This window comes from uncultured Ruminococcus sp. (assembly GCF_937915125.1).
GTDB lineage: Bacteria > Bacillota > Clostridia > Oscillospirales > Ruminococcaceae > Ruminococcus_C.
In genome coordinates, this window is the sequence record NZ_CALDMP010000076.1 from 1 (window position 1) to 57671 (window position 57671).

44 protein-coding genes (1 of these 44 running past the window's edge) are annotated in these 57671 nt (G+C 51.9%); 14 read left to right on the forward strand and 30 right to left on the reverse strand.

The genetic code is table 11. From position 1 onward, the window contains the following. Positions 1 to 557: 557 nt before the first annotated feature. The 13 genes from Q0418_RS07430 to Q0418_RS07490 form a co-directional block, all read right to left on the reverse strand. On the reverse strand, positions 558 to 1844 hold the full coding sequence (locus Q0418_RS07430; protein WP_298483509.1) for an O-acetylhomoserine aminocarboxypropyltransferase/cysteine synthase family protein: 1287 nt from the start codon (positions 1842 to 1844) through the stop codon (positions 558 to 560). Between the two features lie 530 nt (positions 1845 to 2374). After that, the gene (locus Q0418_RS07435; protein WP_298483510.1) at positions 2375 to 3136 is read right to left on the reverse strand and encodes a hypothetical protein; all 762 of its coding nucleotides are present in this window, start codon (positions 3134 to 3136) and stop codon (positions 2375 to 2377) included. 38 nt (positions 3137 to 3174) lie between these two features. Then, positions 3175 to 3669: an S-ribosylhomocysteine lyase gene (locus tag Q0418_RS07440; protein WP_298483511.1), complete on the reverse strand. Its 495-nt coding sequence runs from the start codon at positions 3667 to 3669 to the stop codon at positions 3175 to 3177. Between the two features lie 265 nt (positions 3670 to 3934). After that, positions 3935 to 6403 (reverse strand): leucine-rich repeat protein, encoded by a 2469-nt coding sequence (locus Q0418_RS07445; protein WP_298483512.1) that lies wholly within the window; start codon positions 6401 to 6403, stop codon positions 3935 to 3937. Positions 6404 to 6529: 126 nt separating this feature from the next. Then, positions 6530 to 8458: an ATP-dependent zinc metalloprotease FtsH gene (gene ftsH / locus Q0418_RS07450; protein WP_298483513.1), complete on the reverse strand. Its 1929-nt coding sequence runs from the start codon at positions 8456 to 8458 to the stop codon at positions 6530 to 6532. Positions 8459 to 8503: 45 nt separating this feature from the next. Further along, the gene (gene hpt, locus Q0418_RS07455; RefSeq protein WP_298483514.1) at positions 8504 to 9058 is read right to left on the reverse strand and encodes a hypoxanthine phosphoribosyltransferase; all 555 of its coding nucleotides are present in this window, start codon (positions 9056 to 9058) and stop codon (positions 8504 to 8506) included. Then, complete coding sequence (gene tilS / locus Q0418_RS07460) at positions 9051 to 10409, reverse strand: tRNA lysidine(34) synthetase TilS (RefSeq protein ID WP_298483515.1); 1359 nt, start codon at positions 10407 to 10409, stop codon at positions 9051 to 9053. The genes hpt and tilS overlap by 8 nt, the downstream gene beginning before the upstream one ends. After that, positions 10399 to 11742, reverse strand: coding sequence for a replicative DNA helicase (gene dnaB, locus Q0418_RS07465; protein WP_298483516.1), 1344 nt, complete (start codon positions 11740 to 11742; stop codon positions 10399 to 10401). Before dnaB ends, tilS begins: the two co-directional genes overlap by 11 nt. Before the next feature lie 94 nt (positions 11743 to 11836). Then, on the reverse strand, positions 11837 to 12283 hold the full coding sequence (gene rplI, locus Q0418_RS07470; RefSeq protein WP_298483517.1) for a 50S ribosomal protein L9: 447 nt from the start codon (positions 12281 to 12283) through the stop codon (positions 11837 to 11839). Between the two features lie 39 nt (positions 12284 to 12322). After that, positions 12323 to 14290, reverse strand: a complete 1968-nt coding sequence (locus tag Q0418_RS07475) for a DHH family phosphoesterase (protein ID WP_298483518.1) — start codon at positions 14288 to 14290, stop codon at positions 12323 to 12325. A gap of 18 nt (positions 14291 to 14308) precedes the next feature. Beyond that, positions 14309 to 16147 carry a ribonuclease J gene (locus Q0418_RS07480; RefSeq protein WP_298483519.1) on the reverse strand — a complete coding sequence of 613 codons (1839 nt, stop codon included), beginning with the start codon at positions 16145 to 16147 and terminating at the stop codon, positions 14309 to 14311. 114 nt (positions 16148 to 16261) lie between these two features. After that, entirely contained in the window at positions 16262 to 16435 is a 174-nt protein-coding gene (locus Q0418_RS07485; protein WP_298483520.1) for a hypothetical protein, read from the reverse strand. Between the two features lie 265 nt (positions 16436 to 16700). Next, complete coding sequence (locus Q0418_RS07490; protein WP_298483521.1) at positions 16701 to 18065, reverse strand: sodium:alanine symporter family protein; 1365 nt, start codon at positions 18063 to 18065, stop codon at positions 16701 to 16703. Between the two features lie 225 nt (positions 18066 to 18290). Between Q0418_RS07490 and Q0418_RS07495 the strand changes: the two genes are divergently transcribed. The 3 genes from Q0418_RS07495 (at position 18291) to Q0418_RS07505 (ending at position 22529) form a co-directional block, all read left to right on the forward strand. Then, a complete protein-coding gene (locus tag Q0418_RS07495) occupies positions 18291 to 18758 on the forward strand; it encodes a hypothetical protein (RefSeq protein WP_298483522.1) in 468 nt (155 codons plus the stop codon). A 34-nt stretch (positions 18759 to 18792) separates the two neighbouring features. Beyond that, positions 18793 to 20277, forward strand: coding sequence for a PH domain-containing protein (locus Q0418_RS07500; protein WP_298483523.1), 1485 nt, complete (start codon positions 18793 to 18795; stop codon positions 20275 to 20277). Between the two features lie 92 nt (positions 20278 to 20369). Then, positions 20370 to 22529, forward strand: a complete 2160-nt coding sequence (locus Q0418_RS07505) for a Tex family protein (protein ID WP_298483524.1) — start codon at positions 20370 to 20372, stop codon at positions 22527 to 22529. Between the two features lie 250 nt (positions 22530 to 22779). On the opposite strand, the gene Q0418_RS07510 is transcribed toward Q0418_RS07505, so the two are convergent. The 8 genes from Q0418_RS07510 to epsC all read right to left on the reverse strand — a co-directional run bounded on the left by Q0418_RS07510 (position 22780) and on the right by epsC (position 30562). Beyond that, positions 22780 to 23406, reverse strand: a complete 627-nt coding sequence (locus tag Q0418_RS07510; RefSeq protein ID WP_298483525.1) for a TIGR04100 family radical SAM protein — start codon at positions 23404 to 23406, stop codon at positions 22780 to 22782. Positions 23407 to 23422: 16 nt separating this feature from the next. Then, positions 23423 to 23902: a 23S rRNA (pseudouridine(1915)-N(3))-methyltransferase RlmH gene (locus Q0418_RS07515; RefSeq protein WP_298483526.1), complete on the reverse strand. Its 480-nt coding sequence runs from the start codon at positions 23900 to 23902 to the stop codon at positions 23423 to 23425. Further along, complete coding sequence (locus Q0418_RS07520; RefSeq protein WP_298483527.1) at positions 23902 to 24696, reverse strand: MBL fold metallo-hydrolase; 795 nt, start codon at positions 24694 to 24696, stop codon at positions 23902 to 23904. The genes Q0418_RS07515 and Q0418_RS07520 overlap by 1 nt, the downstream gene beginning before the upstream one ends. Positions 24697 to 24944: 248 nt before the next feature. Further along, positions 24945 to 26234 carry a UDP-N-acetylglucosamine 1-carboxyvinyltransferase gene (locus Q0418_RS07525; protein WP_298483528.1) on the reverse strand — a complete coding sequence of 430 codons (1290 nt, stop codon included), beginning with the start codon at positions 26232 to 26234 and terminating at the stop codon, positions 24945 to 24947. 469 nt (positions 26235 to 26703) lie between these two features. Continuing rightward, positions 26704 to 27522 carry a peptidylprolyl isomerase gene (locus Q0418_RS07530; protein ID WP_298483529.1) on the reverse strand — a complete coding sequence of 273 codons (819 nt, stop codon included), beginning with the start codon at positions 27520 to 27522 and terminating at the stop codon, positions 26704 to 26706. Positions 27523 to 27534: 12 nt separating this feature from the next. Beyond that, positions 27535 to 28938 (reverse strand): cysteine--tRNA ligase, encoded by a 1404-nt coding sequence (cysS, locus tag Q0418_RS07535; protein WP_298483530.1) that lies wholly within the window; start codon positions 28936 to 28938, stop codon positions 27535 to 27537. A 295-nt stretch (positions 28939 to 29233) separates the two neighbouring features. Next, complete coding sequence (locus Q0418_RS07540; RefSeq protein ID WP_298483531.1) at positions 29234 to 29887, reverse strand: HAD family phosphatase; 654 nt, start codon at positions 29885 to 29887, stop codon at positions 29234 to 29236. Positions 29888 to 29899: 12 nt separating this feature from the next. Continuing rightward, positions 29900 to 30562 carry a serine O-acetyltransferase EpsC gene (epsC, locus tag Q0418_RS07545; protein WP_298483556.1) on the reverse strand — a complete coding sequence of 221 codons (663 nt, stop codon included), beginning with the start codon at positions 30560 to 30562 and terminating at the stop codon, positions 29900 to 29902. Between the two features lie 828 nt (positions 30563 to 31390). Here epsC and Q0418_RS07550 point away from each other — a divergent pair. The 4 genes from Q0418_RS07550 (at position 31391) to Q0418_RS07565 (ending at position 36223) form a co-directional block, all read left to right on the forward strand. After that, on the forward strand, positions 31391 to 31831 hold the full coding sequence (locus Q0418_RS07550; protein WP_298483532.1) for a MarR family winged helix-turn-helix transcriptional regulator: 441 nt from the start codon (positions 31391 to 31393) through the stop codon (positions 31829 to 31831). Between the two features lie 33 nt (positions 31832 to 31864). Further along, positions 31865 to 33598, forward strand: a complete 1734-nt coding sequence (locus Q0418_RS07555) for an ABC transporter ATP-binding protein (protein ID WP_298483533.1) — start codon at positions 31865 to 31867, stop codon at positions 33596 to 33598. A 41-nt stretch (positions 33599 to 33639) separates the two neighbouring features. Then, positions 33640 to 35508, forward strand: coding sequence for an ABC transporter ATP-binding protein (locus tag Q0418_RS07560; RefSeq protein WP_298483557.1), 1869 nt, complete (start codon positions 33640 to 33642; stop codon positions 35506 to 35508). Between the two features lie 121 nt (positions 35509 to 35629). After that, positions 35630 to 36223 (forward strand): hypothetical protein, encoded by a 594-nt coding sequence (locus Q0418_RS07565; protein ID WP_298483534.1) that lies wholly within the window; start codon positions 35630 to 35632, stop codon positions 36221 to 36223. 269 nt (positions 36224 to 36492) lie between these two features. Here Q0418_RS07565 and Q0418_RS11025 read toward each other — a convergent pair whose 3' ends face one another. Then, positions 36493 to 37929 carry a glucosaminidase domain-containing protein gene (locus Q0418_RS11025; protein WP_367276246.1) on the reverse strand — a complete coding sequence of 479 codons (1437 nt, stop codon included), beginning with the start codon at positions 37927 to 37929 and terminating at the stop codon, positions 36493 to 36495. Positions 37930 to 38241: 312 nt separating this feature from the next. Between Q0418_RS11025 and Q0418_RS07580 the strand changes: the two genes are divergently transcribed. From Q0418_RS07580 to Q0418_RS07600, 5 genes are all read left to right on the forward strand, one after another. Continuing rightward, positions 38242 to 38742 carry an HD domain-containing protein gene (locus Q0418_RS07580; protein ID WP_298483535.1) on the forward strand — a complete coding sequence of 167 codons (501 nt, stop codon included), beginning with the start codon at positions 38242 to 38244 and terminating at the stop codon, positions 38740 to 38742. Between the two features lie 4 nt (positions 38743 to 38746). Then, on the forward strand, positions 38747 to 39337 hold the full coding sequence (locus Q0418_RS07585) for a putative ABC transporter permease (RefSeq protein WP_298483536.1): 591 nt from the start codon (positions 38747 to 38749) through the stop codon (positions 39335 to 39337). A gap of 359 nt (positions 39338 to 39696) precedes the next feature. After that, complete coding sequence (locus Q0418_RS07590) at positions 39697 to 40158, forward strand: MarR family winged helix-turn-helix transcriptional regulator (protein WP_298483537.1); 462 nt, start codon at positions 39697 to 39699, stop codon at positions 40156 to 40158. Further along, a complete protein-coding gene (locus tag Q0418_RS07595; protein ID WP_298483538.1) occupies positions 40151 to 42484 on the forward strand; it encodes an ABC transporter ATP-binding protein in 2334 nt (777 codons plus the stop codon). The genes Q0418_RS07590 and Q0418_RS07595 overlap by 8 nt, the downstream gene beginning before the upstream one ends. Further along, positions 42474 to 44306: an ABC transporter ATP-binding protein gene (locus tag Q0418_RS07600; protein ID WP_298483539.1), complete on the forward strand. Its 1833-nt coding sequence runs from the start codon at positions 42474 to 42476 to the stop codon at positions 44304 to 44306. Before Q0418_RS07595 ends, Q0418_RS07600 begins: the two co-directional genes overlap by 11 nt. Positions 44307 to 44381: 75 nt before the next feature. Here Q0418_RS07600 and eno read toward each other — a convergent pair whose 3' ends face one another. After that, positions 44382 to 45683: a phosphopyruvate hydratase gene (gene eno / locus Q0418_RS07605; protein ID WP_298483540.1), complete on the reverse strand. Its 1302-nt coding sequence runs from the start codon at positions 45681 to 45683 to the stop codon at positions 44382 to 44384. A gap of 184 nt (positions 45684 to 45867) precedes the next feature. Beyond that, a complete protein-coding gene (gene metG, locus Q0418_RS07610; protein ID WP_298483541.1) occupies positions 45868 to 47820 on the reverse strand; it encodes a methionine--tRNA ligase in 1953 nt (650 codons plus the stop codon). 385 nt (positions 47821 to 48205) lie between these two features. Here metG and Q0418_RS11030 point away from each other — a divergent pair, with 385 nt between their 5' ends. Next, positions 48206 to 48361 (forward strand): dockerin type I domain-containing protein, encoded by a 156-nt coding sequence (locus tag Q0418_RS11030; RefSeq protein WP_367276247.1) that lies wholly within the window; start codon positions 48206 to 48208, stop codon positions 48359 to 48361. A 71-nt stretch (positions 48362 to 48432) separates the two neighbouring features. Further along, the gene (locus Q0418_RS07615) at positions 48433 to 49476 is read left to right on the forward strand and encodes a hypothetical protein (RefSeq protein WP_298483542.1); all 1044 of its coding nucleotides are present in this window, start codon (positions 48433 to 48435) and stop codon (positions 49474 to 49476) included. Between the two features lie 100 nt (positions 49477 to 49576). On the opposite strand, the gene Q0418_RS07620 is transcribed toward Q0418_RS07615, so the two are convergent. The 6 genes from Q0418_RS07620 to Q0418_RS07645 form a co-directional block, all read right to left on the reverse strand. Further along, positions 49577 to 49705 carry a hypothetical protein gene (locus Q0418_RS07620; protein WP_298483543.1) on the reverse strand — a complete coding sequence of 43 codons (129 nt, stop codon included), beginning with the start codon at positions 49703 to 49705 and terminating at the stop codon, positions 49577 to 49579. Positions 49706 to 49717: 12 nt separating this feature from the next. Then, on the reverse strand, positions 49718 to 51727 hold the full coding sequence (locus Q0418_RS07625; protein WP_298483544.1) for an ABC transporter permease: 2010 nt from the start codon (positions 51725 to 51727) through the stop codon (positions 49718 to 49720). Continuing rightward, positions 51724 to 52488, reverse strand: a complete 765-nt coding sequence (locus Q0418_RS07630; protein ID WP_298483545.1) for an ABC transporter ATP-binding protein — start codon at positions 52486 to 52488, stop codon at positions 51724 to 51726. Before Q0418_RS07630 ends, Q0418_RS07625 begins: the two co-directional genes overlap by 4 nt. Positions 52489 to 52707: 219 nt before the next feature. After that, positions 52708 to 55473, reverse strand: a complete 2766-nt coding sequence (locus Q0418_RS07635; RefSeq protein WP_298483546.1) for an SMC family ATPase — start codon at positions 55471 to 55473, stop codon at positions 52708 to 52710. Continuing rightward, a complete protein-coding gene (locus tag Q0418_RS07640) occupies positions 55470 to 56609 on the reverse strand; it encodes an exonuclease SbcCD subunit D (protein ID WP_298483547.1) in 1140 nt (379 codons plus the stop codon). Before Q0418_RS07640 ends, Q0418_RS07635 begins: the two co-directional genes overlap by 4 nt. A gap of 167 nt (positions 56610 to 56776) precedes the next feature. Continuing rightward, a protein-coding gene (locus tag Q0418_RS07645; protein WP_298483548.1) for a hypothetical protein crosses the window boundary here: on the reverse strand, positions 56777 to 57671 show its 3' portion. 170 nt of this gene lie beyond the right edge of the window; only the last 895 of its 1065 coding nucleotides appear in the window; its start codon lies off the right edge, out of view — the gene reads right to left on this strand; its stop codon occupies positions 56777 to 56779.

Here is a 57671-nt window from a genome sequence, read left to right on the forward strand (position 1 = left end):
TACTTTGTGTATTCACGAGCATTTTTGTGAAATATGACGGAAAAGATGCAAGCAGATGATGTGCAAAGCCGCCAGGCGTTCTTTGTGCGGTATTGCCTTAGCTCCTAAACAGAAAAAAGCACTCTTTTGCAATGGCAGAGAGTGCTTTTTTCGTATATGAATGCTGTTGCAAATCTTTTGGCTTGAAAACGTAAGGCGGGGGCTTGCTCCCGCTGTTCCCAAAGAATCTTAGAGAACCCCCATTGTAGGGGCGACCATTGGTCGCCCGCAAGTTTCGTTGAAAACGTCCCACCGAGACGTTTTCAACGGTTTACTTGACTAGATGGTTTCACAAGGCAGGGCGGTCTTGTTCGCCCCGTCTCGAAAAAGCTGTCGCTTTTTCTCACCACCCTCGACCTGCGCCGGAATACGGCGCAGGGTGATTTGCTGTCTGCGGACGGCGACCAGGGATGCTGTCCCTGGACTCTGCCAGGGCTACGCGCCCTGGACCTCGCCAGCTAGGCTCAGCTGGACCAGCAGCCTGGGCAGCCTTATTAAGGCAACACCGCAGTATAGTGTTACACTTTATCCAATGCTTGTTCCAGATCGGCAATAATATCCTCTACGTTTTCCAATCCCACAGAGATCCGGATCAGCCCGCCGTCAATACCGGCAGCCACCAATTGTTCCTCCGTAAGCTGACGATGCGTAGCAGAAGCCGGATGCAGCACACAAGTGCGGATATCCGCCACGTGTACCTCAATAGAAGCCAGCCGGAGCGCATCCATAAAGCGGACTGCCGCTTCCCTGCCGCCCTTGATGGAGATGGAAATCACGCCGCTGGTGCCTTCCGGGAGATATTTTTCCGCCAGAGCATGGCACGGATCATCCGGCAGACCCGGATAAGTCACAGATGCGATCTTGTCAGACGACTTCAGCATCTCGGCAACTGCCATGGCATTTGCACAATACTGCCGCATCCGCACAGGCAGTGTTTCCAATCCCAGATTCAGCAAAAATGCGGAATTTGCCGCCGGATAGCAGCCGAAATCACGCATAAGCTGCATTCTCGCCTTGATGATATACGCCATTTTGCCGAAATCTCTGGTATAGACAACGCCGTGATAGCTCTCGTCCGGTTCGGTGAAATCCGGGAACTTTCCGCTGGCTGCCCAATCGAATTTGCCGCTGTCAACAATAACGCCGCCGCCTTGTACAGCATGGCCATCCATGTACTTGGTAGTGGAGTGCACCACAATATCTGCGCCGAACTCAAAAGGACGGCAGAGCACCGGTGTCGCGAATGTATTGTCCACCACCAGCGGGATACCATTCCGGTGCGCCACCTTGGCAAATTTCTCAATATCAAACACCGTCAGCGCCGGATTGGCAATGGTCTCACCAAAAACCAGCTTGGTATTGGGCTGGATCGCCGCTTCAATTTCTTCCTCGCTGGCGTTAGGATCCACCCAGATGCACTCAATACCGAAGCGTTTCATGGTCACACTGAACAGATTCACAGTACCGCCGTAAATGGTACTTACGGAGACCAGACTGTCCCCGGCACTGCACAGATTCAGAACAGACAGCAGAGATGCCGCCTGACCGCTGGTAGTCAGCATTGCACCAACGCCACCTTCCATGGCGGTAATTTTCTGTTCCACTGCATCACAGGTGGGGTTTGCAAACCGGGAATACATGGGTTCTGTTGGCATATCAAACAGTGCTGCAACATGTTCCGTTGAATCAAAGCGATAGGTCGTGCTCTGTACAATGGGCATCACGCCGGGGCCGCCGTTTTCCGGGGTATATCCGGCATGGAGACATTTGGTTTCAATTTTTGCGTTTGGACTGCATGGATACATGGTCAATTCCTCCTGAGTTATTTTATAGGCAATACCGCACAAAGATTGTGCGTCAGATGCGCCGTCAGATTTTTCGTCAGATGAAACAAAAAGCGGAGTGAATACTTTGTGTATTCACGAGCATTTTTGTGAAATATGACGGAAAATATGCAAGCATATGACGTGCAAAGCCGCCAGGCGCTCTTTGTGCGGTGTTGCCTATACTAATCTCTGACCAAACCCATGAAAATCTTCACCGCCATCCACTCGCTGCTCGTCGTCAAACGCCCTTGCCAGGCGACAGCCTGCCTGCGGACGTTTTCCTTGATCAGCGAATGCCTGTCGGCGAATCTTTTCATGGAACTGATCAGAGATTAGTATTAATAATTCCATTATAACACAAAAGAAGCCTTTTTGGTAGAGAAAATTTTGAATTGCTTCCCATAGATTTTTTCTATAGAACTGCCTTTCTTCAATGGCTACAAGAACTTACCAGCAAAACAAAACCGCATGAGCTCCACCCGGAACCCATGCGGTTTTTCTGTCATTTCTCAAAAAATATTCTCTGTAAACACTAGCACTTGGTAATACACACCATTATCATCTGTCACCGAAAACGACCGCTGTGCTTTTTGCAGCAGGGGATCCATTCGATTCAGGAGCAGATCATACTCACCTTGATCCAACAACAGGAAATACTCTTCCTGATTCGGCTGATCCTCATACCAGCTTTTTGCTGTCTGATATTCCGCAGGGCTTACGCCGCCCTCGTCGATTTCCACATTACGCACCAGTATCTCTGAATCTGAGATCACGGTTATGGCATTGGCACGCCAGAACGTGGCATAACCATAGGTCAGCCCATGTTCCACCAGTATCTGCGTCAGTTGATATTGCGTATTTTCCTTATAATAGTCCTTTGGCAGCAACGCCACATTCCATACGCTAAGTGCACAGAAGCACACCACCGGGATACACAGAACGCCGGCAATGCGATTCATGGAATTGCCCTCGGAAATCGCCCAGTGCACAAATGCCATGGAGACAACGACAGAAGTGCAGACAATAGGGTTAAGCCGCCAGTTTGCCATAGACAAATAGCCACAGATATACCCTACCATAATGAGCGCCGTCATGATCCAGTGCACCCAGAAGATCTCGCGCAGCTTTTCACTGGAGCTGACAACTGCCAATAAAACCGCCGCCGCACCGCAGATCCAGCGATAATTCCAGTGCATTTCCCGGAGCATGAGACAGAAGCCCGTCAGAAACAGCAGGAAAAACAACAGCATACCCAGGGTATGGGTAGCCATAGATCTTGATTATCCAATATCCGTATCCCCTCTTTCTGTCAGACCGAAGCCGTACTGTTTAACACATTCTGAGGATATTGCAGCTGCGCCGGCGTCCAGTCTGCCATGACGGGCTGAAATTCCCGTGCGACTGCCTTTGCGCCATCCAGGTCATGGGCGAGATAATTGCCGCATTCCCAGCGTTTTCCCCCGGGGATCTCCCCGGAAAAGTCCAGGATGAACTGCAATGTCTCCTGCACCAGGCGAATGGCATCTGCGCCGGAGATGGTCTCCCGTGTCAGGAAATAGAACCCAGTGCGGCACCCCATGGGGCCCACATAGACGATGTCATCGGAAAGAGGCGTATTGCGCACATAGGTGGCAAAGAGATGTTCAAAGGTATGCAGGGCATTGTCCTCCAGATAATCGCACGCCGGATTGTTAGGCAGCTTCATGCGGATGTCATATGTTACCACATCCCCATCCACACGGGAGATATACATGCCCCGTTTCAGGTGGTCATGGTTGATGGTAAAGCTTGTGATCTGTTTCATAGGTATTTCCTCCGATTTTACATAGTAATCCATAATATTTATTATAGCAAACACCCATTGCGCTTGTCAAGTATGCATCAAAAACCCCTCCACCATTGCTGCGCAATGGTCCTCCTCCCCTTTCAAGGGAGGCAGATGAGGCTCCCCTGAAAGGGGAGCTGGCACGGCGCAGCCGTGACTGAGGGGTTCATTCTCCTATAAAATTTGATTTCCATACAAAAAACCGGACTGTTTCCACAATCCGGTTTCAGGGTATGATTTCGGGTTAATCAGTGCATGGCAGGGCATTCACCAGATGCACCAGAAATTTCAGCAGGACAATGGCGTCGTTGGTACCCAGTTCGCCGTTAGCGTCACAATCAGCGTTGGCAGCTGCCTGATCGGAAAGCTTGACAGCACCGGCAGCGGCTTTGTTCAGGAGTACGGCGTCGGTGATATCTACTCTGCCGTCCAGGTTGGTGTCGCCGTAAAGGTTTCCATTGATGGGCTGGGTGGTCGTACCCTGTGCTTCGATCGTCAGTGTCACAGAATCCATTTTCCCATCATAGGAAATCACAATTAAAGTGCTTCCTGTTCCAACAATGGTCACAACGCCATTTTCATCGACTATGGCAACATCTGTATTGCTTGAATACCAAACGGCATCCTCTGGCGGAACATTACAAGACATCTGGAAGCTGTTTCCTGGAACAAGCTCAGATTCAGACGGTACTTGCAGATGAACTCCCGTATCAGCAGTTGTGGTTTCAGTGGAAGTTGTAGTAGTTGTTGTGGTGGTTGTGGTCATTGTCGTAGTAGTTGTTGTGGTAGTAACCACAGGCGAAGCATTATAATGAATCGTTGCATTCAGCAAATAGTCATTACCTGAAGCAATGTAAATAGAATCCCACGCTTCCTCCGTTCCGCAATAATAAACATCTTTCAATGAATATGAATATGAAAATGCCCTTTTACCGATGCTCGTCACACTATCCGGAATGACAATGCTTTCCAACGCAGCGCACTCATAAAATGCGTTTTCTTCAATCGCATATACGCCGTCTGGAATTACAAATTCTGTCAGCGAATTACAACCCTGAAAAAAACCATAATCCGTTCTATATCTGCCGTCGTATTCATAAGCAGAAGGAAGACTTGTCAGTTGGCTTGGCAGCGTCACACTAGTCAGACTCCTGCACCCATAGAACATGCCGCCGCCCATATCTGTCACACTATCTGGAATGACAATACTTTCCAGATTCTTATAGTCCTGGAATGCCAGATCTGGAAGCGCTGTCAGACCATCCCAAAGAACTACATGCTTTCTGCTATATGGACAGTATACCAATGTTTTTTCAAATTTGTCGTAGAGCACGCCATCGTAGGTAAAATACGCCAGATTGCTGTCGCTAATCGTAATGGATTCCAACATAGGACAATCAGACAACAGCCCCAAATCTATACTGACGACAGCATCCCACAGTTCAATTGACATTTTTCCCAAAGGACAATATACCAGAGTTTTTCCGGTTTTCTGATACAGTGCACCGTCATAACTGTAATATGTTGTATTGTACTCATTCACCGTAATGCGTTCCAGGCTTTTACAGCCGGAAAAGGCATTCATTGAAATACTTGACACAAATGCTGGAATTTGAATTTCTGTCAAACTGGTACAGTTTGCAAACGTACCAGTATAAATTTCAGTCACGCCATATGGAATCACAAGACTTGTCAGCCCGGTACAACCAGAAAAGGCATTGGAAGAAATATCTGTAATGCCATCCGGCAGCACAATATCTGTCAATTTGGTACAGTCAGAAAATGCGCCTGTATCAATTGTTTTCGTATTCGCCAAAATATTAACTGTGTTTTTTCCTTGAGGACAATACAGCAGTGTACTGCCGGTGTTATCATACAACACACCATCATAACTGCGATAATTTGCATTGTTCTCATCTACCGCAATGTTTTCCAGTGAAACACAGCCAGCAAAAGCAGAAGCGGGAATACTTGTCACGCTATCCGATATTGTGACAGATTTCAGATTTCTACAAGATGCAAAGGCATCTTCCGCAATCACCTGTACCGGAATGCCATCGATTGTCCCAGGGATCTCCGCCACAGGTGCACTTTCATCGCAATCTGTAATTTTATAGTAAATGCTTCCTGCCGTTGTGTCTTTAACGATCTCATACGTCAGATCTTCCAGTCTCGGCGTATATACTGGAGTATCTTCCGAAATCACCAGATAAATCTCATTGTATGTACAGTAACCGGTAATATCTGGGGTGATTACCACAGATCCTGCACCAACAATTGTGACATAACCATCATCTGTTACTACGGCAACACTTTCATCGCTGGACTGAAAGCCATTGACGGTTGGCTCCCCATAAGGATAATATCCGATACTATAATCCAAATAAAATGAACTGCCAACATATAGGAGGCTTTTTGGCGGCTCTGAAAATTCAATTTCGGCTGGAGGTGGTGTGGTAACTGTCGTTATAGTGGTTGTTGTCATGGTGGTCGTTTCCTCTGCACCGTAAATCACAGGCACTTCTGTTACAATATATTGTGCTTCCGCTCTTGGCGTAATGGGTGCTTCCGATACGACAGGAACATCCACGGCTTCTGTCTGCTGTACTGGCTCAGATTCCGTATCATTTGCATAACAAACCACACTCGTCATTCCAGTGACAAGCACAGCAACAGCAGAAAGCACACCATAAACACGCTTCCAAATCTTCATCTTCCCATAAACTCCTTTTCCGTAAAAATATATTTGTTTATATTATACCAGATTATCCCTCTTTATTTGTAAATAAATCGTAAATAAAAGACCGCCATACCCACCAGGGCACAACGGTCTTTTCCATTATTCTACCGTTTTCTCCGGCTCCTCCGGCACATCTGCCGGCTGCGCCGTCTCCGGTGCAGTTTCCTCCGGTTTCGCCGGTGTATCCTCGAACATTGCCGGATCCATCTCGCCCCGCATGAGCACCTCGAAATCCTCACGCTCGATCTTCTCGTGGAGCATCAGATACTTCGCCAGCAGATGGAGCTGATCCATGTGCGCCTGCAAAATTTCCTTTGCCTTGTCATACGCCTTTTCAATGATGGAACGCACTTCGTCGTCGATCTCCGCCGCCACACGGTCGGAATAATCTCTGGACGAACCCAGATCCCGTCCCAGGAACACTTCGCTCTGGTCGTTACCATAGACCACAGGCCCCATTTTCTCGCTGAAGCCATAGCGTGTGACCATGCTCCGTGCCGTGGATGTGGCACGCTCCAGGTCGTTGGATGCGCCGGTGGAGATATCCTCCAGCACCAGCTGTTCCGCAACTCTGCCGCCCAGCAGGGTGATGATATTCTCCTCCATCTCCTTTTTGGAGACAAAGCTCTTGTCCTGTTCCGGCAGGGACATGGTATATCCCCCAGCCATACCACGGGGAATGATAGACACCTGGTGCACCTTATCCTGGTGGTCGCAGTAGTACGTGCAGACAGCGTGACCTGCCTCGTGGAACGCCGTGAGACGCTTTTCCTTTTCCGTCACCTTGTGGGACTTCTTCTCCGGGCCGGCAATGACCTTAATGGTTGCCTCCTGGATTTCATCCATAGTAATTGCCTTTTTGTTCTTCCGTGCCGCCAGCAGGCAGGCTTCGTTGACCAGATTCTCCAGATCTGCACCCGTAAAGCCCACAGTGGACTTTGCAATGGTAGTCAGATCCACGTCAGGGCCGACGCTCTTGGACTTTGTGTGTACTTTCAGAATGGCTTCACGCCCCTTGACATCGGGATAGCCTACCACGATCTGGCGGTCGAACCGTCCCGGACGCAACAGTGCCGGGTCGAGAATATCCCGGCGGTTGGTTGCCGCAATGACAATGACATTATCCTTTCCGGTGAAACCGTCCATCTCAACCAGCAGCTGGTTCAGAGTCTGTTCCCGTTCGTCATGTCCGCCGCCGATACCCGTACCACGGTGACGTCCCACAGCGTCGATCTCGTCTATGAAGATGATGGACGGTGCATTCTTCTTCGCCTGTTCGAACAGGTCACGCACACGGGATGCACCTACGCCCACGAACATTTCCACAAAATCCGAACCCGAAATGGAAAAGAACGGGCAGCCTGCTTCTCCGGCGACAGCTCGTGCCAGCAAGGTCTTACCGGTTCCGGGCGGTCCCATAAGCAATACGCCCTTGGGGATTCTTGCGCCCAACTCCGCATATTTCCGGGGATTTTTCAAAAAGTCCACGATCTCTTCCAGCTCGTGCTTTTCCTCATCCGCCCCGGCAACATCCGCAAAGGTTGCCTTCCGGGTGTTCATCTGATTCTTGATATTCGCCTTTCCGAATGTAGTGTACTTCCCGCCGCCGTTTGCCTGCCGCATCATAAATGCAAACAGGATAATCATCAGAATCACAAGAATCACTGTGGGGATGATCGTCAGCAGCCAGGAAGTATCCTTGATCTTATAGAAATCCTCTTTCAGCGGTACTTCGTTTCTGGCGTTATACTTCTCCCGGTAATACTGGGTATCCTCCAGGAAAATCTGGACATTCGGCACTTCATATGCAATTTTCTCGTCATTTTGCAGCACCATCTCCAACTCGCCGGACCCCAGATCCAGGGTATATTCCTTGACATCATAATCATCAAAATGCTGGATGATCTCAGAATATTCCGGTGTCTTGACGTTGCCCTTCAAATTCGGCAGCAAAAAGACCAGGGCTGCAATGAGCAGCAATACGATCACAAGATAAGTTCCGATGCCTCTGCCTCTCTTTGGTGTCAAATCACATTCACTCCATTCTGTTTCGGCGATCTCTGCGCCTTTTTCTCAATGCTTTTGTTGTTCGTCAGAATTTCTATAAATCCCGATGTACGGCAAATTGCGGTAAAGTCCTGCATGATCTAGTCCATATCCCACCACAAAAGCGTCGGGAATGGAAAAGCCCCGGTATGCCAGCGGTACTTCAAATAGCCGCCGTTCCGGTTTGTCCAGCAGCGTACACACCGCCAGGGAAGCTGGCTTCTGGGTTTCCATCGCCGGGAGCACTGCATGAAGCGTCGTGCCCGTGTCCAGGATATCCTCCACCAGCACCACATGTCGTCCCACCAGAGACTGGGACAGCGGTACTTCAAACTGTACCTGACCGGAAGTGACTGTTCCGTCTCCATAGCTGGACGCACGCATGAAGTCCAGTTCCAGAGGAATCGGCACTGCCCGAACCAGATCGGCAAAAAAGATGCTGGAGCCTTTCAGCAGGCACACAAACAGTGGCTTTTTGTCCGCATAATCTGCCGCCAGCTGTGCGCCCAGTTCCTGCACACGTGTCTGTATCTGCGCTTGCGTCAGCAGCACTTGTACAATGTTTGCTTCCAGCTCAGACATTTTTTTGCTCCTTTCTGATTTCTATGACCAGGAACCGCCGTGTGTTCTCATGGGGAACCACACGGTCAGCCGCACCGATATATTCCGCAAATACGATTCCATCGTCATCTGCCAGAATATGCAGGGTCTTCCGGCGTCCTTGAGGCACCTGTGCCTGAATGACTTTTTTCAGGGACGAGGTGAAATCTCTGCCAGGCAGACAAATCCGTTCGCCGGGCTGCCGCAGACGCAGGAAGATGTTACCCTTTATTTTATCATAATCCAGGCAACTATTTGCAAATTTTTCGTGAACATTTTCTTCTTTCCCATGATTTTCTGCTTCCATCAGGGATGCATACAGGATAAAGCCCGGAAAAATCTGATTTTCTCCCAATTTCAGCGGTACTTTTTCTCCCAGGGGTTCCGGCGGCGCTGTTTCTATCCAAAGGGTGCCCGGTTTTGCCGCCGCATAAACACGCCGGGACAAGTTCCACCTGCCCCCATACACCGCCAATGCCATGAGACGCTCCAGCAGAGCCGCATCATAGGAAAGCCCGTGTTCCTCCAGCAGCATTGCCAGACAGCGCATTTGCAGCGCTGGATGCATCTGCTCCAGATGTTCCAACGTGTCTGCACTGGTATGGCATTGTGCATATGCCGCCTTTGCCTGCTGTGTCATGTAGTCATCCTCCCGGCACAGACCGGCAATGGTATGGGCTGCGGTGCGTTCCACAGAAGGGTTGAGTTGTTTCAGCTCCGGCACAATCCTGTGACGAATCCGGTTGCGTGTGTACAGATCTGTCAGATTGGTACTGTCTGTCACATATGCCTGCCCCAGCTCTGCCAGATATGCCTCCACTTGTTCCCTGGTCACTGTCAAAAGCGGTCGAAGTATTCTGCCGTTTTTGGGCGGAATGGCTGTCAGTCCATGGAGACTGCTGCCTCGGATCAGGCGGTGCAGCAGGGTCTCCAGATTATCCGAAGCTGTGTGCGCCGTGGCGATCCAGTCCGCCTGCACCTGTGCAAATACCGCATAGCGGCACTGCCGGGCGGCAAGCTCTGTGGAAAGGTGTTCCTGCCGGGCACGTGTTTCCACATCCACAGTGTATTCCTCCAGAGACACCCCCAGCGATGCACAGAGTTGTTCGCAAAACTGCCGATCCCGGTCGCTTTCTGTTCCGCGGAGCTGGTGATCCACATGCACTGCCGTCACGGAAATCCCCAACTCCTCCTGCAATTCCAGCAAACACCGAAGCAGACAGACGCTGTCCGCACCGCCGGAAAGAGCACAACAGACCGTATCTCCTGGCTGTACGCAATCCAGTCCCCGGAATTGCGCCAGCACCTGCCGGGGCAGGGACTCAGCCTTCATTGCGCATCTCCGCATTGGAGAAGCGAGTAAACTGACCATCCCATACCAGTTGAATGGTGCCTGTCTCGCCATGACGATTCTTTGCCACAATGCACTCGGACACATTGGGGGTAGGGCTTTCCTTATTATAATAGGCGTCACGATAGAGGAACATGACAATATCCGCATCCTGTTCGATAGAACCGGATTCACGCAGGTCGGACAGCATAGGCCGCTTGTCGGTACGGCTCTCAGGACCACGGGACAGCTGCGACAGTACGATGACCGGAATATCCAGTTCTTTCGCCATGATTTTCAGCTGACGGGTAATTTCCGAGATGACAAGCACACGGTTATCCGTTTTTAGGGTAGAGCCCATAAGCTGGAGATAGTCAATGACAACCAAACCGAGATTTTTCATCCGGCGAAGCTTTGCCTTGATCTGCTGTACTGTCACGCTTGCCGTGTCGTCAATGAACATAGGCAGACCGCTGAGCACGCCGGCGCTTGTGGCAAGCCGCACCCAGTCCTCGTTGGTGAGAAAGCCGTTTCGCAGCTTGTTGGAATCCACCAATGCTTCCGTAGAGAGCATACGGGTTGCAAGCTGTTCCTTGGACATTTCCAAAGAGAACACTGCCACTTCCTTATCCCCCCGGCGTGCCACATTGGTGGCAATATTCAGGGCGAAAGAGGTTTTACCCATACCCGGACGGGCTGCGATCAGGATGAGGTCGGATTTGTTCAGACCGGAAGTCACTGTGTCCAGATATTTGAATCCGGTCTTTGCACCCAGATATTTTTCCTTATCGGGGCCGGAGATCTTGCCGATGCGGTCGTAGGCTTCGCAGATGGCATCGCCGATTTTCACCAGTCCCTGGACATCCCTGCCCTGACGAATGTCAAAAATACGCTGTTCCGCAGCATCCATCAGAGTCTGGGCATTCTGTTCCCCGGACTGGATCTCCTGCAAAATGCCCCTTGCTGCAAAGGCAAGGCATCGGATGTAATATTTCTCTGCCACAATGTGGCAATAGCTTTCAATATTAGATGTAGACGGCACAATATTGATGAGCGCCGCCAGATAGGTTCTGCCCTCTGCTGCCGTCTCAAACACGCCCTGTTCCACAGCGGCGTTGAGTACGGTAATGACATCGGCTTTTTCCCCGGATGTGAACATCTGCATAATGATCTGGAACAGCGTCCGGTGCTGTTCATTGAAAAAGCTTTCCGGGCGGATGGTTTCCAGCACCACCGGCAGCACGGCGGAATCAATCAGAATTGCGCCGAGAATGGTCTGTTCTGCCTCCAGACTATAGGGCAGCTCGGCATTTTCGTTAGGCGTATATTCTGCCATAACATAACCTCCTTTTCTATCGCCGCAGGCGGCGAAGAATAACGAATGCGGGACGCAACCACGACCCGCATTCCACCCATTTCAAAGAGATTTCTTATCCCTCGACAACTTCCACTGTCACCTTTGCCGTAATGCCGGCATACAGGCGAATCTCCGCCTCATAGGTGCCGAAATTCTTGATATCCGACTTCAGGCTGATCTTCTTCTTGTCGATCTTGCACTGATACTGAGCTTCGATGCACTCAGCGATCTGTGCCGCAGTCACTGCGCCAAACAGTCTGCCGCCGTTTCCTGCTTTTGCCACAGCCTTTACAGTCTTGCCGTTCAGCTTATCTGCTGTCTCCTGGGCATTCTGCTTTTCCACATCAATTTTGTGCGCCGCAGAGGACTGCTTTCCCGCCAGTTCCGACAGATTCTTCGCCGTTGCTTCTACAGCAAGTCCCTTTTTCAGCAGCATGTTCCGTGCATAGCCGTCAGAAACATTCTTGACCTCGCCCTTTTTGCCGGAGCCTTTCACGTCCTGTGTAAAAATAACCTTCATTGCAATCATCCTTTCTATAGAAACACGAAATTCTCATGCCTAATCCTTCTTCATTTCCTGAGCTTCCAGAATCATCAGCAGCTGTTCCTTTGCCTCCTGAATGGTACAGTTCGGCAGCTGTGCCGCCGCCATGGTCTGGTGACCGCCGCCGCCCAGCTGTTCCATGATCACCTGGACATTGACATTGCCCATAGACCGTGCGGAAATGCTCACGCCGTGTTCCTCCAGATACAGCACAAAGGATGCCTCCACCCCCTGAATGCTCAGCAGTTCGTCTGCCGCCTGCGACGCTATGACACGCGTGTCCTGCCCCTGCATTTTCACCACGGAAATGGCATTGTTGCGGTACAACTCCGCATGGGAGACGATCTGCGACCGCATGGAGTAGGTGGAAATGGTATTGGAAAACAGGGTTTTCACCTGAATGGTATCCGCACCGATCTTCCGCAGATATGCCGCCGCTTCAAAGGTACGCACACCGGTGCGCATGACAAAATTTTTCGTATCCAGCATAATACCAGCCAGAAGCGCATCGGCATATGCCGCCGAAATTTCTGTATCCAACCGGAAATACTGTATGATCTCCGTCACCATCTCCGACGCCGACGAAGCATAGGGCTCGTGGTGGAAAATCACCGCATTTTCGATGAAATTGACGTTTTTCCGGTGATGGTCGATGACCACCACATACCGTGCCGCATGGTACAAGTCCAGACTTTCCAGAATGTCCTTGTTGTGGGTATCCACCACAATGAGCAGACTGTTTTCTGACACCTGCGCCAGGGCATCCATGGGTTCGATGAAACAGGGGCTGTCGCTGCACTGCTTCATCCGCTGAATCAGCTGGGTGGCAAGACAGCTCTGCTGGTGTACTACCACATACGCCGGCTTCTGCATAAGCCGCACTGCCCCGGCAAGTCCACACGCCGAACCAATGGAGTCCAGATCGCCGAAACGGTGTCCCATGAGAAACACCTGATCGGAATTCTCTATGAGTTCCTGAAGCGCCAGGGCAATAGAACGAATCTTAGTCTTGGACTTCTTCTCCACGCCCTTGGATGCACCGCCGAAGAAACAGAAGCCGTTTTCCGTCTTGACTGCCGCCTGGTCGCCGCCACGCCCCAGTGCCATATCCAGAGACTGCCGGGCAAATTTTTCACTCTCCGCCAGAGAAGCAGCCCCATCACCTACACCAATGGAAAAGGTAATATGCATCCGGTCGTTGACCCGGATCTGCCGTGCCTCATCCAGCACATGAAAGCGGTTGTTCATGATCTCATGCAAATGCCGGGACTCCATGACCGCATAGAACAGATCGTTCTCCACCTTGCGGATGATACCGTCTGTGCCCTGCATGAAGTTTTCCAGTACACGCTCCACCTCAGCAGAGACCTGCGCCTTTTCGCTCTCCCTGGCATATTGCAGCAAATCGTCATAGCTGTCGATGACCAGCAGCATGACACAGGGTCTGGAATTGGTATTTTCATTTTGCAGCCGCAGAATATCGGTAATTTCCAGAAACTGCACCGCAATGAATTCCTGCTGATTCTGCACACTGGGAACGGCGTGCACCCGATAACTCAGACCGTTGTGCTCCATGAGCAGATCCCGGTTCTGACCCAGTGCCGCCAGATTCAGGTGGATCACCTCCTGCACCGACCGTCCCAGAACAGAACGATTGGGCGCAAAGCGGCTGCGGAACATATCATTGCACCAGACAATTTCCCCGCTGTGGGATGTCAGCGCCACCGGCACGCCCAGACTCTGGAGCGCTGCCATGCCGGCGCCTTCGATCTTTCCACGGACAGCCATGGTATGCTGTCGTTCTGCACGGCGCAGCCAGAACCACTCCGCACAGAGCAAAATACCGAGCAGCAGGATCACCAGAAACTGAATCGCCAGCCACCGCTGGGGTATCTTTCCCAGCACCGCAAAAAGAAGCGGCACCAGAACGCTGATGAACCACAGAATCCCTGTGGCGATGAGCACCCCATATTTTCGTTTCATGCTGCATTCTCCTTGGCGTTATACTTCCATAATGATGGGCAGGATCATGGGGCTGCGCTTTGTCTTTTCGTAGATAAAGTCAGACAGAACGTCACGCAGCTTTGTTTTCAGCGTACCCCATTCCTTCAGATCGTGGGCACTGCATCCGTCCAGCACCTTTATCATCACACGGCGAGCCTCGTCCATAAGCTCTTCCGATTCCCGGACATAGACAAATCCGCGGGAAATGATATCCGGACCGGCGACCAGAGTATTGGACATGCGCTCAATACCAATGACCACAATAATGAGACCATCCTGTGCCAGATGCTTTCTGTCACGGAGCACGATGGAGCCCACATCGCCTACGCCCAGACCGTCTACCATAACACGGCCTGCGGGCACCTGGGATACCACACGCATGGTCTGACCGTCTGTTTCAATCACATCACCGATACTGGAGATCAGGATGCGCTCCTCCGGCATTCCCATGGATTTCGCAATTTCCGCATGCTTCACCAGATGCTTGTACTCACCGTGCACCGGAATGAAGAACTTGGGCTTTGTCAGTGCCTGAATGAGTTTCAGTTCCTCCTGACAGGCGTGACCGGAGACATGCACCTCGTACATGGACTCATAGATCACCTCTGCACCGGATTTCATCAGTTCGTTGACCACACGGGTCACATATTTTTCGTTGCCCGGAATGGGCTTTGCCGAAATAATAATAAAGTCGTTGGGGGTAATAGACACCTTTTTGTGGCTGTTCATCGCCATTCGTGTCAGTGCCGACAGGGGTTCGCCCTGGCTTCCCGTTGTCACAAGAACGATCTTCTCGTCAGGATAACGGCTCATTTCGTCGATATCGATAATCATACCCTTGGGTACTGTCAGATAGCCCAATTCTGTGGCTGTTTCAATGACATGGATCATACTGCGCCCGAACACGGCAATTTTTCTGTCGTACCGCTGTGCCTGGTCAATGATCTGCTGTACACGGTGCACATTGGACGAGAATGTGGCAATGATGATACGCCGTCCCTCGGCACGCTTGAACAGCTTTTCAAAGGAGCCGCCCACAGTGCGCTCGGAGCAAGTAAATCCTGTCCGTTCCGCGTTGGTGGAATCTGCCATAAGCGCCAGAACGCCACGGCTGCCCAGCTCGCCGAAGCGTGCCAGGTCGATGATCTCATCGTCAATGGGAGAAAAGTCCACCTTGAAGTCCCCGGTATGCACAATGATGCCTGCCGGGGTGTGGATCGCCATACCCACTGCGCCGGGGATAGAATGGTTCACCTTGATGAATTCCACTGCCATACAGCCCATTTTCACGGTTTTCCGGGGTTCTACCTCAATGAGCTTCGCCTGCTTGAGAAGTCCGTGTTCTTCCAGCTTGCCCCGAATGAGTCCCAGAGTCATGCGTGTGCCGTAAATGGGCACGTTGATTTTTTTCAGAAGATATGCCAGACCGCCGATATGGTCCTCGTGGCCGTGGGTAATGACAATACCCCGGATGCGGTCCTTGTTGCCCTCCACATAGGTGAAATCCGGGATGACAATATCAACACCCGGCATGTCCATATCCGGAAACGCCAGTCCGCAGTCCAGAATGAACATATCATTGCTGCACTCGAACACAGTCATATTCTTTCCGATCTCGTTCAGACCGCCCAGGGGAATGATCCGTACTGGTGTACGCTTCTGTTCCCGTTTCGGTGCTCTTGTCTGCTGTGCTGCACCGCTGCGGCTGCCATTGCTGCGGTGGCTGCCAGAGGGTTTCCGTTCTCCGCCCTGCTGACGCGGTCTGGCGCCATAGTTTCTCTTTCTCGTCTGTGAACCGCTGCGTGGTTCACGTACCTGTTCTTTTTCTGTAGCCAATCAAGTATCCTCGCTTTCTTCCGATGGGCGATGGCAGTGTCAATTTGCAGCATTTCCTACGAATCCCCCGTGAAAAATCTTAACGCTGTTCCAGTCAGGGATTCGTATTCAAATTTAACAAGGTTCGTGCATTGTTTCGTCGTTCTGCAATTCCGTGCTTTTTCGTGCAGCATTCCCAAGCTTCCGGTCATTCACGCCGGATTTGCATCGTTCCATTCTCTTCGGGAACAGCCATTCTGCACAGCACATCCTGTACACATCGCCCTGGATTTCACCGGGTTTTGCCATATCACGCAAGAATACAGCTTTCCCGTATGTATATATGTATAAATATGATAAATATAAAATACGGCCTACCGGCAATAAAACGTCCGCACAGCAGGCAGCATTCTCATCCAATCAGTTGTAATACAGAAGTAGTCCCCGCCCTCTAAAAAACGCGGTCTGTTTCTGCAATTTCGTTTTCACGTACAGCAATACATAGTTTTATTATACGATTTCCCGGATTCAATGTCAATGGAATTTGAGAAAAATTTGCTTTTTGGACAATTATTCACGACTCACACTCCGGAATTTCTACAAAACCGTTAGAAACCTTCTTTTTTTCGGCACAGTGCAGCTTTTCCTTTCCTGACAGGAGCAGAAGCCCCAGGAGGTTGGGGATCGCCATAAGCCCATTGGCAATATCCGAGACAGCCCACACTGCTCCCAGAGAGACCACTGCGCCGGCACCGGCAGCCAGGCAGAACAAAATGCGATAGGGCTGGAGTCCCCGTGTGCCCCAGAGATAGCCCACTGCCTGTTCCCCGCAGCAGCCCCAGCCGATAAGGGTACAAAAGGCGAAGAGTGCCGTGATAATCGCCATGATCTGGGGAGACACGCCGCCGAAAATGCCGGAAAATGTTGCCGTAATGATACTTCCGGCATCCTGTGCCTGTTCCATGGCGCCGCTGGTCAGTACCGCCAGAGCTGTCAGCGTGCAGCATACCAGCGTATCCAGCGCCACCTCAACCATACTCCACATGCCCTGGAGAGACGCATCCCGGGAAGAGCCTCCGGCATGAACCAGGGCACTGCTGCCCAGACCGGCTTCGTTGGAAAATATCCCATGGCGCAATCCCGTCCGTACTGCTTCCCGGAGCAATGCTCCGGAAATGCCGCCGCCTACTGCATCAAGCCCGAATGCACCCCGGAAGATGAACTGAAATGCCTGGGGCAAAGCATCCCCGTGCCGAACAATCACCGCCAGTGCAGACAGCATATACACCGCCGACAGCAAGGGCATGAGCCACTGAATCACACTCCCCACACCCCGCACGCCCCGGAGCAATATACACCCCAGCAAAACCGCTACGGCAATACCCACAGCAAGGGGCGGTATAGAAAACGCTTCCTCCGCCAAGGCAGAAATGGCGCTGCTCTGGGTCATATTGCCCATACCAAGAGAGGCGGCAATGCAAAAGACGGCGTACAGTGCCGCCAGCATCCGGCTGCCCAGACCATAGCGCAGATATGCCATGGGACCGCCCACACGAGTGCCGTCCGGCAGTTCCCGGGCATAGCGCATTGCCAGTACATTTTCCGTATAAGTCAGCATCATGCCCAGGAAAGCCGAGATCCACATCCAGAAAATTGCTCCTGGTCCACCGATGCACAGGGCAGTTGCCACACCGATGACATTGCCCGTACCCATTGCCGCTGCCAGTGCTGCGGAAAAGGTCTGGAACTGGGTCAGTGCAGGTGTGCCTTCCTTCAAATCGCCAGAGCCCCGGCGCAGACTTCCAAAAGTTTCACGAAGAATGGTTTTCCATCCGCGCAGCTGAAAAAAACGGCTGCGCAGACTCAGCCACAGCCCTGTTCCCAGCAGAAGTACCAGCAGACCCGGTCCCCAGACCATAGATGCAATTCGTTCCAGCATAGCAATCTCCTTGTATCTTATGCCCATTCGCAACTTGTAGGGAACGACCCCTGTGTCGTTCCCTCAGAATCTGTATTAGTCGGAACGACAAGGAGGTCGTTCCCTACAATCTGGATAAACAAAATTCTCACACATTTTTCTTGACGTATCCGCATTGGTAAGGTATAATATTGATATATTATTATATGATAGTGACATAGAAAAGTATGCCCACAGGAGGAACACATGAAACAGTATCATGCCGATCGCCATGCGCAGTATACATTACAAATCGCAACGCCCATAGTTGCCGTTGTTCTGATCATTCTGGTGTGGTATTTTCTTGTCTTTCTGCCCCACTGGATGCTCTGGACGCTGACGATTCTTTTCGCAGCGGCGGCAATTCTGCTTTCTACACTGCTCCTGCCCATGTGGTTCTGCACCATTTCCTACACAGTTTCTGACACCCATATCACCAAACGCTGCGGCATTCTTTTCATCCAGGAACAGACCATGCGTACCCAGGCGCTCCAGTTCAGCAGCATCTTCCGGATACCCGGCTCCCATAAAACGGGGATGAATTTCATCCCCCTGCACGCATATGGCGGCACGGTTTTTCTCGCCTTTCTGAGCAAATCTGATGCCGAAGAGATCCAGGCATTCCTGCAAAGAACTGTGTATCAAAACGGTCAGACGAAGGCAGAGGAGACCTGATGCAATTTGACAATCACCGTGAAAGGAGGAACGCATGTCGGTAAATGCACCGCCGGATGCCGCCGTTTATCGGGAGCATCCTATCAAGATTCTGCGCTACAGTGCCAAAAACCTCTGGCTCCTGATCTTCCCTCTGCTGCGCAGTCTGCGCTTTTATCCCTTTTCCCTGCAAAATCTCATCGACTGGGGCGCCGGCGCATGGTTCGATCTGCTGATTGCCTTGCTGATCCTGGGCATCGGTACACTGCGGTGGCAGTCCTGCGTGTACTACTTTGATGAGATCTCCATTCATTCAAAGAGTGGTCTGCTGCTGCAAAAGGAAACAGAAATTCCGCTGGATCGCATTACATGCACTGTAGAAGAGCACATCTTTTATCTGCGTCCCATCCGTGCTGTCCGACTACAGATCAGTACGGCATCCGGTTCCGTCCCCGAAGCGGACATGAAGCTGATCCTCTATCTCCGGGATCTGCACCGGATGCGACAGCACATCCCTGTGCTGCAAAACGACAGTTCCAAAGCTATGGCATACCACACTCCAGCATGGCGCGTGCTGCTCTTTTCGGCACTATTTTCCAGCAGCTTCTCCGGCGCTCTGTACATTGCCACTCTCTTTTTTGAGGGCGGCAGAATCACATCGGATCTGCTGGAACAGTTCCAGGCGCAGCAGCTTCTGGAGGATGCCACGGAGCGTGCCTCTTCGGCATTTCACGGCGTTCCTCGTATTGCCATCACCATCGGCATCGTGATCCTGTCCCTGTGGCTGGTCTCCTTTGGTCGAAATCTCCTGCGCTACGCCCGATTCCGCATCCGGTTCGGCAGTGAATTCATCTCTGTGCATATGGGGATTCTGAATCGGCGGCGATATCATCTCCGAGATTCTGCCATTGTCTTTCCCGACCTGCGGCAAAACCTGATCATGAAGATCTGCGGCATGGTATCTCTGCACATTCGCTGTCCCGGCTATGGCAGCCGCCGGGATACCCTGCCCGTACTCATTCCGCTCATGCGAAAAAAATCCTCTCAGGCACTGCTGCAAAAGCTTCACGCCGCCCAGTCCCTGAAAAAGCCCCATGTCACCGCACGTTCAAATCTGCGGTTTTTCTGGTCTTTCGTATGGCCGCCGGTCATCGGACTGTGTGCCATTGTACCGGCACGGATCCTGCTGCTCCATCTTCTGCCGAAATTCGATTCCATGATCCGGTTTTTCTCTGTCATGCTGGTCATTCCCCTGGCATGGCTTCTCCTGATCCGCATCGTCTCCCTTCTGACGCAGTATGTGGCAATGGACACGGAAACTGTACAGTTTCATTTCAGCCAATGGTTTACGTTCCATACCATTACAGTCAAGCGAAGTCATATCGTCCGGGCAGATTTCAGACAAACGCCTCTGCAAAAGCAATACGGCGTGGGGCATCTTTACCTGGTCTGCAATGGTCCGCGGCAGGAACGATATAAGCTGACGGCACTTCCGGAAGAGGCGGCGAGAACAGTGATTGCCGCATTAAATGAAAAATAGATGGCAATACCACTCTTCAAAATCACCTTGCAATTTTCCCTCATTTCTGGTAGAATAGAGACATATCCCTACAGATTGGAGCGTAACAGAAGTTGAATATCAATCAGACACTGGCTGCAGAATTTCAGCTGCGGCAGGAACAAATCGACCACACCATTGCCCTGCTGGACGATGGAAAAACCATTCCTTTTATTGCACGATACCGGAAAGAAGCCACCGGCTCACTGGACGACCAGGTACTCCGTGCCATTGACACACGCCTGCAATATCTCCGGAAGCTGGAACAGCGCAAGGACGAAATCATCGCCGCCATTGATGCCCAGGGAAAACTGACCCCGGAACTGTCCGAGAAGATCCGTGGGGCAGAGACTCTGGTGGAAACAGAGGATCTTTATCTGCCCTATCGACCCAAGAGAAAGACAAGAGCCTCTGCGGCAATTGCCCGTGGACTGGAACCTCTGGCACGTATCCTGATGCAGCAGGATCCCCGGACAAACCCGGACAGCGAAGCGGCTTCTTTTGTTGACCCGGAAAAGGAAGTCCCCGACACAGACGCCGCACTTCAGGGTGCCATGGATATTCTGGCGGAGGAAATGGCGAACGATGCCGACCTGCGCAAACAGATGCGCCGATTCACCATGCTGTCCGGCACCATTTGTTCCCGTGCCGCTGACCCGGAGGCGGAAACGCCCTATCAGAATTATTACGACTATCAGGAGCCGGTAAAGCGTATTGCCGGTCATCGTGTGCTGGCACTAGATCGAGGTGAGCGGGAAAATGCACTGAAGGTTTCCCTGGTGCTGCCGGAAGGACATGGGCCGTCTATTGTGGTGCACAAGTTTGTGAAAAATCAAAGTCCCTGCGGTATCTTAGTGCAGACGGCGGCAGAGGATGCCTTTCAGCGGCTGCTGTTCCCGGCAGTGGAGCGTGAGGTACGCAAGGCGCTAACAGAACAGGCGGCGGCTTCTGCCATTCAGGTATTCGCCTCTAACCTGCGTCAGCTGCTCATGGCGGCACCGCTGAAAAACCGCACTGTTCTGGGAGTCGATCCGGGATACCGTACCGGATGCAAGCTTGCTGTAGTGGACGAAACCGGAAAAGTCCTGGACACCGGCGTTGCCTATATTACGCTCGGCGAAGGCAGACAAATGGAACAGGGCAAAAAGACCATGCAGCGCATGATGATACAGCACCACGTCACCGCCGTTGCCATCGGAAACGGCACCGCATCCCGTGAGGCAGAAGCAGTGGTGGCAGATCTGCTGAAAGAACTCCCCCACAAGGCGGCATACATGGTAGTGTCCGAAGCCGGTGCGTCTGTCTATTCGGCATCCAAGCTAGCGGCTGAGGAATTCCCGGAATATGACGTTTCCCTGCGCAGTGCTGTGTCCATTGCACGGCGGCTCCAGGATCCGCTGGCGGAGCTTGTGAAGATTGACCCCCAGGCGATCGGCGTAGGGCAGTATCAGCACGACATGCCCAAAGCAGAGCTGACAGCGGCACTGGATGGCGTAGTAGAGGATTGCGTGAACCATGTGGGCGTTGACCTGAACACTGCCTCCTTCTCTCTGCTGTCCCACATCGCCGGTATTAACCAGACCATTGCCAAAAACATCGTGGCATACCGTACAGAAAACGGTGCATTCACTGATCGGAAGCAGCTGAAAAAAGTGGCAAAGCTGGGGCCGAAGGCATTTGAGCAGTGCGCTGGATTTCTCCGTGTCCCCGGTGCAAAAAATCCTCTGGACAATACGGCAGTGCACCCGGAGAGCTACAGTGCAGCTGAGACGATCCTGAAAGAATGCGGATTCCAGCTGGCAGATATATCCGGGCAGAGCCGCAGTGAGATCACAACCATTGCCCAGAAGCACGGCATGGCTGCCATTGCAGAAAAGGCAGGCGTCGGCGTGCCCACAGTGACGGATATTGTCAAAGAGTTGGCAAAGCCGGGACGTGACCCCAGAGATGAACTGCCGCCGCCTCTGATGCGCAGCGGCGATATCATGGAATTGAAAGACCTGAAACCGGGCATGGAACTGACGGGAACAGTTCGGAACGTCATTGACTTCGGTTGTTTTGTGGACATCGGTGTCCATGAGGACGGACTGGTGCATATTTCCCAGATCTGCGACCGGTACATTAAGCATCCGCTGGAAGTGGTAAAAGTCGGCGATGTCGTACAAGTCTGGGTGCTGGATGTAGATACAAAGAGGAAACGCATCTCCCTGACTATGAAAAAGCCGAAAGCGTAATGGCGAAGTAAAAGGCTGCACATCATGCTGGTCCAGCTGAGCACAGCTGGCGCAGGTCCAGGGACGCTGCCTGCAGGCAGCGACAAGGGGCTTTGCTCCTTGACCCCACCAGCATTTTCGAGAAATTGCTGAATCAAAAAGCTTCATTGCCGCCTGTGGCGATGCCGTACTTGTGTGTATTGCCTTGCTTTTTTACTGAAAAACGGACGAACATAGCCGCTCAGCGTATGTTCGTCCGTTTTATTTTTATTTACCGCCGGGTGGCTGCATCGTCAAACTTCCGGATTCGCAGCCGAATCCCCAGCTTTTCCGCAAGCTGCTTTGCCGCCGCCAGTTCCGACGGCTCCAGCACATCCACTACCGTCAGCATCACCTGAGGCACATATGCCTTACAATCCACTGCAAACCGCTGCATTGCAGAAAACGCCTCTGCCCCGAATTTCGGGCGTGTCACATCAAGATATGCCTCTTCCGTTCCGGCATTCAGACTGATGGAAACAATATCCACCAGTCCTTCCAGATCTGCCGCCGTAGATCTGCCATGAATCAGATCCGACAGCCCGTTGGTGTTCAGACGGATACATTTCACCCCACGCGATTTCAGATAACGTGCCGTCTCCTGCAGTACATCCAACCGCTCCGTAGGCTCACCGAAGCCGCAGAACACCACTTCCTTGTATTTCGTCACATCGAACCCATCCAACGCTGTGCGTATCTCCTCCAGTGACGGCTCGTGCTCCAGCCACAAGGGATCCGAGCCGTATGCACCATCGCTCATAGTGCGGATGCAGAATGTACATGCGCAGGGACAGTGGTTGGTGATATTCAAATAAAGATTTTCGCCTACTTCATAGGCAATGGTCATTGCCTTCTGCATGAAAGATCACTCCCGATTATTTATGATATTTCGTCCCATTCAAGATCTGGTAACTACGGTAAATCTGCTCCAGAAGCATGACCCGTGCCAGCTGATGGGGAAAAGTCATCTCCGACATGGACAGACGCAGCTGTGCACGTTGCTTTACCGCCGGTGCCAGTCCATAGGAACTGCCGATAAAAAAGGTTACTGCACCGTTGTCGCCGCCGCAGGCAGCATCTGCGATCTTCGCCGCCAATGCCGGACTATCCAGCTGTTTGCCCTCAATACACATGGCAACGCAGAACCCACGGGCACGTTTCAGCAGTTCTGTGCCCTCTTTCTCCAGTGCCTGCGCAATTTCCCGATCAGAGGGATCCTGGGGCAGGGATACCGGCTCCAGTTCCACAATTTGCAGCTGACAAAACCGGGAAAGCCGCTTTTCATATTCCCGGCAAGCCTCTCGCAGATAGGATTCCTTGCACTTGCCCAGTGCTAAGATCTGTATCGTCTGCATCAGAAGATCACCGCCTGTTCCAGACCGCAGGGTGCGGATACTTGTAACAAAAAGTCCCGGTTCGGGCACATACCCTGTTCCTGCAAATGGGACAATACCGTCTCCTGTGCCAGAGGCATGGTGTTGTTGTTTTCGCTGAGATGCCCCAGTACAATTCGTGTCGTACCGCTTTGCACCAGCTGTTCCGCCAGACCGGCGCTGTCGCCGTTGGACAGATGTCCATATTGTCCACGGATACGCTGCTGCAAATAATAGGGATACGGCCCCGTACGCAGCATCTGAGGATCATAATTTGCCTCCAACAGCACCAGATCCGTCCCCAGCACTGCCTGTTCCACCTCCGGTGTCACGCAGCCCAGATCTGTACAGACGGCGCAGCTCTGTCCGTCCGGCATGTCAAAGCGATAGCCGCAGCTGCCGGGCGCATCGTGCATGGTGGAGAATGCCGTTACGGCAATGTCTCCGGTATGTACAGTCTCTGTCGGCTGTATCTCATACAGCATGACGCTGTCCGGCAGCGCAACAGTATCCTGTATCTCCGCCAATGTTTCCGCCGTGGCGTAAACGGGAATGTTATACTTTCCCAGAAATACACGCAGCCCGGCAATGTGATCGCTGTGACTGTGGGTAATAAAGATACCCTGCACCGCCTCTATGGGGATATCGTGGGCTCGTAGGGACTGGGTCAGCTTCCGGCAGGACACACCGGCATCCACCAGCACACCGCCGGACGGACTGCCCACAAAGGACGCATTGCCCTTGCTGGAACTGAAAAGAGAATAAAACTTTGACAAAATAGAACCTCCTGCCGTAAATGCAATATGGGCATCTCCCCACCCCGTGGGGAGTCATCCTAGTCGCCGTCCGCAGACAGCGAAACACCCTGCGCCGTATTCCGGTGCGGGTCAAGGGTGGTGAGAAAAAGCAACCCCTTGAAAACGTTCCAGTGGAACGTTTTCAACGCACCCACTCCAATCCTCACCAAAAATCCCACAACAAAAGCCGTCAACTGCATGACGGCTCTTTCAACAATACTTTCGATTTACAGCGCTTCTTTCAACTCTGCTGATGCCGCCGGCTCGGAAACCTTCTGAATATCTGCACCGATCTCACGGAGCTTTGCATCCAAATTCGCATAGCCGCGCTCAATATGATAAATGTCCTCAATTTCCGTAATACCATGTGCCGCCAGTCCTGCAATGATCAGTGCTGCACCTGCACGGAGATCGCACGCCTTTACCGGTGCACCCGTAAGCCGTCCAGTGCCTTCCACGACAGCAACCTTGCCATCCACAGAAATATCCGCACCCATACGGCGCAGCTCATCCACATAACGGAAACGCTGCTCCCAGACGCCTTCTGTAATGATACTCGTACCCTCAGCCAGTGTCAGCAGCGTGGTGATCTGGGGCTGCATATCCGTGGGGAAACCCGGATGGGGCATGGTTTTGACATTGGTACGCACCAGCGGTCCGTCTACCCAGACACGGACACTGTCGTCGAATTCCTCAATATTTACACCGATCTTCCGCAGCTTACTGGTAATCGGCTCCAGATGCTTCGGAATCACATTTGTCACCAGAACATCGCCGCCTGTTGCAGCTGCTGCGATCATAAAAGTACCAGCCTCGATCTGGTCGGGAATGACAGAATATACTGCACCGTGGAGATGCTCCACGCCACGAATTTTGATGACATCCGTGCCGGCACCCATGATGTCTGCACCCATGGAGTTCAGGAAGTTCGCCAGGTCAACGATATGGGGTTCCTTGGCTGCATTTTCAATGATAGTCAGTCCCTTGGCACGGACAGCTGCCAGCATGGCGTTCATGGTCGCACCAACAGAGACCACGTCTAAGTAGATCTGATTGCCCACCAGCTGATCTGCCACCAGATCCACCATGCCATGTTCAATGCTGCATCTTGCACCCAGGGCAGAAAATGCCTTCAAATGCTGGTCAATGGGTCGGTCACCCAGAGGGCATCCGCCCGGCATAGACACACGTGCCTTTCCATAGCGTCCCAGCAGTGCACCCAGGAAGTAATAGGATGCCCGCATTTTCCGCGCACTCTCATAGGGTACACAATAATTGGTCAGACCTGCCGCAGAAATACGGACAGTGGTTTTGTTCAGATATTCCACCTGCGCCCCCATCTCGTAGAGGATCCGCAGGCTGATGGAAACGTCGCTGATATCCGGGACATTTTCCAGAATACAAGGTTCATCGCTGAGCAGAACTGCCGGGATCAGGGCAACCGCCGCATTCTTTGCTCCGCTGACTTCTATTTCTCCGGCAAGGCGATGCCCGCCGTGAATGACAAATTTATCCAATTTCGTCTCTCCTTCAATTTGTGCACCAGGCACTTGGCGAAAGGCACCGGGAAAGGAGCCGGGTCTTTCATGCCGGGAGGCACATCAGGAACCGCAAGCTTTTATTTCGCAGCAAGCTGCACTGCAATTCCTGCACATCTATTCCAGCACGCCCGCATTCGCACGCAGGCATTTCCATTGGTATATGACTTACCCGGCAGTATCTGCCAGGAAAAAATGCTTTTCCAAAACGCCGGATGCACTTCCGGCAACGCACAGCTGTATGCAATTGCCATACAATCTGAGCATCTGCACACAGTATATTTTGTATGCTATCTTTATTATTATACACGAATCCACTGCGTTTGTAAAGTAAAAAGCAAGTATTTTTTTCGCATTTTGGCAGTATTGCAGGAAAAGTCAAGTCCACCGTCAAACCATTTGTACGCATTTCATAAAAATTGAAGCAAAATTTCAACAAAGTGCCCAATCACGAAGCAGATAATTCCCCATACGTACCAATTTCAATGGATGTGATGAGGATATCTTCCTCCGGCGGTGTATAGCCGCCCTCGGTCTCTGCCGGTTTTGCTGCTGCATCGGTAATGGCATCAATGGTGGCAAAGCTCTCGTCGCCGTATGCCTGGGCAAATACCGTCATCTGCTGAGAATAGTTGGGCACACCACCCCGTTCCAGGAATGCATTGTTGATCGCCTCTGCATTTTCAGAGACAGACTGCAATTCTTCCTTAGTGGCATCGTCAAATACAATGGAATTGCACACGACAAACCGTGTGCCGCAGTAAGCTGTCATTCCTCCAGTGAGACGTGCCCAGAAGCCGCCTTCCTGCGTGGTAGTAGGAACACAGAATGCGCCCCGCAGCGGCCAGAGATCCGGGCTGGTCTCCCGTTCCACCTTTTCGTAGGTATCATCTGCCCCGGCTGCCAGGGTGCCGTCCACATTGGGGCTGCCTGCTTCGAAATAGACGCCTTTTTCCACGGAGAACACATAGGTGTTGTCATAATAGCCGGACTCTGCCAGTTCTGTGAACTGTGCCACATAGTCAGGTGCCTGTTCCGGGTATAGTTCCGCCACAATATCCCCTGCTGTGGTGTGCACTTTCATTGCCATTGCATCCTCTTCCGGTTCATCCAGCTGCACCAGGGTCACCTCACCCATATCCACATAGGTTTTGCTCTGCTGCTCCAGATAGGAACAACAGGAGAACACGCCGAAACAAAGCAGCGTCATGACAATCATCAGGATGAATACCCTGGTGATCCCTTTTTTATGATCCTTGAACGCCATAAAAATCCTTTCTTATTCCGCAATTTTTGTGATTTCCGTACCCTGTCTGGTTTCCCGCACAGCATAGCCCAGTGCGGCGATCTCGTCCCGGAGACGGTCTGCCTCAGCGAAATCCTTTGCCTTTCTGGCAGCCTTGCGCTGTTCCACCAGTTCCAGCACCTCCGCCGGAATCTCATCTGCCTTTTTGCGATTATAGAGCAGACCCATCACACCGGTCAGTTCATCGAAGAGTGCCGCACCGGCTTCCAGCTGTTCCTTTGGTGTGGCAGCGTCTGCGCTCATAATATTCAGTTCACGCACCAGTTCAAAAATGGCTGTCATGCCGTCTGCGGTGTTGAGATCATCGTCCATAGCCGTAATAAACTGCTGTTTCCGTTTTTCGAAAATTTCCTTTGCCGTATCGGAAACCGTTCCCGGCTTTGCCGCAGCAATGGCACGATCCAGTGTCTCCCGGCAGGCATACAGACGTTCCAAAGACGCCTTGCAGGCATCCAGCAGTTCCTTACAGTAGTTGATGGGACTGCGGTAATGCGCCTGTACCATCATATAACGAATCACTTCATAGCCGTACTGTTCCGCCACTTCTCTTGCGGTGAAGAAATTGCCCAGGGATTTGGACATCTTCTTGTTGTCAATATTGATATAGCCGTTGTGCATCCAGTAGTGGGCAAAGGGCTTGCCGTTTGCGGCTTCGCTCTGTGCGATCTCGTTCTCATGGTGCGGGAAGATCAGATCCTGACCGCCGCAGTGGAGGTCGAATGTCTCCCCCAGATAGTGGCAGGACATGGCAGAGCATTCAATGTGCCAGCCGGGACGACCCTTGCCCCAGGGAGATTCCCAATAGGGCTCGCCGGGCTTTGCGGCTTTCCATACGGCGAAGTCCAGAGGTTCTTCCTTCACGTCATTGACATCAATTCTGGCACCTGCCTGCAATTCCTCAATGGGCTGGCCGGACAGCTTGCCGTATTCCGGGAAGGACGAGGTGCGGAAGTATACATCCCCGTTGGATGCCACATAGGCATGGCCGGAGTCCACCAGTTTCTTGACAATGCCGATAATGAGCTCCATGCTGTCGGTAACTGTGGGATGGATATCCGCATCCATAACATTCAGACCGTGGGCATCGGTTTTGTACTCTGCAATATAGCGAGTGGCAATTTCCGCAGCAGTCACGCCCTCTTCATTTGCCTTTTTGATGATCTTGTCGTCCACATCGGTGAAGTTCTGGACGTAAGTCACTTTGTAGCCCCGATAGGTCAGATACCGGCGCAGGACATCGAATGCACAGATGGGGCGTGCATTTCCGATATGGATGTAGTTATAGACGGTGGGACCGCAAGCATAAATGCGGACGTGACCTGCCTCCATCGGGACGAGTTCTTCTTTTTTGCGTGTCAGCGTGTTGTAAATCTGCATGACCGTTTGCTCCTTTGTAAAAATATAGGGCAATACCGCACAAAGATTGTGCGTCAGATGCGCCGTCAGATTTTTCGTCAGATGAAACAAAAAGCGCAGTGAATACTTTGTGTATTCACGAGCATTTTTGTGAAATATGACGGAAAATATGCAAGCATATGATGTGCAAAGCCGTCAGGCGCTCTTTGTGCGGTGTTGCCATAGGATGTATCCACGCCGGACGGCGTGGAAGTGAATCAAAAATCCTTTGCAGGATATTGCCTGTGCTTCGCACAGATCAGAATCACAGCATGTTTCACCTTGAAAACAGAAATTCTTGAAACGCCTGCATATCCGGAAAAATATGCTCTGCCAGCTGTTCCATCTCCGCCGTAGGCGGCAGGAGATCCGGGATCATCACCGGATGCATACCAGCACGGGACGCCGCACGGATACCATTATAGGAATCCTCCACTGCATAAGCAACTCCCGGTGATATCCCCAGAGCGTCACAGGCACGGAGATAAATCTCCGGCTCTGGCTTGCTGCGATGTACCATATCGCCGCCGATGATCTGATCGAAACTATTCTCCAGCCCGAACATGGCAAGCTGTTTCCGGATGACTATCTGCCGTGTGGATGAGGCAATGCCTATGGCGAAGTGATTTTCCCGAAGTGCCGCCAGTATCTCCCGGACACCGGGTTTCAACGCCAGCCAGCCTGCCTGAACATGCTCCCAATACAGGGCAGACATCTCCGCCTTGTATTCGTCATAAGGGAAATCTGCACCATAGGTTTCCAGGAACTTCTGTTTCGCAGCGGCGGCATTGCTGCCCAGGCATTTCTGACAGGTACTGCGCACATGGTCGATCTGGTGCTTTTCCGCGGTCAATTCCCAGCATTGCAGCACCAGTGCCTCAGAGTCAAACAGCACGCCGTCCATATCAAACACAACGCATTGGCATTTCATAGGAATTCTCCTTTATTCTGCTTTTTCCGCAGATTCCTTCTGATTTTCCAGTTCCGTCATTTCCTTGCGCAGACACCGCACAGCACATTGCAGCTTTGCGATATCCTGCATATTCAGATCGGGAATGTGAATCTGATCCAGATCCTGTTCCACCTTCTGCCCCTCTCTCCGGGCGATCCGTGCCGGAACGCCCACAGCGGTGCAGTTGTCGGGAATATCCTTGAGCACCACCGCATTGGCGGCAACCTTTACGTTATTCCCGATATTGATGGGACCTAGCACCTTTGCGCCTGCACCCACCATGACATTATCACCTAGTGTGGGGTGGCGTTTCCCCTTATCCTTTCCCGTACCGCCCAGGGTCACGCCCTGATACAGCAGGCAGTTGTCACCGATAATGGTCGTTTCGCCGATGACAACACCCATGCCGTGGTCAATGAACAGTCCCTTGCCGATCTGTGCGCCGGGGTGGATTTCAATGCCCGTTTTGTGCCGGGCACGCTGGGAGATGATCCGGGCAATGGTATAAAATTTATGGGTATAGAACCAGTGGGCACGCCGATAGCTGCGCACGGCTTTCAAGCCGGAATAGGTCAGCAGAATCTCAAAGCTGCTGCGCGCTGCCGGGTCTTTTTCCTTTACAATGGCAATGTCCTCCCGAAGCTGTCGAAACATCATATATCACCTCCAAAAAGTCAAGCATAAAAGTTTGTTTCAAATGCGGGCGGATGAAATCCGCACATGTTTCTGATACAAAAATGATTTTCTGTATGAATCATATCCCATAACCAAAAACCGCCTCCGCAAATGCGCAAAACGCACTTGCAGAGGCGGTTATGATTAACCTCGGTTCCACTCTGATTTCTCACTCAAGGCACCGTAACGAGGTGTAGACGGATATGGATACTAATTTCCCCACATCAACTAACAGTTGCACTTCGTCGCAGTGCCCGGCATCGTTCCACCAACCCGATGCTCTCTGTGCGGTGCTGCTGCGGTTACTCTAACTGCTGCGTTGTTCTTCTATTTTTTATATTACCGGATTCCGGTCATTACTATTATATGCGATTCTGCTCTATTTGTCAAGGCAAAAATATTGGAGGCCGCAAATCAATTTTTCTTGTTTGGCTTGATAATGTAGAGGCGACCATTGTTCGCCCGTTGTGCGTTTTGGGAAATTTGCGGGCGAACACAGTTCGCCCCTACAGTTCTTTTTAAAAAATCTGTGAAATAAGGGCATCTCTAAAAACCCCGAATCCGTCAGATGTGGTGCAGATTTGCGACAGATTCCCTTTCGAAAAAACGCAGGAATACTCGATGTATTTCAAGTTTTTTCGAAAGGGAAGATGGCGTAAAGATGCGCCGCAGATGACGGGTGAGCGGGTTTTTAGAGGTGACCATAAGAAAAAAGGGCTTGACATTCCGCAAAATTGTGCTAAAATAGTTCTATACTGAACTGTTCATATGTGAACAGTTCAAACTCGAACAAAAGGAGGTGACTGCATGCAGCACCTGGGATTTGAGATACACCGTCTGGAGAAGCTCATGACACGAAGAAGAGCCTATTCCCACGTCCATGCAGAGGCAGAACGTCTGACGGGAATGCACGGCTATCTGATTGGATATCTCTATGAAAACCGGGATCACGATGTGTTTCAGCGGGATATCGAAAAACAATTCTCCATGAGTCGTTCTTCGGTGACAGCAACACTACAGCTCATGGAAAAAAACAGTCTTATTACACGGGAAAGCGTGGCACAGGATGCCCGGCTGAAACGGATCCTGCTCACACAAAAGGCATTGGAACTGCATCAGCAGATCCAGGAAGATATCATGACATTTGAATCACAGCTGACAAAGGGGATCTCAGAGGAAGAAGCCGCTGTTTTTTTGCAGGTGGTTCAGAAAATGCGGGACAATCTGGGCGTAGAGCCATGCCCATAAGGCAAGTGTCCGATTTCAAAGGAGGATTTGCATATGATACGAAAACTGATCCGATCGGTTCGGGAATATAAACTGCCGTCCCTGCTGTCGCCAGTGTTTGTCATTCTGGAGGTCGTCATGGAAGTGATCATTCCCATTCTCATGGCGATACTCATTGACGAGGGCATTGACGGTGACGGCGGCATGGACGCAGTGACCCACTATGGTCTCATTCTCATTGGCTGCTGTGTGGCATCACTGCTGTTCGGCGCACTTGCCGGGCATTTTGCCGCATTCGCCTCTGCCGGATTTGCGAAGAATCTGCGGCATGACATGTTCTATCGTGTCCAGAACTATTCCTTTTCCAACATCGACAAATTTTCGGCGGCAAGCATTGTCACCCGTCTGACCACGGACGTGACCAATGTCCAGAACGCCTACCAGATGATGATCCGTGTGGCGCTGCGTTCGCCGGCAATGCTGATCTTTTCCATGGTCATGGCGTTTCAGCTGAGCTTCCGGCTGTCGCTGATCTACCTGGCGGCAATCCCGGTGCTGGGCGTGGGGTTGTTTTGCATCATGACAAAAGTGCACCCCATTTTCGAACGGGTGTTCAGGACATACGATAAGCTGAACAATATTACACAGGAAAATCTCCACGGCATCCGGGTGGTAAAATCCTTTGTCCGGGAAGAACACGAGATCGAGAAATTTTCCGGCGTTTCCGAGAATATCTATCAGGATTTCACCAGGGCAGAAAAGCGGCTGTCGTTCAATGCACCCCTCATGCAGTTCTGCATGTATGCCTGCATGATCCTGGTTTCCTGGTTCGGCGCCAGAATGATCGTCAGCGATACCCTGACCACAGGTCAGCTCATGAGCCTGATGACCTATGCCATTCAGATCCTGTCCAGCCTTATGATGCTGTCTATGGTATTTGTCATGATCACCATGTCCCGTGCTTCTGTGGAACGTATTTCGGAACTTCTGGATGAGGAGAGCGATATCACCAGTCCGGAAAACGCAGTTACGGAAGTGCAGGACGGCAGCATTGACTTTGAGCACGTCAGCTTCAGTTACAGCAAGCGAGAAGATAAGTGCTGCTTACAGGATATTGATCTGCACATTCCTGCCGGCATGACTGTGGGTATCCTGGGCGGCACGGGCAGCGCCAAGAGTTCTCTGGTGCAGCTGATCCCACGTCTCTATGATGCAACCATGGGTACGGTCAAGGTCGGCGGCGTGGATGTCCGGGAATATGACGTGGAAGCACTCCGGGAAGAGGTCGCCATGGTGCTGCAAAAGAATGTACTCTTCTCCGGTACCATCAAGGAGAATCTCCGCTGGGGTGATCCGGATGCCACAGATGAGGAACTGGTGCGTGCCTGCCAGCTGGCACATGCAGACGAGTTTATCCAGACATTCCCCGAACAGTACGATACATACATTGAACAAGGGGGTGCCAATGTCTCCGGCGGTCAAAAGCAGCGGCTCTGTATTGCACGGGCACTGCTGAAAAAGCCGAAGATCCTCATTCTGGACGACTCCACCAGCGCTGTGGATACCCATACCGACGCTTGCATCCGCCAGGCGTTCCGGGATGAGATCCCCAACACCACAAAGCTGATCATTGCCCAGCGTGTGACATCTCTCATGGATGCAGACCTGATTCTGGTGATGGATGAAGGAAAGATCAGCGGCATGGGTACGCATGAGGAGTTGCTGCAAAATAATGCGATTTACCGGGAAGTTTATGAATCCCAGCAGAAAGGAAGTGTTCCGCAATGAGTCATGGACCAAAAGGACCCCAGGGACCGCCGAAAGGCGTTATGGTGCCGGGAGCCGCAAAGGGCGTCGGCAAGAGTATGCTCCGACTGCTCTCCTATATGAAACGCTATTGGATCCAGATGATTCTGGTTCTGATCTGTATCCTGATCAGCGCCGTGGCAGGTGTTGCCGGATCGCTGTTTCTGGAAACCCTGATTGATGATTATATCTCCCCCATGCTCCTCAGCGGCAGCCGGGACTTTTCCGGACTTGCCATGGCGCTGGTGAAAATGGGTATTGTCTATGCTGCCGGCATCGTGGGGACGCTCATGTATAACCGTCTCATGGTAGTCGTTGCCCAAGGCATTCTGAAAACCATCCGTGACGAAATGTTCACTCACATGCAGACCCTGCCCATCCGCTATTTTGACACCCATTCCAGCGGTGATGTCATGAGTCTGTACACCAACGATACCGATACCCTGCGGCAGATGCTGGCGCAGAGTGTGCCCCAGATCTTTGCATCCATTGTCACTGTTGTGGCAGTGTTCTGTGCGATGGTGAAGCTGAGCATCTGGCTGACATTGTTTGTGGTGGCATTCGTAGTGGTCATGATGCTGGTGACAAAGATCGTGGGCGGCAAAAGCGGACGATATTTCGTGAAGCAGCAGCAGTCCATCGGTGCAGTCAACGGCTATATTGAAGAAATGATCCACGGGCAGAAGGTCATTAAGGTATTCTGCCACGAGGAACAGACAAAAGAAGATTTCGACAAGTATAATGAGGAACTTTTCGGGAATGCTGCCAGGGCAAACAGTTTCGCCAACATCCTCATGCCCATCATGAACAATCTGGGACATTTGCAGTATGTACTCATTGCCATGCTGGGCGGTGCTCTGGCATTCCATGGGGTAGGCGGTCTGACTCTGGGCGTTATCGCCGCATTTCTCCAGTTGAGCAAAAGCTTCACCCAGCCCATTACCCAGATCTCCCAGCAGGCAAGTGCAATTGTCATGGCACTTGCCGGTGCCGGCCGTATTTTCGACTTGCTGGACGAAGAACCGGAGACAGACGAGGGCTATGTGACGCTGGTCAATGCTGAAGAACAGGACGGGCAGCTGGTGGAAGTACCCCACCGCACCGGACTGTGGGCATGGAAGCATCCCCACGGCGATGGCACTGTGACATATACCAGAATGCAGGGAGATGTGCAGTTCTTCGATGTGGACTTCGGCTATGTGCCGGAGAAGATCGTACTGCATGACGTGAGCCTCTATGCAAAGCCCGGCGAAAAGGTTGCCTTTGTCGGTGCGACCGGTGCCGGAAAGACTACCATTACCAATCTGATCAACCGCTTTTATGACCTGGCAGACGGCAAGATCCGCTATGACGGCATCAACATCAACAAGATCAAAAAGCCCGATCTGCGGCGTTCCCTGGGCATTGTATTGCAGGACGTCAACCTGTTTACGGGAACTGTCATGGAGAATATCCGCTACGGCAGACTGGATGCCACAGATGAAGAGTGTATTGCAGCGGCGAAGCGTGCCAATGCCCATAATTTCATCATGCTGCTGCCGGATGGTTATAATACCGTACTATCCGGGGACGGTTCCGGTCTGTCCCAGGGACAGCGGCAGCTGCTCTCCATTGCACGTGCTGCCGTTGCCGATCCGCCGGTCATGATTCTGGACGAGGCGACCTCCTCCATCGACACCAGAACAGAACGAATCGTGCAGGCAGGTATGGATGCACTCATGCACGGCAGAACTGTCTTTGTCATTGCTCACCGTCTGTCCACCATCCAGAATTCTGACGTAATTATGGTTCTGGATCAGGGCAGGATCATTGAGCGGGGCAATCACGAATCCCTTATGGCGAAAAAAGGACGATATTATCTGTTGTATACAGGAATGCAGCAGAATGTATGAATGAGGAATGACGGTGTTCGCTGCGCTCACGACTTTCCAGACAACACCGCAGGAGATGCCTTCATTCCAAATCCCTCATTCCTAAGGAATCACTGATTCACAAGAAAAGGAGGAGTCTGACTTGAATGTATATCGCTGTTATCTTCCGCCCCGTTCCCGACTACCCCAGGCTGCCGGAGTATGTGCTTCGCTGCTCTGTCTGAACACCATATATACGCTGCTCTCCATGCCCCACTATATGCAATACTGGGACTATTGGGCAACCTTTGGCGCAAGTCTCCTGCTGACAGGCATCTGCTTTGTTCTGGTGCGCCAGAGGACGGAATTGATCCTGTTTCCCACGGGCATACTGGCGCTGATCGGATGCTTTGCACCGAATCTGATGCACTGGATGGAAGTGGCGCTGTTTTTCCTGCTGCTTCTGCTGTTGGTGCTGCGAATGCCACCCATTATGGTGTATGTATTCCGCATTGCCGGGACATGCTTCGCCGGCATCGGCATACTGGGGGTACTTGTCCCCATGTTCCAGCGTATCGGCAGACTTGCTGAGACAGGACGTGCCACGGCGGATTTCATCGTGCCCTATGTGATCCGCAGCCTTGGAGGAGACGTGCTCTGTCTGCTCGCCATGCTGCTGCTGATCTTCGCCATGCGTCCTTATGCCCTGCCGGGCTGGATGGATGAAAACGACCGGTATGACCGGATCTGGGAGTAACAGGCTAATAAAAGGGCATCTCTAAAAACCCCGAATCCGTCAGATGTGGTGCAGATTTGCGACAGATTCCCTTTCGAAAAAACGCAGGAATACTCGATGTATTTCAAGTTTTTTCGAAAGGGAAGATGGCGTAAAGATGCGCCGCAGATGACGGGTAAGCGGGTTTTTAGAGGTGACCAAAACAAAATCCCCGGAAGGACTGCATTTTCCGCTGTTCTTCCGGGGATTTTTTGTTTAAGGGGTGTTGCCTTTAAAATATGTATCGCATTTTACTGCGGCATTCGCAAAATTGCCGACAAGATCCGCAGAATCTTTGCGCCGTAGTCAGCACCTGCCGCCCAGCCTTTTCCATAGGGATTTTCCTGAATACCCAGCCATTCCACATAGGGTGCACAACCCCGCTGTACATATCGGAATCGGGTGTCAATACAAGCCTGCACCAGGTCTCCCGTATCCGCATAAGCTTTCAGATGCTGTATCTGCGCACGGATGCCCAGCTGAGGTGTAGCAAAGGAATTCCCCTTCATGCCGCAGCTTGTAACGCCCATGCCACAGAAGTTGTTCTGATCCAATGTCACCGCCGAGCCCTTGAAAGTGAAGTTGCCCGTTTCCAGAAGAGACTGGGCAAAAGCCACATCACCCCGGACACCTTCTACTTCACCCTCGCTGAGGTAATAGGGGATCATATCCAGAACGCTCTGGGGCACGTCCGGGTTCACGGATTTCAGATAGGCGGTCATCTGCGCCACAGTTGCACCTGCAGTACCCATAATGGCGGTTTTTTCAATGGTCAGTGTCCCGTCAGCAGCTGCGTGATATTCCACGCCATCGACCAGAATGATGCCATTGCAGAGCATTGTGCCGTCCCCATAAAAATAGCAGCTTTTTCCGTCGATGGACTGTATCCCGGAGACTGCCGTGCCGGTGTCCGGATCAAAATAATAGGTATCGCCCGACACCGTCTTCCAGCCGGTCTGCACACCGCCTTCTGGTGTTATATCATACAAGCTTCCCTGGATCCAACACAGTCCCGTGAGACTATTTCCGGTTCCGGGGTCAAAATAATAGGTATGGCAGCCGATCTCCGTCCACCCGATGACCTGCACTCCGTCCGTTCCAAACTGATACCATATGCCGTCGATCTGCACATCACCTACAGCTGCTGCACCGGTTTCATCGGAATAATAACGGCAGCCGTTTTCATCCGTAAAGAACCCCAGCCGCAGTGCGCCGCAGTCGTCCAGCAGGAACAGGGTGTCTGCCTCTGTTTCCTCTCCCTGGAGAGTCACAAGCCCCCTCTGGGTGCCCGTAAGCTTTCCGGCATCTGCATCAACATAATAGTACCCGTCGCCATAGTGGATCCAGCCTGTCCGGGCAGTTCCCGTCTCCGGCTCATAGTACCGCCGCACACCTCCCACAGTCTGCCATCCCGTGCGAAGCGTGCCGTCCGGCGCAAAGAGATATGTCTCGCCGTCGATCACAGCTTCTCCTGTGACAAGATTGCCTGCTGCATCATAATAGACTAGCGCACCGGCACTGTTGGTGACCCAAGCATCGGGCACCGTCTCCACCGGTTCCAGGTCTTTGGTCGCCGTGGCAATCAGAGGCGTTTCTATGACAGTTTCCTCTGCTGCGGCAGTCATTCCGCCCAAACAAAGCGCTGCGCCGGCTGCGGCAGCGAAGAATAACATACGAAAAGGCTTCAAGTCGATTCCTCCCAGGATCTTTGATTTTACACTGCGGCTGCCTGAAATAGGCACCGTCTGTGCACATCCACCTTTTATTTTACCATATTTTATTGAAGAAGTCAATCTCTTTTGTGAAATCTGTTAAAATCCCAAAAACCTACCCATGACAGGAAACGTGCTTTTTCGTCATTTTGCAAGAATTTTCAAAGAAAATATGACGTTTTTTCGGGAACAATAAGAAAAAAATAACACCAATTTCGTTGACAATCCGACAAAAATCGGCTATAATGTAGACAATACAAGCTTCCAAGAGGCGGCAGGAGGAATTACATGTCTTTCAAAAAAGCGAAGCAGCCGGAAAAGGTACAGGAACATTTGTCTGCCTATCTATCAGACCGTGCCGTTTGTTCCATGGATGAATTCATCCAGCACGGCACCACTACCACTTTAGAGCACTGCCTTTCCGTGGTTTCTGCAAGCTGCGCCATTGCAAAAAAGCTGCATCTGCGTGTCAACTATGAAAACCTGACCTTGGGCGCACTGCTACACGACTTTTATTTATATGACTGGCACACCCATCAGGACGAGGGTGCGCTCCATGGCTTTGCCCATCCCCACATTGCCTGTCGGAATGCGGCAGCACGCTTTCACATCAGCCCGGAAGTTCAGCATATTATCCGCACCCATATGTGGCCCCTGACACTGCGGTTTGTACCGCGTTCCCGGGAGGCAGTCATCGTCTGCCTTGCGGACAAGTATTGCTCCACAGTAGAGACCGTCTCCGGCTTCTGGCATCATGCCAGAGCACTTGGACAAAAAAGGAGGGTGTAATTATATGGTATCGAGCCTGGCAGATTATGTTCTGCTCTTTTTTACATATTCCACACTGGGTTGGTGCATGGAGACCCTGTACATGGGTGTCCGGGAGCGCCGCATCACAAACCGCGGCTTTCTGCTGGGACCCTGCTGTCCCATCTACGGCATCGGTCTCGTGGGAATCACCATGCTGTTCCAGGACACAAGACATGGCTTCTGGTATGTCTTTGTTTCGATTATTCTCCTTTGCAGCGTGCTGGAATACACCGTCAGCGTGCTCATGGAACGGCTGTTCCACACCCGCTGGTGGGATTATCACGATATGAAATTCAATCTCCACGGCAGAATCTGCCTGGAAACCATGCTGCCCTTTGGTATACTGGGGACATTCGCATTATATCAGATCAACCCTTTCCTCATGGCAGTCTTTCACCGGATCCCAACGGGGATCTCCAATAAGTTCCTGACCGGTATCGTTCTGCTGGCACTGGTTGACCTGGTGGTGTCCGTGCGGACGCTGCTTCTCATCTCCCTGCCGGAAGGCGAAGCAGATCATACGGCAGAAATTTCCCGCCGTGTCCGGGAAGAACTAGGAAAGCGGTTTGGATAATACAGGCACAAATTTTGTCTAAGGCAACACCGCACAAAGAGCGCCTGGCGGCTTTGCACGTCATATGCTTGCATATTTTTCGTCATATTTTACAAAAATGCTCGTGAATACACAAAGTATTCACTGCGCTTTTTGTTTCATCTGACGAAAAATCTGACGGCGCATCTGACGCACAATCTTTGTGCGGTATTGCCCTAAAACTTTTTCGTGCATTCTGCATCATTTCAGCAGAATGCACTTTTTTTGTGACAGCTCCATGAAAACAGCAGGAAAGCCGTTGACAATAAAAATAACATACGTTATAATAAAACAACGTTATTTGATAACGTTGTTATAGAATTGGGAAAGAGGGTGTGAAAATGGCAGATCCGTTAGAAACCTTTCTGTCCATTACAAACCGGTTCCACAACCTGAATGTATTTACACTGCTGCCCCTGGCACGGCACGATTATATGGTGTTGTTCACCATACGCTGCCTGCAAAAGAAATACAGCGGCGGTCTCACTGTCTCTGCGGTGGCAAAGGAAATGCATGTGGTACAGCCGGCAGTATCACGGACGCTGCGCAGTCTGGAAGAGCTAGGGCTCATCCGGCGGGATGTGAGCCGGGAAGACCGGCGCAATACTTATGTGACGCTGACCCAGAAAGGACAGCTGACCATCGAAGAAGCAGACCGTGTACTGGAACAGTTCCACCAGGGGATCCGGGCGCAGTTCGCGCCGGAAGAAATGAAACAACTGATCCTGCTGATGGAACGGCTATATGAATCAGCTGAAATACAGCTGGAAACGATGAAGAAAGGAGCAGAAACGAATGGGTAAACTTTTCAAAAACCTGAAGCCTTACTGGAAATCTGTACTGCTGATCCTGGTACTGCTGATCGTGCAGGCATTTTGTGACCTGTCCCTGCCGCAGTACACCTCGAACATTATCGATGTGGGGATCCAGAACAGCGGCGTGGAACAACTTCTGCCGGAAAAAATGACGCTGACAGAATATGAAACAGCGCAGATCTTCATGACAGAAGAGGAACAAGCACAATGGCAGGACGCATATGAGATACAGGGTGAATTCTGCGATCAGAAATCCCTGAAAAAAGATACCCTGGACGAACTGGACGAGGAACTGATGATCCCCATCCTGCTCAACTATGAGATGTCTATGGTAGATGAGGCAAGTTTCCGGGAGATCGTGACACAGCAGAGCGACCCTGCTGCCGCAGAACAGATGGCGCAGATGAGCATCGAGGAGATCGGTGCATCGATGGGCGTGGAACTGAAGCCTTTCATCCGGACGGAAGAGGATGAGGACGGCAACGAAACTGAAGTCACCTGTGTGGATGTCCGTCCCCTGTTTCTTGCCATGGAGGAAAGCGGTCAGATGAATGACGCTGTTCTGGACGACATGCGCACCCAGCTGAAAGATATGCTGGACACCATGGGCAGCTCACTGGTGGAATCCATGGGCATTGCCTATGCCGTGCAGTGTGACAAGGATGCCGGACTGGACACAGATCACATCCAGAAAACCTATCTGTGGTTCTCCGGCGGCAAAATGCTGCTCATGGCACTGGTTATGATGGCAACTGCCATCGGCATCAGCTATCTGGCATCCCGTGTGGGCGCAGGCGTTGGCCGTGATCTGAGAGTGAAGGTATTCTCCAAGGTCATGCACTTCTCCGGTGCCGAAATGGATCAGTTCTCCACGGCTTCTCTGATCACCAGAAGCACCAACGATATTCAGCAGGTGCAGATGGTCACAGCCATTTTCCTGCGGATGCTCTTGTATGCTCCGATACTGGGCATCGGCGGCGTCATCAAGGTCGTGAACACCGGCGCAGGCATGGGCTGGGTCATTGTCCTTGCCGTGCTTGTCATTCTGGGTATCGTGGGCGTGCTCATGTCCATTGCTATGCCGAAATTCAAGAAAATGCAGGTACTGGTAGACCGGGTGAACCTGGTTTCCCGTGAGATTCTGACGGGACTGCCTGTCATCCGTGCCTTCTGCCGGGAAAAGACGGAGGAAGAACGCTTCGACCAGGCGAACCGCAATCTGACCAAGACAAACCTCTTTGTCAACCGGGTCATGACCTTTATGATGCCGGTAATGATGATGATCATGTATGGTCTGAGCATTCTCATTGTATGGGTCGGTGCACACCGTATCGACGGCGGTGTCATGCAGGTGGGTTCCATGACAGCATTCATCACCTATTCCATGATGATTGTCATGGCATTCCTGATGCTGACTATGATGTCCGTCATGCTGCCCCGTGCTTCTGTTGCTGCCGGACGAATTGACGAGGTTTTGCAGACGGAAACTTCCATCCAGGAAGCAGAACAGCCGCAGAAACCGGAATCGGTACACGGTGTGCTGCGGTTCGACCATGTGCATTTCCGCTATCCCAATGCCGAGGAAGATGCGCTGACCGATCTGGACTTCACCGCAGAGCCGGGTAAGACCACTGCCATTATCGGCAGTACCGGCTGCGGCAAATCCACGCTGGTGAATTTGATCCCCCGTCTGTACGACGTGACCGAGGGCAGCATCAGCCTGGACGGCATAGACATTCGGCAGATGGAACTGGAGGAACTGCGGCGGCAGATCGGTTTTGTGCCCCAGAAGGGTGTGCTGTTCTCCGGCACTATCGCCAGCAACCTGCGCTTTGGATGTCCTGATGCGTCAGACGCAGACATCCGGGAGGCGGCTGAAATTGCACAGGCGGCTGACTTTATTGAAGAAAAGCCGGACAAATATGACAGCGCCATTTCACAGGGCGGTACCAATGTTTCCGGTGGTCAGAAACAGCGTCTGACCATTGCCCGTGCCATTGCAAAACAGCCGAAGGTATTCGTCTTTGACGATAGCTTCTCGGCACTGGATCTGAAAACCGATGCGGCACTGCGAAAAGCTCTGGCGTCCCAGGTACGGGACAGCACGGTCATCATTGTGGCACAGCGTATCAGCACCATTCTCCACGCAGACCAGATTCTGGTGTTGGAGGAAGGAAAGATCGTGGGAAAGGGTACCCACGAGGAACTGCTGCACAGCTGTGAAGTTTATCAGCAGATTGCAAAATCCCAGCTTTCCGCAGAGGAACTGGGCTTAGAGGCATCCGGGGAAGGAGTGACAACACATGGCGAATGAAAGAAAACATGGAAAGCCCGGGCACGGCGGCGGTCAGATGCCCGTGGAAAAAGCAAAGAATTTTAAAGGCTCTATGGGAAAGCTGTTCGTATACATCAAGAAATATCATGCAGCAGTAGTGGTGGTCATTCTTTGCGCCATTGTCTCCACTGTGTTTAGCGTCATCGGCCCGGATATTCTGGGTAAGGCGACCACGGAGCTGGCCAATGGACTCATGGCAAAGATCCATGGCACCGGTGGCATAGATTTCACCAAGATCGGACAGATTCTGCTATTTGTACTGGGACTGTATCTGTTCAGTGCTCTGTTCAGCTTCATCCAGGGCTGGCTCATGACCGGCGTTACCCAGAAGGTATGCTACCGGATGCGCCGGGATATCTCCGAAAAGATCAACCGGATGCCCATGGCATACTTCGAAAGCCGTACCTACGGCGAAGTGCTCTCCCGGATCACCAACGATGTGGACACTCTGGGGCAGAGCCTGAACCAGAGTATTACACAGATCATCACTTCTGTGGCGACCATGGTAGGCGTTCTGGTCATGATGCTGCGTATTTCGCCCCTCATGACACTGATTGCACTTGTGGTTCTGCCCATCTCTGTTTTCCTCATTTCTCTGGTGGTAAAGAGATCCCAGAAATACTTCAAGCAGCAGCAGGAATATCTGGGACACATCAACGGACAGGTGGAGGAGACCTATGCCGGTCACACCGTCATCAAGGCATACAACAAGGAACAGGAGACCATTCAGAAGTTCCAGGAGACCAACGACACCCTGTACCGTTCCGCCTGGAAATCCCAGTTCTTGTCCGGTCTCATGCACCCCATTATGGTATTTGTGGGCAATCTAGGCTACGCTGCTGTGGCACTTTCCGGCGGTCTGCTTGCGATCCGGGGTACCATTACCATCGGTGATATTCAGGCATTCATCCAGTACGTGAAGAACTTCACCCAGCCCATTCAGCAGATTGCCCAGGTGCTGAACCAGGTGCAGTCCATGGCGGCAGCAGCAGAGCGTGTCTTTGAATTCCTGGAAGAGGAAGAAGAGGTACAGACCGCAGAACATCCGGTACAACCGGAAGAAATCACCGGTACCGTCTCTTTCCAGCACGTCTCCTTTGGCTATCACCCGGAGCAGATGATCATCCACGATTTCAGCGCCGATGTGAAGCCGGGACAGAAGATCGCCATTGTGGGTCCCACCGGCGCAGGCAAGACCACCATGGTAAAGCTTCTCATGCGGTTCTACGATGTCAACGGTGGTGCCATTCTTCTGGACGGACACAATGTCCGGGATTTCAACCGGAGTGAGCTGCGGGAAGCATTCGGCATGGTATTGCAGGACACATGGCTGTTCCAGGGTACCATTATGGAGAATATCCGCTACGGCAGACTGGATGCCACAGACGAGGAAGTCATTGCAGCGGCAAAGGCGGCACATGCCGACAGCTTCATCCGGCAGCTGCCGGGGGGCTATGATATGGAGCTAAACGAGGACGCAAGCAATGTCTCCCAGGGACAGAAACAGCTGCTGACCATTGCCCGGGCGATTCTGGCGGATAACAAGATCATGATCCTGGACGAAGCCACTTCCTCTGTAGACACCCGGACGGAGATTCAGATTCAGAAGGCGATGGATCATCTCATGGAAGGCAGAACCAGCTTTGTCATTGCACATCGGCTCTCCACCATCCGCAATGCAGACCTGATTCTGGTCATGAAAGACGGCGATATCATCGAACAGGGCACCCATGATGAACTTCTAGCGAAGAATGGATTCTATGCGGATCTGTATCGGTCGCAGTTTGTACAAACAGCGTAAATTACAACCAATTACAGCAAAACGGACGAACCCCTTTTACCCGGTTCGTCCGTTTTTTGCGCCAATATTTCGTGGTTATTGACCACGCTTCACATGAAATGCACCCATGCCCGGATATACAGCGCTGTCCCCCAGCACTTCCTCGATCCGCAGCAACTGGTTATACTTTGCCACACGTTCAGAACGGCTGGGTGCACCTGTCTTGATCTGACAGGTATTCAGTGCCACTGCCAGATCTGCAATGGTTGTATCCTCCGTCTCGCCGGAACGGTGGGATGCAATTGCCGTATAGCCTGCTGCATGTGCCATTTTGATCGCCTCCAGCGTCTCCGAAACGGAGCCGATCTGGTTCAGCTTGATGAGAATGGAATTGCCGCAGCCGGAACGGATACCCTTTTCCAGTCGTTCTGTATTTGTCACAAACAGATCATCCCCCACCAGCTGCACCTTATCCCCCAGCTCCTGGGTGAGCTTCTTCCAGCCCTCCCAGTCCTCTTCATCCAGGGCATCCTCAATGGAGATAATGGGGTACTTCTCCGCCAGGTGTTTCCAGTGGAGAATCAGTTCCTCTGAGGTGAAATGGGTACCTGCCTTGGGAAGCACATATTCCCCGGGTTTACCGCTTTTCCATTCGCTGGCGGCGGCATCTATGGCGATCATGAAATCTCTGCCCGGCTCATAGCCTGCCTGCTGGACTGCCATGAGAATATACTGGATGGCTTCTTCATCACTTGCCAGATCCGGCGCAAAACCGCCCTCATCTCCCACGGAAGTGGCAAGACCTCTGGAGCGCAGCAGGGATGCCAGTCCGTGGAATACCTCGGCACACCAGCGCAGGGCTTCTTTGAAGCTGGGCGCACCCACAGGCATGATCATGAACTCCTGCACATCCACAGTATTCGCCGCATGAGCACCGCCGTTGAGGATATTCATCATGGGCACAGGCAGGCGATTCCCGGAGATACCGCCCAGAAACCGGTACAAGGGAATATCCAGAGAAATGGATGCGGCTCTTGCGGTAGCAATGGAAACGGCGAGAATGGCATTTGCACCCAGGTTGGACTTATCCTTTGTGCCGTCCGCCTGAATCATGGCACGATCCACAGCGTAGATATCCGAGGCATCCATTCCCCGGAGGGTGTCATGGATTATGGTACTGATATTTTCCGCCGCTTTGGTAACACCCTTACCCAGATAGCGTGCGGCATCGCCGTCCCGCAGTTCCAGGGCTTCGAATTCCCCGGTGGAGGCACCGCTGGGTGCAGTACCTCTCCCTACTGTGCCGTCCAGGAGAGTCACCTCTGCTTCAACGGTGGGATTGCCACGGGAATCCAGGATTTCTCTGCCTACTACCTTTTCGATCTGCAAGTAATTCATTGCAATATGCTCCTTTCTATGTTCGCGATACTAGGAGTATGCCCGGGTTTGGGAAAGATATGCAGAAACGGAAAGCATGTACGCAAAAAGGCTGCCCGAATCGGACAGCCTTTGTTGTTGCTATATTCAAGGCAATACCGTGCAAAGCCGTCAGGCGGTCTTTTTGCAGTGTTGCCTTAAGGACTCAGCGAATCTTCGCTCCCACCGGCAGGGACTCATCCGGGAAGATCACCTTCACATCCCCATTGGGCATATCTGCCGCACAGATCATACCGCAGCTTTCCACGCCGCAGAGCTTTGCCGGCTTCAGATTTGCCACCAGCATGATTTTTTTGCCGATGAGATCCTCCGGGGCATACCAGGGCGCAATACCGGAAACCACCTGTCTGCCGCCCATGCCGTCGTCCAGCTGAAGCTTCAGCAGCTTCTTGGACTTCTTGACCTTTTCGCAGGCAATGACCTTCGCCACACGCAGATCCGTCTGTGCAAAGGTGTCGATGGGAATCTCCTCTGCCAGAGGCTGGGGCGTATATTCCGGCTCAGCCGGCTCTTCCTTGGGCTGGTTTGCCAGAATCAGCTGGTTCAGCTCATCAATTTCCTTGTCCACATCGATTCTCGGGAAAATGATATCTCCCTTGTGTACCGTCACATTTGCCGACAGTGTACCGAAGCTGGAAATGGTGCTGTATGCAGTTTCCGCCGGGGATGCGCCGATCTGTTCCCAGATTTTCGGCATGGTCTCCGGCATGAATGTGCTCAGGGGCACGGAGACAATGCGGATGGTCTCCAGCAAATTGTAGAGCACCGTAGCCAGACGAGTGCGGTTTGCCTCGTCACGTGCAAGAATCCACGGTGCGGTTTCGTCAATATACTTGTTGGCACGGGATACTACCTGGAAAATCTCTGCCAGCATGAGATTCAGCTGGGTCTTGTCCAGAAGTTCCTCCAGCTTGTCTTTCAGTCCGGCAGCAGCGGCAATGAGTTCGTCGTCAAATTCACCGGGCTGGCGTTCCTCCGGCAGTGTGCCGCCGAAGTATTTCTCCACCATTGCCACGGTACGAGAAACCAAATTGCCCAGTCCGTTTGCCAGATCGGAGTTGATGCGGTTGATCATAATCTCGTTGGAGAAAGAACTGTCTGCACCCAGCGCCATTTCCCGGAGAATGTGATACCGGATGGCATCTGCGCCGTAGCGGTCTGCCAGCAGGAACGGATCTACCACATTGCCCAATGACTTGGACATTTTCTGTCCGTTGAACGTGATCCAGCCGTGTACTGCCAGATGCTTCGGCAAGGGCAGATCCAGCGCCATGAGCATTGCCGGCCAGATAATGGCGTGGAAACGCATGATATCCTTTGCTACCATGTGTATGTCTGCCGGCCAGTATTCGTCAAAATCATGGTATGCGCTGTTTTCATAGCCCAGTGCGCTGATATAGTTCGACAGGGCGTCGATCCAGACATAGACCACATGTCCCTCGTCGAAAGTCACGGGAATACCCCATGTAAAGGAAGTCCGGGACACGCAGAGATCCTCCAGACCCGGCTTGATGAAGTTGTTCACCAGTTCGACCGCACGAGTCTTGGGCTGGAGATAATCCGTCTCCGTGAGCAGCTTTTCGATCCGGTCGGCAAAGGGCGACATCTTCATGAAATATGCCTCTTCCTTTGCCTCAGTGACTTCCCGGTGACACTCGGGACAGCAGCCGTTTTCGTCCAGCTGGGACTCTGTCCAGAAGCTCTCGCAGGGTGTACAGTACTTGCCCTTGTACTCACCCTTATAAATGTAGCCCTTGTCGTACAGTGCCTTGAAAATTTTCTGTACTGTCTCTACATGATAATCATCCGTTGTGCGGATATAGCGGTCATAGCTGATATGCATACGCTCCCAGAGCGCCTTGAAAACCTTGACGATCTCGTCCACATATTCTTTCGGAGTGATACCCCTTTCGGCTGCTTTCTGTTCAATTTTCAGACCGTGCTCGTCCGTTCCCGTGAGGAAAATGACATCATAGCCCTGCATTCGTCTGTACCGTGCGATGGAATCGCAGGCAACGGTGGTGTAGCAGTGACCGATATGGGGATTACCCGACGGATAGTAGATCGGCGTGGTAATATAATACGGCTTTTTTGACATACGAGGTTCCTCCTTAACATTCGCTGCCGCAGAAAGCGGCTGTTGCCTTTTATTGTACCATATTTTCGGGGATTTGTCACGTGTTTTTTTGAAATTTTCTAGAAATACGGATTTTAGCAGTTTGTTTTTTTATGTATTTTATAAGATTTTGCTATAATAATTTTCAAGCAATCTTAAAGTTATTTCATTTCGCATAAATTGCCGGCATTTTTCGACACAAAAAATGTTTATATATATAAATTTAGAATTTCAGTGTTGACTTTTATGGTGAAATGTGCTAATATATTGTTAGAAGAAAATTCGTGTTCTTAAAATTTTAGGAGGTGCATTTTTTATGAAATAAAAATTACGGTTAGCTTCATTATTGGTGGCATGTGTGTGCGTTGTGGGGTCTATTGCTTCGCTTTCGGCTTCTGCGACAGCACTGCGAGGTGATGTAAATGGAGATGGTACAATTAATTTATCAGATGCAGTTGCACTAAATAAATTTTTAGTTGGAAAACTCACTGTCACAAACCTGAGTAATGTTTTGAAAGGATGATTTTTATGAAAAGAAGGAAAAGGATATTAACAGCCACATGCACCGCTGCAGTTTTGACAGGCGTGTGCAGTATGCCGACATTTGCAGCTGGGATTCTGGCAGAGGGAAAGCCGATTCCGCAGCTTCTGGAGGAAATGGCGCAAGATACAAATTCGTACTTCCTCGAAACATCCGCCGGCATGTATCATTATCTGACGGAAGACAACTTTTACGCCATTGAACTCACAAAGAAATACTACACGATTCAGTTGGAACAGGGTCTGTCTCTCCCGAAGGATGCAGCGGCGCAGTTGGAAAAAGCGATTTGTATATATGGTAGTACAGACCCGGTTCCCGTGACAGAAGGCGCACCGAATATCACCAATCACTATGTGAACGGCGCTTCGCTAGAAGATTTTGGAGACGGAACATATCAGCTGGTACTTTCGAAATATTGTGAAGTGGATGAAACTACGCTCATCACCTATTTGCAGACCATTCCTGGATTTGCGTCTATCACCTATGGTGCTGCCGGATATGAACTGACAGACAGCAGTCTCAACCTGAACTATGATTTTGAGGGAAGTGAAAAGCGTCCGATGGACGGCACTCCGATCACACTCGATATCCAGACAACAGAGAATATTGCCTTGACAGCAGAAGATTTTGCAGAAAGTCTGGGCGTGGTTTCTGTAGAATCTGTAAGCAATGGTACCACATACAGAATATCCCTCGATTCGGAACTGTATCAGAAAATGACCCCAAGCGAAATGCTTCAGCTGGTCAAACAAATAGAAGTAACGGAACAGGTGGAAACAGTGGATCTCCACTGCCAGATGAATGAGCTTGCCTACGCTGCGGTAAACGAACCCATCGACAACGGCGCCATCCCCTACGTCACCCGAGGTGACTGCGATGAGACGGAGACAACCACTCCCGATGACGCTTACCTTGCGCTCCGGCACTATGCCGCAGACGCTGTAGGCGGCGAGCCTGCACTCTCCGACCGGAACCGCTGTGCCGCAGATGTCAACGGAAACGGCAAAGTCGATCCCGACGATGCCTATTTCATGCTGAAATATTACGCCGCAGCATCCGTGGGCGGCGATGCCCAGTGGAGCGAGATTCTGCAATAAGCGCATATTCAAAAATATACCATAGGCATACAATACAAAGACCGCAACACGGGCGAACCCATTTCACTTCGGGTTCGCCCGTTTTTTGCGCGGTGTTGCCTTAAGAAAATTTTTGCAGCACCCAGTCCATGCCGTTCCAGATGCCTGCCGCCAGAATCAGCAGCACACCCAGCGGAACTGCCACAACTGCCAGAAGGGAAAATCCCATTATTACTGTTAATTTACGCATCATTTGCACCATTTATTTCACCAGCTGGTAATAACTCCGGGAGGTCAGCTTGTACATGATCACATACAGAATTGCAAACACCAGGAAGCTGCCCACCGTGACGCCCACCAGCAGTGGTGTATTCGTCAGTCCGAACAAGATTAAGAGCCTGCGTACAAGGGGAAAAGCAAAGCCCGTGTGTACCCCAGCCGCCAGAAGCGGTGCCGCAAATACCGTCAATACCTGTGAGTTGATGCTCTTCCGGATCTCCTTCTGGGTCATGCCCACTTTCTGCATGATCTCGAACCGGGAGGCGTCCTCATAGCCCTCGGAGATCTGCTTGTAGTACATGATCAGCACAGTGCCGAACAGAAAGACAACGCTCAGCATGATACCCAGAAACAGCAGACCGCCGTACAGGGAATAGCAATTATGACGCTGTTCTGCACGACAGGCGGTGTCCACTCTGGGAAAGGCTTCGTCCTGCAATTGCAGTGCCTGGATGCTGCTGTCCATGTCATCCAGAATGGCAATCTGGGTTTCCTCGTCACAGTCCAGGTCAAAGCCATAATAGGTTTCCATCTCGGAGGCTTCATCGCCGTATACCTGCTTCTGGTGATTGTAAATCTCTTGCAGTGTATCTGCATCCTGCACCACAAGATACATGGTGGAAACGGCAGATGCCAGATTGATGCCCTGGGATACGAAGAGGTCTACCTGTTTTTCTACATACATGGGTGCCATCTCGCCAAATTGCAGCGTGTCATAGGGGAATTCCCCTTTTTCCATATGGATGAGCACATGGTTATCTGACAAAGTCTCTGTCTGATCGGAAAGCTGGTTATACTGTTCCAGCGTGTAGATCATGACCTGCAGCACATCATCGTAATTGACAAACCCGTCAAAATTTTTCCGATCAATGATGATCTTGTTCTCCTGCTGCATACCGGCAACGGGAAGATAAGAATAGTGAATCTCATGCTCCGGCGTCACATCATAAGTGTGCATGACTTCCGAAACGGCATTTTCTATGGATGTGGTGTATTCTGCATCCGCAGAATAGCTGTTCACTTCCATATCTGTGGGATATCGGCTGTACAAAATATCCTCTTCGCCAATGTACAGGCACAAGGAGGACGAGATCATAACCAGAACTGCCGTAGACAGGATGCAGATGGAGGCAAGGCTTGCGCCGTTGCGCTTCATGCGGTATGCCATAGAGGAAACAGAGACAAAGTGGCTGGTTTTGTAGTAATACCGCTTGTTCTTCTGGAGAATCTTACACAACGCCACAGAGCCGCAGATGAACAGCAGATAAGAGGAAATGATGACCAGCACAATGGCGACGAAAAAGACGCTCAGCGCCGCCATGGGCTCCTCAATGGTTATTGCCAGATAGTAGGCGATGCCCAGCAGGATCACACCGATCACCGCCAAGATCCACCGGGCTTTTGGCGGTTTTTCGCCCACCTTTTCCCCACGGAGCAACTCCACCGGCTTTGCCACGTGAATCTGTCCCAAAGAGTACAACAGGATCAAAGCGAAGCAAATCAACGTCAGCAGCAGCGTATTGCGTACAGCCGTGGGTTCGATGGAAAACGCCAGAACGGCTTCGTTTTCCAGCACCCGTGCTGCACACAGTTCCGCCAGCTTCGACAGGAGAACGCCAAGCCCCAAACCGCCTGCAAGGGAGGTCACAAAGAGCATAAGATTCTGCCACAGCAGGATACGGGCAATGTTCCACTTCCCCATACCCAGGATGTTGTATAACCCGAACTCCGTCTTACGGCGACGCATGAGGAAGGAATTCATGTAGAACAGAAAGATCACTGCAAAAATTGCCGTCACCGCCATGCCCCAGGACAAAATCAGCTGCAAATTCTGACCGCCGTGCATTTCGTGGACAGATTTGCTGTAGGTCAGATAGGAGACAATGTAGTACATCATGACGATGCCGATGCTGGTCAGAAGAAAAGGGAGATAGGTCTTTTTGTTCTTGACGATGCCGTGCCAGGCAAGCTTCGGGTATAGATTCATCTTCATGCGTTCTCGCCTCCCGTAGTCAGAAGTGCAAGAGAAGCAGAAATCCGCTGATAAAACTGTTCGTTGGTGTCACTGCCCCGATACAGCTGGTGGAATACCTGACCATCCTTGATGAACATGACCCGTCCGGCATGGCTGGCAGCCTTTACGGAATGGGTCACCATGACGATGGTCTGCCCCGACTGGTTGATGGCGGTGAACAGGGACAGCAGTTCATCGGTGGAACGGGAATCCAGTGCACCGGTGGGCTCATCCGCCAGGATCAATCTGGGATTGGTGATCAGAGCACGTGCCACTGCGGCACGCTGTTTCTGACCGCCGGAAACCTCATATGGGTATTTTTTCAGCAGCTCCGTAATGCCAAGCTGCCGGGCGATCGGTGCCAGCCGCCGCTGCATTTCCGCATATGGTGTGCCAATGAGCACCAGGGGCAGGTAGATGTTGTCCTCCAGAGAAAATGTGTCCAGCAGGTTGAAATCCTGAAAGACAAAGCCCAGGTTGTCCCGGCGGAATGCGGCGATCTGGGATTCCCGGATCTGGGTGAGATCCTTTCCGTCCAGCTGGACGCTGCCGCTGGTGGGACGATCCAATGCCGCCAGAATATTCAGCAGGGTGGTCTTTCCGGAACCGGATTCGCCCATGACGGCAGTATATTCCCCCTGTTCCACCACAAAGGACACATCCCGGAGCGCCTCCACCTGATTGCCGCCAAAGCGTGTGGTATAGATTTTTTTGAGATGGGATACCTCTAACATTGCCATTGCAATGACCTCCTTTTTGGAATGAAAAATGTCAGTATCGCCTATGGCGATGATTTATAAAATGAATCATTTTGAGTCAAGTGAACACTGACACGCCATTTTTCATTCCTAATTGCTTTTACAACTCCAGTATACCACAAACGGGAAATGCACCGCCATCGATTTGGCTTACATTTCCCGTGGTGAATCTTACATTTTTGTAAGATTGCGGTGTAACATTTATGAGATGATCTCCACCCGGCTGCCGCCGGTGCGGTCTTTTGTGACAATGATCTGCTTGTCCACCTTTTCTTTCAGTTCCGACACATGAGAAATAATTCCCACCAACCGGTTCTGGGTAGCAAGTCCCGTGAGGGCACGGATGGCTTGCTCCAGCGCATCCTCATCCAGTGCGCCGAATCCCTCGTCCACAAACATGGTATCCAGCTGTATGCCGCCGGCACTGGACTGGATCTCATCTGACAACCCCAACGCCAGGGACAGGGATGCCTGGAATGCCTCGCCGCCGGAAAGTGTCTTGACGCTGCGCTCCGAACCGTTGTAGTGGTCAATGACATCCAGATCCAGACCGCTCTGGCTGCGCATATTCCCAGCCGAAGTCCGGCGTTTCAGTTCGTACTGGTTGCCGGACATGATCATAAGCCGTGTGTTGGCACGCATGAGAATCCGGTCGAACTGGGTCATCTGCACAAATGTTTCCAGCATGATCTTTTCCTTGCCGCCCAGGGTGCCGTTTGCCGTATCCGCCAGTGCACCGATCTGCATGATCTGCTGCTCCAGTTCCGTACACTGCGCCGCCTGTGCCTGAATTTGTTCCAGAGCATGGCGGTTGGTGTGCAGCCGGAAGTGCAGATGCTTCTGGTTTTCCTCCAGAGTACGCCGTTTTTCTTCCAGTTCCTGCACCGTTTTTTGCACTTCTTCCGGCACAATTGGCTCCGCTTCGTCCAACTGCTTTTGCAGCGCCTGAATCTGTCCGTCCAGGGTGTGGATCTGGTCGGCGATCCTCTGGTATTGCTTTCCGGCATTGTCCTGCGCCGCCTGCAATTGTTCATATGTTTTCTTCAGAGCAGCCGCTGCCTGTTCCGCTTCGGCACGGCTGGTGTAAGTGAGAGAACTGCGCAGCTGCTCTACGGCTAGCTTTTCATTTTCCAGTTCCGTTTGCAGCCGGATAACCTGTGGCTCTGATGCAGCGCATTTCTGTTGCAGCTGTGCCAACTGAGCCTCCTGTTCGGGAATCTGCCGGGAGAGAATGGTTTTCCGTTCCATGCGACCCTGTTCCAGCTGCATTTCCTGTTCCAGCCGGGTGCGCTCTGCCTGTATCGCAGTCTGCTTCTGGAATACCGCTGCCGACAAATCGTCGGGAACAGGTGTTCCCAATAGTGCCGCTGCCATCTGGGTAACTTGCTGCGCCAGGGCTTCCTCTGTACCCCGGAGTCGTCCTGCTTCTGCACTTGCCTCTGCCGCCTGCTGCTGTGCCCGGTCACTCTTTTCCCGGAGCCGCTGCAATTCCGCTTCGCTGGGCGCCTGTGCCGAAGTGCTTGCCGGATGCGGATGGGATGTGGCACCGCATACGGGACAGGGAACGCCGTCCTGCAAAGATGCAGCGAGAATACCTGCCTGTTCATCCAGAAACGCACGGTTCTGGATGGTGAATTCCTCCCGGAGTGCCTGTGCTTTTCCGGATTTCTTCACGTAATCGTCCTGTGCTTTTGCCAGTTCTGCTGCCGCAGTCTGACGGGACTGTATTTCCTGGCGCAGATTTTCCAACCGCTCCAGCTGTTCTGCGGCACTCTGATACCGAGCATTGTATTTTTCGTACTGGGTGCCGACTTCTGCAAGAGCTTCCAGTTCCCCACGGGCAAGGGTCAGCTTCTGCTGCATCTGGGACTGCTGTGCTTTCAGCTGCTGTACCGTACTTTCCAAGATCTGGAGCTGCCGCTGTTTTTCCCGGAATTGCCGGCTTTTCTGCTCCAATGTGTCATATTGGGGCAGCTGCTGGGTAATTTGTGTGATCTGTCCGGGAATGGCGGCGTTTTTCTCCAGTGCCTGCTGTGCCGCTTGCAATTTCGCCTGTTGCTGCGCCTGCTTTTCCAGAAGCTGACGGCGTTCATAGATGCCGGCACGCCGGGCAGTTTGCACCTGCTCCAGTTCCTTTGCCCGTGTCAGCTGCGCAATGGCTTTTGCATGATCTTTTTGCAGGGCATCCGCCTGTTGTTTCAGCGCAGCTTGTGCCGCCTGGTCGGTCTGGAGCATACAGGTGATCAGTTCCATTGCCTCACTCAGGGGCAGACTATCCTGCTGTGCCAGCACAAGAGTTGCCGCCTGTGCCGGATCCTCCGGGGGCTGTACCTGCTGCAAATACTGTCCCATGGCACGTTTGCATTCCTGGTACCGGGACTGCAAAGCGCTGTGTGCACTGCGAAGCCGTTCCTGTAATTTCTGATAGCGTCCGGTCTGGAAGATCTGGCGGAAGATGCTTTTTCGCTCTTCGGTAGATGCCAGGAGAAGTTTCAGGAAATCTCCCTGTGCGATCATGGCAATCTGGGTGAACTGACTGCGATCGATGCCCATGATCTCCCGGACAGCGGCAGTGACTTCCCTTGTCTTGGTAACCACACGACCGTCCGGATATTCCAGAACGGCATCGGCTTTTTCCACGGTAGTACCGCCGCCGCGCTTTGCCGGGCGGAGATATTCCGGGTTGCGGCGGATGCGGTACTGCTTGCCGCTATAGAGAAATTCCAGTTCTACAAAAGTCGGCGTTTCCGGCAGGGCATATTTGGAACGCATCATGGAGCTTTCCCGGTTTTCGCCGCTGGCTTCGCCATAGAGTGCAAAGGTAATGGCGTCAAAAATAGTGGTCTTTCCGGCACCGGTATCCCCGGTAATGAGATAGAGTCCGTGGGTGCCCAGCTGTTCCAATTCCAGCTGAATTTCTCCCGCATAGGGACCGAATGCGGACATGGTCAGGCGAATGGGTCTCATGCGTCTTCCTCCTCCCAGATCTCGTCAATAAGCTTTTTCAAAAATTTCTGCTGGCTATCGCTCATGGGCTGATTGTTCTGCTGTTCGTACAATGCGGCAAATAGGTCGAAGGGTTTCTGTTCCTGTGCATCGTCTGCACCGGTGATTTGCCGGCTGGTTCGGGTGCGCTGGTTGTCATAGTCCAGCTTCATGAGATTGGGGTAGATCATGCGCAGCTTGCCGATGGCATCGGGGACATCTTCTTCGTCAGTGAGGACAATATGCAGATAATCCTCCGTATTGGTGTTTTCGTAGTTCTTTTTCTCCGTCAGTTCCAGATAGGTGCCACGAATCTCCCGCAGTGCCCGGAGCGGCTTTAGAGGGATCTCCCGGACGGAAACGCTGCCTTTTTCGCCCAGTTCCACTGCGGTAACAGATTTGGCATAGCCCATCTCCGACAGGGAATATTGCAGAGGCGAGCCACAGTAGCGGATGGTTTCGGAGTCGATGGACTGGGGGCGGTGAATATGTCCCAGGGCAGTATAGTCGAAGTCGGCAAAGAGGGCAGCGCTGACCTGGTCGGTGCCGCCGATCTCCCGTTCCTGGACTTCGCACAGGGAGGCTCCTGCCACAAACTGATGGGTCACCAGGACATTGCGCATCGTCTGATCCAGAGGAATGTGCGCCAGCACTGTGCGGACGGCATCCTCATAGTCGTTGATCTCCTCGTCAGAATAGCATGCACGGACGTGGGCAGGGCGGACAAAGGGCAGGAGATAGCACCGCACTTCGCCGTACTTGTCATGGAGCGTAACAGGAGAAATCGTGCCGTCAAATACAGGGGCAATATAGACCCGGCTGCGCTGCATGAGGCTTGCACCGAAAGAAACACGCTCCGGGGAATCGTGGTTGCCGCTGATGAGCAGTACAGTCAGTTCCATGGCGGCGAGCCGGGAGAGAAATTCATCGAACAGCTGCACGGATTCTGCGGAGGGAATGGATTTGTCATAGACGTCTCCGGCGATGATCACAGCATCGGGCTGTTCCTGCCGCAGAATCTGGCAGATCTCTTCTAATATGTAGCGCTGATCTTCCAGCAGAGAAATTTCGTTGAGCCGTTTTCCCAGATGGAGATCAGAGAGGTGGATGAGCTTCATGGGGAAACATCCTCCTTTTGAAAAAAGTTGAAAATTTAATTGTATTATACCATGAAGGAGAGAAAAAGGCAAGGGCAAGGAAATAAAATATATTGCCATAAAAAACAAACCGGACAGAACGAAAAAAACTCCGCCTGTCCGGTTTTTTGATATCGTGGTGAAACCATTCAGAATATACTGTTCCAATCCGGCGTTTTCCCCACAGAAGCCGCTGCATAATAGCAGAGAATGCCATAGGCATCGTCACCGTTTATCATGCCGTCGCCGTTCACATCCCCGGCGCAGAACGCAGCCGCTTCGGCAAATTTATCAGCATCGGGTGCGGTGAGCTTTGCATCCGCTTTGCCCACGGACTGCTCTGCGTAGTAGGCAAGAACACGGTAGGCATCATCTGCATTGACAGCACCGTCACTGTCGATATCGCCGTAGGCGTCCGGGTCGGCAATGCGGGTGAGGGTATAGGTGGTGGGGGTTGTCTCAGATGCATCACGCACAATGCATTGCGGTATTGCACAGTGCACCTTTTCCACCTGCTGTAAATCCTTGATCGTTTCAAAATACACTTTTGCTTGTTCCGCAGTTTCGCTCAATGAACCAGAAAAGCCGTTATTCACCTGAACTTCATATACGGATTGAGTATCGTTTGCTGTCTCCATTGCATCTCCCACAGAAACCACTTCTGGAATCTGAGAAAAATCCTCCAGCGTCAGCTGTACGCCAGAATCCGTATAGACAGCAAAGCCGCCCAAACCAAAGCTTGTTGTCTGAGAAACAACGCTGTTCATCTGGTATACATGCAAAACGCCGTCTGTTTCATACAATTTCTGTGGGTCAGCCACATCAGCCAGCACAACTGTATTTTCATCAAATTCCGAAAAGTCGAATGTCTGTTCTTCCCAAGGATGTATCTTAGTGACATCAAAACCGTCCTGCCCTGCCGTTTCCAATGCAACGACATTCCAATCTTCCGGCGCAGACGTACCTTCTTCTAATGTAACAGCATAATAATCTGTTGTGCGCTCTTTCCAATAGAAGCAGTTATTGTCAGCGCTGATCGTCAGA

Excerpts from the sequence above, each read along its gene's own strand:
- Q0418_RS07430 (WP_298483509.1), bottom strand. The coding sequence starts at position 1,844 with ATGTATCCATGCAGTCCAAACGCAAAAATTGAAACCAAATGTCTCCAT.
- Q0418_RS07435 (WP_298483510.1), bottom strand. The coding sequence starts at position 3,136 with ATGGCTACCCATACCCTGGGTATGCTGTTGTTTTTCCTGCTGTTTCTG.
- Q0418_RS07440 (WP_298483511.1), bottom strand. The coding sequence starts at position 3,669 with ATGAAACAGATCACAAGCTTTACCATCAACCATGACCACCTGAAACGG.
- Q0418_RS07445 (WP_298483512.1), bottom strand. The coding sequence starts at position 6,403 with ATGAAGATTTGGAAGCGTGTTTATGGTGTGCTTTCTGCTGTTGCTGTG.
- hpt (WP_298483514.1), bottom strand. The coding sequence starts at position 9,058 with ATGTCTGAGCTGGAAGCAAACATTGTACAAGTGCTGCTGACGCAAGCG.
- tilS (WP_298483515.1), bottom strand. The coding sequence starts at position 10,409 with ATGAAGGCTGAGTCCCTGCCCCGGCAGGTGCTGGCGCAATTCCGGGGA.
- dnaB (WP_298483516.1), bottom strand. The coding sequence starts at position 11,742 with ATGGCAGAATATACGCCTAACGAAAATGCCGAGCTGCCCTATAGTCTG.
- rplI (WP_298483517.1), bottom strand. The coding sequence starts at position 12,283 with ATGAAGGTTATTTTTACACAGGACGTGAAAGGCTCCGGCAAAAAGGGC.
- Q0418_RS07475 (WP_298483518.1), bottom strand. The coding sequence starts at position 14,290 with ATGAAACGAAAATATGGGGTGCTCATCGCCACAGGGATTCTGTGGTTC.
- Q0418_RS07485 (WP_298483520.1), bottom strand. The coding sequence starts at position 16,435 with ATGGCAAAACCCGGTGAAATCCAGGGCGATGTGTACAGGATGTGCTGT.
- Q0418_RS07490 (WP_298483521.1), bottom strand. The coding sequence starts at position 18,065 with ATGCTGGAACGAATTGCATCTATGGTCTGGGGACCGGGTCTGCTGGTA.
- Q0418_RS07495 (WP_298483522.1), top strand. The coding sequence starts at position 18,291 with ATGAAACAGTATCATGCCGATCGCCATGCGCAGTATACATTACAAATC.
- Q0418_RS07500 (WP_298483523.1), top strand. The coding sequence starts at position 18,793 with ATGTCGGTAAATGCACCGCCGGATGCCGCCGTTTATCGGGAGCATCCT.
- Q0418_RS07510 (WP_298483525.1), bottom strand. The coding sequence starts at position 23,406 with ATGCAGAAGGCAATGACCATTGCCTATGAAGTAGGCGAAAATCTTTAT.
- Q0418_RS07515 (WP_298483526.1), bottom strand. The coding sequence starts at position 23,902 with ATGCAGACGATACAGATCTTAGCACTGGGCAAGTGCAAGGAATCCTAT.
- Q0418_RS07530 (WP_298483529.1), bottom strand. The coding sequence starts at position 27,522 with ATGGCGTTCAAGGATCATAAAAAAGGGATCACCAGGGTATTCATCCTG.
- cysS (WP_298483530.1), bottom strand. The coding sequence starts at position 28,938 with ATGCAGATTTACAACACGCTGACACGCAAAAAAGAAGAACTCGTCCCG.
- Q0418_RS07540 (WP_298483531.1), bottom strand. The coding sequence starts at position 29,887 with ATGAAATGCCAATGCGTTGTGTTTGATATGGACGGCGTGCTGTTTGAC.
- epsC (WP_298483556.1), bottom strand. The coding sequence starts at position 30,562 with ATGTTTCGACAGCTTCGGGAGGACATTGCCATTGTAAAGGAAAAAGAC.
- Q0418_RS07550 (WP_298483532.1), top strand. The coding sequence starts at position 31,391 with ATGCAGCACCTGGGATTTGAGATACACCGTCTGGAGAAGCTCATGACA.
- Q0418_RS07555 (WP_298483533.1), top strand. The coding sequence starts at position 31,865 with ATGATACGAAAACTGATCCGATCGGTTCGGGAATATAAACTGCCGTCC.
- Q0418_RS07560 (WP_298483557.1), top strand. The coding sequence starts at position 33,640 with ATGGTGCCGGGAGCCGCAAAGGGCGTCGGCAAGAGTATGCTCCGACTG.
- Q0418_RS07580 (WP_298483535.1), top strand. The coding sequence starts at position 38,242 with ATGTCTTTCAAAAAAGCGAAGCAGCCGGAAAAGGTACAGGAACATTTG.
- Q0418_RS07585 (WP_298483536.1), top strand. The coding sequence starts at position 38,747 with ATGGTATCGAGCCTGGCAGATTATGTTCTGCTCTTTTTTACATATTCC.
- Q0418_RS07590 (WP_298483537.1), top strand. The coding sequence starts at position 39,697 with ATGGCAGATCCGTTAGAAACCTTTCTGTCCATTACAAACCGGTTCCAC.
- Q0418_RS07595 (WP_298483538.1), top strand. The coding sequence starts at position 40,151 with ATGGGTAAACTTTTCAAAAACCTGAAGCCTTACTGGAAATCTGTACTG.
- Q0418_RS07600 (WP_298483539.1), top strand. The coding sequence starts at position 42,474 with ATGGCGAATGAAAGAAAACATGGAAAGCCCGGGCACGGCGGCGGTCAG.
- eno (WP_298483540.1), bottom strand. The coding sequence starts at position 45,683 with ATGAATTACTTGCAGATCGAAAAGGTAGTAGGCAGAGAAATCCTGGAT.
- metG (WP_298483541.1), bottom strand. The coding sequence starts at position 47,820 with ATGTCAAAAAAGCCGTATTATATTACCACGCCGATCTACTATCCGTCG.
- Q0418_RS07615 (WP_298483542.1), top strand. The coding sequence starts at position 48,433 with ATGCCGACATTTGCAGCTGGGATTCTGGCAGAGGGAAAGCCGATTCCG.
- Q0418_RS07620 (WP_298483543.1), bottom strand. The coding sequence starts at position 49,705 with ATGCGTAAATTAACAGTAATAATGGGATTTTCCCTTCTGGCAGTTGTG.
- Q0418_RS07625 (WP_298483544.1), bottom strand. The coding sequence starts at position 51,727 with ATGAAGATGAATCTATACCCGAAGCTTGCCTGGCACGGCATCGTCAAG.
- Q0418_RS07630 (WP_298483545.1), bottom strand. The coding sequence starts at position 52,488 with ATGGCAATGTTAGAGGTATCCCATCTCAAAAAAATCTATACCACACGC.
- Q0418_RS07635 (WP_298483546.1), bottom strand. The coding sequence starts at position 55,473 with ATGAGACCCATTCGCCTGACCATGTCCGCATTCGGTCCCTATGCGGGA.
- Q0418_RS07640 (WP_298483547.1), bottom strand. The coding sequence starts at position 56,609 with ATGAAGCTCATCCACCTCTCTGATCTCCATCTGGGAAAACGGCTCAAC.